This is a genomic window from Caballeronia sp. LZ029 (genome assembly GCF_031451275.1).
Classification (GTDB): Bacteria; Pseudomonadota; Gammaproteobacteria; order Burkholderiales; family Burkholderiaceae; genus Caballeronia; species Caballeronia jiangsuensis.
In genome coordinates this window covers 1,173,445-1,228,461 of the sequence record NZ_JARUXO010000001.1, presented here as the reverse complement: position 1 = coordinate 1,228,461, position 55,017 = coordinate 1,173,445, and the positions used below count along the sequence as shown (strand labels likewise).

The window sequence follows — 55,017 nt, the reverse complement described above, 5'->3', positions numbered from 1 at the left end:
CGCGGTCGGCCCGCTTTCGTTCCGCACGGAGTTCGCGCTCGATCTGCTCGATTCGAAGCCCGCGGTGATTCGCGGCAACGCGTCGGAGATCATCAGCCTGTCGGGCGGCGCCGCAAGCGGGCGCGGTGTCGACAGCACCGCCGCCACCGATGCCGCGCTCGATGCCGCGCAAGTCCTCGCGCTGAAGACGCAGGCCGTGGTCGCGGTGACGGGCCAGATCGACTACGTGACCGATGGCCGCCGCGTCATCGCGCTGTCGAACGGCTCGCCGCTGATGACGCGCGTGACGGGCGTCGGCTGCGCGCTCTCCGCGACGGTCGCGGCGTTCGTCGGCACGGCATCGGATCGCGACGAGTTCTGGGCCGCGACCGTCGCCGCGATCGCGTATTCGACCATCGCCGGCGAACTCGCCGCGCGAGACGCCGCCCTGCCCGGCAGCTTTGCCGTCGCATATCTGGACCGGCTCGCCTCGCTCGATGCCGAAGCGTTCGAGAAAACGCTCGTGCAGCGCGACATCGTTTCCGGCTGATCATGCGCGCTTCGTTCGATCTCTCGCTCTATCTCGTGCTCGATCCCGTGCAGTGCGGCGGGCACGATGCCGCGATCGCCGTCGCGCGTGCCGCGCTCGAAGGCGGCGCGACCATCGTGCAACTGCGCGCGCCCGAATGGCACAAGCGCGCGTGGTTCGACCTCGCGCGCGCGGTGTTGCCGATCACGCGCGCGCATGGCGTGCCGTTCGTCATCAACGATCATGTCGATGTCGCGCTGGCCGTCGGCGCCGATGGCGTGCACGTCGGCCAACGCGATCTGCCCGCCGATGCCGCGCGTCGCTTGCTCGGGCCGGATGCGCTGATCGGTCTGTCGGTATCGAATCTCGACGAAACCGCCGACGCGCAAAAGCTCGCGGGCGTCATCGACTATCTCGGCGCGGGACCGGTGTACGCGACGCCGACGAAAACCGACGCCTCCACGCCCTGCGGCATCGACGGCCTCGCTGAAATCTGCGCCGCCGCACGTCTGCCGACCGTGGCGATCGGCGGCATCCAGGCGCATAACGCCGCCGATGTGATGCGCGCGAAGCCCGCCGGTCTCGCCGTGGTCTCGGCCATCTGCAAGGCCGCCGATCCGCGCGAAGCCGCCGCTGCATTGCGCGCCACCGTCCTGCGCGCCCGAACCTGATTCCGCTATGTCCGCCACGAAAACCATTCCCAACGTGCTCACGATCGCAGGCTCCGACTCGGGCGGCGGCGCGGGCATCCAGGCCGATCTGAAGGCTTTCTCCGCGCTCGGCGCGTACGGCGCGAGCGTCGTGACGGCGCTCACCGCGCAGAACACGCGCGGCGTCACGGCGGTCCATGCGCCGGAACCGGCGTTCATCACCGCGCAACTCGACGCCGTGTTCGACGACATTCGCATCGATGCCGTGAAGATCGGCATGCTCGCGAACGCGGGCATCGTGCGCGCGGTCGCCGATGCGCTGAAGCGTCATCGGCCCAAACATGTTGTGCTCGACACCGTGATGATCTCGAAGAGCAATCACGCGCTGCTCGCGCCGGACGCGGTCGCCGCGCTGCGCGACGAACTGCTGCCGCTCGCGACGCTCGTCACGCCGAATCTGCCGGAAGCGGCGGCGCTGCTCGGCGTCGAAAGCGCCGTCGATGAAGACGCGATGGTCCGTCAGGGCGACGCATTGCGCGCGCTCGGCGCGCAGGCCGTGCTAATGAAAGGCGGCCATCTCGCGTCATCCGATAGTCCCGACTGGCTCATCGAGGCGAGCGGTTCGCTCAGGCTCGGCGGCGCGCGCGTGCCGCTCAAGAACACGCACGGCACGGGCTGCACGTTGTCGTCGGCGATCGCGGCGCTGATCCCGCAAACCGACGATCTCGCGAGCGCGACCGCCGAAGCCAAGCGCTATCTGACCGGCGCGATCGAGGCGAGCGTGCGGCTCGACGTGGGTCACGGCGTGGGGCCAGTGCATCACTTCTATCGCTGGTGGTAGTCGGCGCGGCAATCAGGGCGCCGCTGCGGCGAACTCGCGCGCACGCGCCGGCCAGTCGTCCGGCACGATGAAACCGCGCGATTCCTCGATCCATTTCCCCGCGTCGTCGCGCGCATAAGCTGCGATCATCGTCGGCGCGATGGTCGTTTCCAGACGCGCGCGGATCGCATCCGATTCCGCGATCAACGTCGCGGCGGCGGCCGCATCGAGACGCCGCGACGCAAGCCACGCCATGCGCGGCTGCACGACCCACGCGCGTGCATCGTCCGATGCGTTCGCCCGCGCCTCGCGCCATTCCGACGCCGTCAGCCACCATCCGCGCAGATGACTCGCGCCGATCTCGCGCGCCGGTTCGACATGCGCGTCTCCGACGCCGTGATAGAAGAGTCGCCCCTTGATGAACAACTGCGCGCGCCACGGCCCTTCGAAGCCGAGCGCGGCGAATTCCGCGCGCGAGGTCATGGCGAGCTGATGCGTGACGAGCCGCGCGTGCTTCAGATCGAAGCGATCCTGGAGATTCGGTCCGACATAGTTGGACAGACGCGCGGCGCTCGCTGCATCGGCATCGCCGATATGCAGGTAGAACTTCACCGCCAGTTCCCAGTGCAACCGAACGCCGTTCGCCGATTCGAGCAGAAAATCGCATTCGCCGATGGTGCGCCGCTGTCGCCGCAACGGCACGTTCGCCGCGACGAGGCGCGCCGCCGGTCCGTGCGAGAGGAAGAATCGGATGAGGCTCTCGGCGTAGATGCCGAGGCGCGTGAGCTTGGGATCGCGCGCGTGATCGTGGAGCGTCTGGGGCGCGGCATCGAGCGTCGCGAGCCAGGCTAGCGTCGCGTCGCGCTCCTGCGTCGAGGCGAGCGGATGCGCGAGAGGCACGTCGCCCTCACGCAATAGATCGGGCGCAAAAAGCAGCCAGGCGAGATCGCGGACGGTGACGTCGTCGAAACGATCGACGAGTCGCGTGAGCTCGCTCGCCTGCGTGGCCATCAGACGCCGCCCTTTTCCGCTCCTTGCTCGACGCCGAGCGCGGCGAGCGCCTCGCGATACGTGTTGCGCGCGAGACAGAGATCGGCCCACGCCTTCGACTTGTCCTGAAGGCTGCGCAACAGATAGGCCGGGTGATACGTGACGATGACCGGCACGCCGCGGTACTCGTGCACGCGCCCGCGCATCGACGCGATGCTGGCCTCGTTTTTCAGAAGGCTTTGCGCGGCGAAGCGCCCCATCGCGACGATGACTTTCGGCTTAACGAGCTCGACCTGACGTTGCAGATACGGCTCGCAGCGCGCGACTTCATCGAGTTCGGGATTGCGGTTGCCGGGCGGGCGGCACTTGATCACGTTCGCGATATAGACGTTCGACTGCCGCGACAGCGTGAGCGCGCGCAGCATATTGTCGAGCAGCTTGCCGGCCTGACCGACGAACGGCTCGCCCTGCTTGTCCTCGTTCTCGCCCGGCGCTTCGCCGATCAGCATCCAGTCCGCTTCGCGATCGCCGACACCGAAGACCGTGTTCGTGCGGCGCTCGCACAGCCGGCAGCGCTCGCAGTTCGCGACGCGCTCGGCGAGCGCATCCCAGTCGAGCGTGTGGACGTCGCTCGGCACTTCGACGGCGGCGGCTTCGGCGTGCGCGGGGGCGTCGTCGGTCCAGGGAAGATCGTCGTAGGCGTCGAGGGGCGGCACGTCGGATTCCGGCTGCACGACCGGCGACGGCGGCTCGGCGGGCTTCGGCGCTTGCCGCATTCCGACGGGCGCGGGCGCTTCCGGCTCCGGCGCGGCGGATTCAACGGATTCAACCGACTCGACGGGCGCCACGGCCACGACACCCCGCCGCACCCAAACGGGCCCGATTCCCAGTTCCTCAATCAGCGATTCATCGAGCGCCATGCGCACTCTCCTTCGAAAACGACAGACGCATGACGATTGCGTCCTCGCGCGAGCGATGCCGCGCGGGGTAATAGTTCTTGCGGCGTCCGATTGCGGTGAAGCCGAAGCGCTCGTATAGCTGGATCGCGCGCGGATTGGACGGCCGCACTTCGAGCAGCACGCCATCGAGCTTCTCCGTGCGCGTGATGCGCACCGCTTCGCGCAGCAGCGTGAGTCCCGCGCCCGCGCGCTGCGCCGCCGGCGCGACGCACAGGTTAAGCAGATGCATCTCGTCGACAACAGGCATCAGCACGCAATAACCGATCAGCGTGCCGGTGACATGGCGCAGGCACACGCCGTAATAGCCGTTGCGCAGCGAATCCTGGAAATTGCCGCGGCTCCAGGGAAACTCGTAGGCGAGCTTTTCGACCGCGGCGACTTCGTCGAGGTCGGCTTCGGTCATCGGCGTGAGATACCGATCGGCCAGCAGCACCCCGCTCACCGAATCGCCTCCTCGCGAGCCCGCATACGCTCCGCCGTCGTCTGAGCAACCTTGTCGCGCACGTATTCCGGCGCGGCGTGCTCGGGCGCGACGGTGCGACCGGCCCGCAAGGCACGCAAGCCGATGAGCGCGAGCGGCAACGCATGCGGCAGCGCCTCACGATCGACACGCGCGGCGGCGGCCACCGCCGGCAGGCGATCGCCAAACGCCGCCGCTGCATTGCCGGCGAGCGCAAACGGCACGTCCGGCAGCGGCAGCGCGCCGGGCGCATCGAGCGCGGCGCCGTGAAGCGTGCGCCAGTCGCCTGCGACGGCATCGAATTCGAAGTCGGCCCAGTAGACCTCGTCCATGCGGGCATCGAGCGCCGCGAGCACGCGCGGCGGAACCGACGGATCGTTCAGCCGCGCGCCTTCCGCGCAAGCGAGCAGCGTGCTCACCGGCACGACCGGCACGCTCAGGCCGAACGCCAGCCCTTGCGCGACGCCCGTCGCGGTGCGCAGGCCGGTAAACGAGCCGGGGCCCGCACCGAATGCGATCGCGGCGCAATCGGCGAGCGCGAGGCCGGCGTCATCGAATAGCTCGCGCACGGCGGGCAAAAGGCGCGTGCTCGAAACGGCGCCGGTCGCCTCGTGGCGAAACCAGACGCGCGTGTCGCCGTTTGAATACTGCGGTGCGGCGGCAGGTTGAATGGCGGCGAAAGCGGTGTCGGCGAGCAGGAGCGCGACGGAGCAAAACTCCGTCGACGTGTCGAGAGCGAGCAAAACGGTGCGTGTCATAGCCGGTATTGTAATGCGGGACATGCGCCGCATTCGCGCCATCCGCACAAGCGGCGCGATCCGAATCGCGTCTGGTAGGCATCCTCGGTTGGAGGAAAGCCTCGACCTGTCTCGCCCGCCTCGCTTGCTAAGATCGTCCGGTCCTATCTCGATAAGAACGGAGAACGCATGACCGACATCGATCAGCAATTCGCTGCCGCCCAGACCGACGTGACGCAGTTGCCCGAGCGTCCCGGCAATCTCACGCTGCTGCGTCTCTACGCGTTGTTCAAGCAGGCGAGCGTGGGCGATGTGCAGGGTGACAAGCCGGGTTTCACGGACATCGCCGGCAAGTACAAATACGAAGCGTGGGCCGCGCTCGAAGGCACACCCGCCGACGATGCGAAAGCGCGCTACGTGGAACTCGTCGAGTCGCTCAAGCGAGGCGAAGCGGCCTGACGCGATTGCGGATGACACGCCGCGCCGTCGATGCCCTGCGATGGCGCGGCCGCGCTTCAAAATGTGGCGCGGTGCAGCAAATTCAGATATACTTGCGGCTAGCGCTCGACTGCGGGTTGCCTGCTTCTTCGGCAAAGCCTCGCGCAGCAAGGCGCTTCGTAGCGTTTCGCCCCAATCCAGTTTAGAAACTGTCCCCTCCCTGCTAGGCCGTTGCGCGGTTTTATTGCGCGCAGTATGTTCCGCGGCCCGTCATGCATCAGGCTGACGTCAGCGCCCGTCGTTCATGTTCGAACGATCGAGCCTGCCGTATCCGATACAGCTTCTAACAAAACATGCTCGCCGCACGTTCGCGCGAGTAGCCCCCGTTTTTCGATTTGCTCGCTGTTTCTTCGCTCGCTGAATCCAACGACTTGGGTATGCCGATTGGCGCCGACGCCTTATTCCTCGTTTCAAGGATCGACATGACTTCGAGCTTCACCGCTAGCCCGTTGGACAATCTCGCAGCAAACATTGGCATCGCCCCCACCGCCGACATCCCGGCCACCGACGCACCCGCAGCGCAGGCAGAAAAACCCGCCGGCCCCAGTTTCGAATCGCTCGGCCTTTGCGCCGATATCGTGTCCGCGCTGACCGCCGCGGGCTACCAGAGCCCGACGCCCGTGCAGCAGCGCGCGATTCCCGCAGCGCTCGCCGGCCGCGATCTGCTCGTTTCCAGCCCGACCGGTTCGGGCAAAACGGCGGCGTTCATGCTGCCGGCCATCGAAAAATTCTCGCAACTGCAAAAGCAGGAAGCGCAGCAGCCGCGCGAGCCGCGTGATGCGAATGCGGCGCGTGGCCGCCGTCCGCAGCCGGTCGCGCGTCCGCGTCTGCTCGTGCTCACGCCGACACGCGAACTCGCGATGCAGGTTTCCACCGCCGCGACCACGTACGGCAAGCACCTGCGCCGTCTGCGCACCGTCAGCATTCTCGGCGGTGTCGCCTATGGTCAGCAATTGATGCTGCTCGCCAAGAATCCCGAGATTCTCGTCGCGACGCCCGGACGCCTGATCGATCACCTCGAGCGCGGCCGTATCGATCTGTCGAACCTGGACATGCTCGTGCTCGACGAAGCCGACCGCATGCTCGACATGGGCTTCATCGAAGACATCGAGCGTATCGTCGACGCGACGCCGGCCTCGCGCCAGACCTTGCTCTTCTCCGCCACCATCGACAGCAAGATCACGTCGCTGACCGGGCGTCTGCTGAAGGATCCGGAGCGGATCGAGATCGTTCAAAAGCTCGAAGCGAACGGCAACATCGCGCAGGCCGTGCATTACGTGGATGACCGCGATCACAAGGATCGTCTGCTCGACCATCTGTTGCGCGACTCCGGTCTCGACCAGGCGATCGTCTTCACGGCGACGAAGAGCGACGCCGATCTCATCGCCAATCGTCTCGCCGACGCGGGCTTCGAATCCGCCGCGCTGCACGGCGATCTGCCGCAAGGCGCGCGCAATCGCACGATCCGTGCGCTGCGCGAGCGTCGTGTGCGCGTGCTGGTCGCGACCGATGTCGCGGCACGCGGCATCGACATTCCCGGCATCACGCACGTCTTCAACTACGATCTGCCGAAGTTCGCGGAAGACTACGTGCACCGTATCGGCCGTACCGGTCGTGCCGGCCGTAGCGGCACGGCGGTGAGCCTCGTGCATTACGCCGAAATGGGCGCGCTGAAGCGCATCGAGCGCTTCGTGCGCACGCCGCTGCCGGTGAACGTCGTTGCGGGCTTCGAGCCGCGCAGGGCGCCGCCGAAGGGTGGTTTCGGTGGCGGCGGCGGTCGTGGCCGTCCGGGCGGCAACGGCGGCGGCGGTCGTCGTTTCGGCGGCAACGGTGGCGGCAGCAGCAGCAGCGGCCGTGGCTTCGGTCCGGGCAACGCGGGCGGCTATGGCAACAAATCGAACGCAGGTTCGCGTGACGGCGGCGGCTACCGTGGCGGCAACAGCGATGGCGGTTATCGCGGCGGCAACAGCGACGGCGGTTATCGCGGCGGCAACCGTGGCGAAGGCGGCTTCGGCTCGCGCGACGGCTACAGCGCACGCCGCAACGACGGCCCGCGCGCCCCGCGCCGCGGCAGCTAAGCGGCTTTCAGGGAACGGTGTCGATCACCGTTCTCTGATTCGACAAAAAAACCGATGCCTCGCGCATCGGTTTTTTTTCGTCCCGTCGCCATATTTCACGATGCGCAATGTTCTTTTGTGTCGCAAAAGATGTGCTGCGCGGCACAAACTCGTCCGTTGCAAGATAGAAAACATCGTTCTGCAATACGGAATGTCGATCGTATCCCATTGATTTACTGCGATAAAAATAAAGCACAAATCTCCTTCCGAGGGGTGTTTCGCAGGTCGACGTTTGCCTAGACTCTTATATAAGAGTTGAGCAAACGTAGGCCGCCCAGCCAGGCGCATCGGAGCTCAAGCCAATCAGGAACATCGGTCCAGTCTCGAGGAGAAACGCCATGACCTCACGCCAACAACAGGCTCAGCAACTCCAGCAGCAATGGGAATCCGATCCGCGCTGGAAAGGCATCAAACGCGGCTATTCGGCGGATGACGTCGTGCGTTTGCGTGGCTCGGTGCAGCCGGAGCACACGCTCGCACGCCGCGGCGCCGAAAGGCTGTGGGCATCGATTCACGAGGAGCCTTTCGTCAACGCGCTCGGCGCGCTGACCGGCAATCAGGCGATGCAGCAGGTCAAGGCCGGCCTCAAGGCGATCTATCTGTCGGGCTGGCAGGTGGCCGGCGACGCCAACGTCGCGGGCGAAATGTATCCGGACCAGTCGCTGTATCCGGCGAACTCCGTGCCGCTCGTCGTGAAGCGCATCAACAACACGCTCACGCGCGCCGATCAGATTCAATGGTCGGAAGGCAAGAATCCGGGCGATGAAGGCTACATCGATTACTTCGCGCCGATCGTGGCCGATGCCGAAGCGGGCTTCGGCGGCGTGCTCAACGCGTTCGAACTGATGAAGGCGATGATCGAAGCCGGCGCGGCGGGCGTGCACTTCGAGGATCAACTGGCGTCGGTCAAGAAATGCGGCCACATGGGCGGCAAGGTGCTCGTTCCGACGCGCGAGAACGTCGCGAAGCTGTCGGCCGCGCGCCTCGCTGCGGACGTGTGCGGCGTGCCGACACTGCTCATCGCGCGCACCGATGCCGAAGCCGCCGATCTCGTCACGTCCGACATCGACGACAACGACAAGCCGTTCCTCACCGGCGAGCGCACCGTGGAAGGCTTCTTCCGCACGAAGCCGGGTCTCGCACAGGCGGTCTCGCGCGGCCTCGCCTACGCGCCGTACGCGGATCTCGTGTGGTGCGAAACCGGCAAACCGGATCTCGAATACGCGAAGAAGTTCGCCGAGGCGATCCACAAGCAGTTCCCGGACAAGATGCTGTCGTACAACTGCTCGCCGTCGTTCAACTGGAAGAAGAATCTGGACGACGCGACCATCGCCAAGTTCCAGCGCGAGCTGGGCGCGATGGGCTACAAGTTCCAGTTCATCACGCTCGCGGGCTTCCACGCGCTGAACTACTCGATGTTCAACCTCGCGCACGGCTACGCCCGTTCGCAGATGAGCGCGTTCGTCGAGTTGCAGCAGGCCGAATTCGCCGCCGCCGACAAGGGATTCACGGCGGTGAAGCATCAGCGCGAAGTGGGCACGGGCTACTTCGACGCCGTCACGCAGACGGTCGAGCGCGACGCTTCGACGACCGCGCTGCACGGATCGACCGAAGACGAGCAGTTCTTCGACAAGAAGGTCGCGTAATACCGCATCAGGCAGGTCGAATCAGGGAGAGCGGTGAAAAGAAGCGGAGGCCGTGGCGCATGCAGCAATGCGCCACGGCCGGCGCTCAAACGAAAGCGCATCGCGTGCGCTTTTCGTTTGAGCATCAGCGGTACACGATGACCGGAATCTTCGTATGCGTCAGCACGCGCTGCGTTTCGCTGCCGATTAGCAAGCTTCCGAGTCCGCGACGTCCGTGCGATGCCATCAGAATCACGTCGCAGCCGTTTTGCTCGGCTGCCTCGATGATGCCGATATACGGCGCGGCATCGATGCTCGTCACGCTCGTGCAGGCCACGCCGGCGCTCTCGGCGGCGCGCTCGACCGCGCGCAGGTGCTCGCGCGCTTCGTTCTCGGCGCGGGCGTGGAAGTCGTCGGGCGGCTCGACGGCGACATCGGCGAAAGGCGAATACGGATATTGCGGAAGGCACGCGTAAGCCGTGATGCGCGCGCCAACGGATTGCGCGAGATCGATCGCGCCGTCGATGGCCTTTTGCGATAGCTCGGAGCCGTCGGTCGGCACGAGTATGTGTTTGAACATGGCGTCCCCCGTCACGTGTAGGTGCGTGGTTGTATTGTAGTAACGGGGATGGAAGCGGAGAAAGTTTCGATGAAAGTACGCGGCGAAGTGCCGCTTTGGGCTGTCGCTCCGCGCCCGCATAGGAATCCGAAGTTTCTCCAGGGACTCACCCCCAATACCCCGTCGCGTTATACGTATGTTTGAGCAGATCGAGAAACAATCGCACACGCAACGGCAAGTGCCTTCTCTGCGGAAATACCGCATGAATGCCGATCGGCGGCGCGGCGAACGCATCGAGCACGCTCATGAGACGCCCCGCGCCGATGTCCTCGCCCACTTCCCACCACGAGCGCCACGCGAGGCCGCGGCCTTCGAGACACCACTCGTGCAGCACCGCGCCGTCCGAGCACTCCATCGTGCCGGAAACCTTGATCGTCACGACCTTGCCGTCCTGCTCGAATACCCAGCCACGCTGCTGATTCGCCGAAGCACCGAGCGCGAGGCAGTTGTGATGCGCGAGCGCGGCGAGATCGGCGGGCTCGCCGCGCTTCGCGAGATAGTCGGGCGATGCGACGCACACGCGCCGGTTCTCCCCGAGCTTCAGCGACACGAGCGACGAATCCGGCAGTTCGCCCAGACGCACCGCGCAGTCGAAGCCTTCGTTGACGAGATCGACCATGCGGTCGGTCAGATCGAGGCTGACGGACACATCAGGGTGCAGCGTCGTGAACTTCGGTACGAGCGACGCGACGTGACGCCGCCCGAAGCCCGCCGGCGCCGATACGCGCAAATGTCCGCTCGCCTTCACGCCGCCCGCCGAGACGCTCGCCTCCGCGTTCTGCATGTCGTTGATGATGCGCTGGCAGTCCTCGAGAAACGCGGAGCCTTCGAAGGTGAGCGTGATCCTGCGCGTGGTGCGCACGAGCAGCTTTACGCCGAGCCGCTCTTCGAGCGCGTCGAGCCTGCGCCCGATGACAGCCGGCGCGATGCCCTCCGCCTGCGCCGCCGCCGAGAGGCTGCCCTTCGCGGCAACGGAGGCGAAGGTCTCAATCTGCTTGAATCGATCCATGCGTGTTCGTCGTCAATAAGGGGCCGCACGCTCAGATTAGATAAGTAAAAGTAAAAGATCAAGTGATGCTGCGGTGCTTTTTCCATCACTCTGATCACGAATACAATCGATTCCGACCTCTAAACGGAGCGCACGGCTATGTCGGCCATAACGACACCCGCATCGTCCTTCGAATCTTCCATGCTTCCCCGAGCAGTCATCTTCGACGCTTACGGCACGCTCTTCGACGTCCATTCGGTCGTCGCGGCCGCCGAGCAGCTTTTTCCCGGCCAGGGCGACGCGCTCTCGAAGCTCTGGCGACGCAAGCAGATCGAATACACGCAACTGCGCACGCTCGCCGATCCGGCGGGCGCGCATTACGAGCCGTTCTGGAAGATCACGATCGATGCGCTGCGCCACGCCGCCGCGCGTCTGAAACTCGCCGACGCGCTCACGAGCGCGGCCGAGAAGCGTTTGATGGACGAGTACGCGTGCCTGTCCGCGTTTCCCGACACCGTGCCCGCGCTCAGATCGTTGCGCGACGGCCTCGCGATGCCGCTTGCGATTCTCTCGAACGGCAATCCGCCGATGCTCGACGTCGCGGTGAAAAGCGCCGGCATGAGCGGGCTTTTCGATCACGTCTTGTCGGCCGATTCGGCGCGCGCCTACAAGCCCGCCGCCGCCGCATACGAACTCGGCACGCGCGCCTTCGGCGCCGCCGCGCGCGACATCGTGTTCGCGTCGAGCAACGGCTGGAATGTCGCCGGTGCGACATGGTTCGGCTACACGACCTTCTGGATCAATCGCGCCGCGCTGCCCTTCGAGGAACTCGGCGTCACGCCGCACGGCAGCGGCCGCGGCATGGCCGAACTCATCGCTTTCATCGAAAGCGGCGCTGCGCGCACGGCGACCGCATCGAAAAGCCGCAAAACAGGCAGCGCGCGCCGGCCGACAGGCACCTAGCCGCCGGCTGCCCTTTTATTGCTTCAAGCACAACCACTAGCAAAACCGTCTGACCGACCAAGGAGAAAACCATGACGCATCCATCGAATCCGCTTTCGCTTCCGAAAGGCATGGCAATCTCAGCCGACATCAAGCCCGGCTACGAGACCATCCTGACGCCCGAGGCGCTGGCGTTCGTCGCCTCGCTGCATCGCCAGTTCGAGCCGCGCCGCCAGCAACTGCTCGCGGCGCGCGTCGAACGCACCAAACGTCTCGACGCGGGCGAGCGCCCCGGCTTCCTCGCAGAGACGAAATCGATCCGTGAAGGCGACTGGAAAGTCGCGCCGCTGCCGAAGGATCTGCAACGCCGGCGCGTCGAGATCACGGGCCCGGTCGAGCGCAAGATGATCATCAACGCGCTCAACTCCGGCGCGGATTCGTACATGACCGACTTCGAGGATTCGAACGCGCCGAGCTGGGACAACCAGATCGTCGGCCAGATGAACCTGAAGGAAGCCGTGCGCCGCACGATCTCGCTGGAGCAGAACGGCAAGTCGTACAAGCTCAACGATACGATCGCGACGCTGATCGTGCGTCCGCGCGGCTGGCATCTCGATGAAAAGCACGTGAGCGTCGACGGTCAGCGCGTGTCGGGCGGCATCTTCGATTTCGCGCTCTTCCTCTTCCACAACGCGAAGGAGCTGATCGCGCGCGGCAGCGGCCCCTACTTCTATCTGCCGAAGATGGAAAGCCATCTCGAAGCGCGCCTGTGGAACGACATCTTCGTCGCGGCGCAGGAAGGCGTCGGCATTGCGCGCGGCACGATTCGCGCGACGGTGCTCGTCGAAACGATTCTCGCGGCTTTCGAAATGGACGAGATCCTGTACGAGCTGCGCGAGCATAGCTCCGGACTGAATGCGGGCCGCTGGGATTACATCTTCTCGGCGATCAAGAAGTTCAAGAACGACACGAACTTCTGCCTCGCCGATCGCGCGAAGATCACGATGACCTCGCCGTTCATGCGTGCCTACGCGCTCGAACTGCTGAAGACCTGCCACAAGCGCAACGCGCCGGCGATCGGCGGCATGTCCGCGCTGATTCCGATCAAGAACGATCCGGCGGCGAACGACAAGGCGATGGGCGGCGTGCGCTCCGACAAGGCGCGCGACGCGACCGACGGCTACGACGGCGGCTGGGTCGCGCATCCGGGACTCGTGCCGGTGGCGATGGAAGAGTTCGTCAAGGTGCTCGGCGACAAGCCGAATCAGATCGAAAAGCAGCGCACCGACGTGCAGGTCACCGCGCACGATCTGCTCGATTTCCGTCCGGAAGAGCCGATCACCGAAGCGGGCCTGCGCAACAACGTGAACGTCGGCGTCCACTATCTCGGTTCGTGGCTCGCGGGCAATGGCTGCGTGCCGATCCACAACCTGATGGAAGACGCCGCAACCGCCGAGATTTCGCGCTCGCAGGTGTGGCAATGGATCCGCTCGCCGAAGGGCAAGCTCGACGACGGCCGCAAGGTCACGGCCGCGATGGTGCGCGACATCACCATCGACGAACTGGAGAAGGTGAAGCAGGCCGTCGGCGCATCGGGCGCGGACACGAAGCCTTACGAGCGCGCCGCGAAAATCTTCGAGGAGATGTCGACATCGGCGCAATTCACCGAGTTTCTGACGCTGCCGCTGTACGAGGAAATCTGAGCGTTTCGCGTGCTCTGACGCATAAAGGAAAAACGGCCCCAGGGCCGTTTTTCCGTTTGGCGCGCCTCATGGATCGAGCACGGCGTGTGCTACATTGCGCATCGTCTTTTCAACGATTCAACCGTGGAGCGCACTCACCGTGCGAACGACAGCATGAGCAATATCCAGCTCGATATCGAATGGACCGAAGCGGCATCGCGCAAGATCGAAAAACTGATGCCGCGCAACGTGAACAAGGACTCGTATCTGGCGCTGCCGCCGGTCGAATGTCTGCCGATGGAAGGCGACGTGCTCTTCCTCGGGCCGAGCGGCAAGCAGCAGCCGTTCATCGTCGCGGAGCGCCAGTATCATCACGACGGCGACGCCGACTGGACCATCCTCCTCATCCTCGACGTGCCGCACGAAACGCACTGAAGACGGTCTTCGCCGTCAGAGGATCTTGCTCGCGACACGGACCTCGCCGTGCTCGTACAGATCCGGCGCTTTGGCGCGAAACGCCTGAATATGCGCCGATTCGCCGTGCTTCGCGAGCGCGGCTTCGCTCTCCCAGCGTTCGACGAAGATGAAGCGCCGCGGCTCCTTGATGTCGCGGTGCAAATCGTATTGCAGCGCGCCCGGTTCCTTGCGCGTCGGCTCGACGTTGGCTTCGAGCACCTGCCTCAGTTCCTCTTCCTTGCCCGGCTTGGCGACGAAAATAGCGACGACGGCAACTTCCGACATGAGTGTTCTCCTGTTTTCGTTGAAACGATGAAATCAGGAGCATAACCGCGCGAGACGGACATCGCCGAAAACACCCGATGCGCATGTCAAAAGAAAAAGCCCGCGTTCCAAGCGAAACGCGGGCAAAAACCGTCGCCCTACGAGGATAGGCGACGGGGCCATCGGGGCTCGCGCGTAGCGAACCAATCGTCTGTTTGTACGGTGCGACGCGCCTGATGAGCGCGCTTTCGAAGGGCTTCGGGCGGGTGAATTACGCCATTGATGCAATGTACTGTCCACACGTTCATTTCTATAAGCTTTTGCGCACATTTCCCGATAGAAAGAATTGTCTGCGCAATTATTACTCGACGCTCGCATTTCTATGCATGCTGAATAAATCGTTTGCGCGGATGGGGCGGCGGCGCAGGCCATAAAAAAACCGCCTCGTGAACGAGGCGGTTTTCCGTGGGATCGAGCCTGGAAAAGCTCAGCTGATCTGGTCGGCGAGCAACGCCATGATCTGGCGCGCCTGCGGGGATGAATCGAGATTCCCCTTGTCGTCGACGATCGCCACACGCGTCTGCTGCTCGGTGACGGCGCGCACGTTGACCTGATATTGCTTCGCCTTCATTTCCTTGCGGCCGTGGAACACCTGGCTCCAGAAGCCCTGCTCCGCCGATGTCTTGTCCGTCGGATCGACATAGCGCACGAAGTAGACGCCCTTGCTGCGGTCGCGGTCGTCCACTGTGAAGTTGGCGCGATCGAGCGCGATGCCCACGCGCAGCCACGCGCGGTCATACGCTTCCGGCAACGTCAGTTGCGACGACGTGGCTTCGGGCACGACTTCGTTGCGGATCGGCGAGTTGCCCGCATTCGTGACGTTCTGCGCCGCAACCGACGCGGCCTTCGAATCGCCGCCCTTCGCGGCGCCCGCTGCGCCGGCTGCACCGGCCGGCGCCAGCGTGTCGAGCGGCGTCGCGCCGCCCGAAGCCGCCCGTTGATCGGCCTGCGCGAGCGAGGACATCAGACGCTTCAGATATTCGTTTTCGAGCGCCGGATCGTTCGGGCGCGCCTGCCACTGGCTCGAATCGTTGTTCACGCCGGTCAGCGCCTCGCGCATGCCCTTCTGACTGATGAACACGTAGGTGCCGCCGCTCGGCGCCGTTTCGAGGCGCGTGCGGTATTTGTTGCGCTCGGCCGTGACATACGAGTTGCCGGTTGCCTTGGAGAGCGTGTCGCGGATCAGGCCGTCCGAAATCTGCGGATGGGTTTCGTTCCAGTCCGTTTCCATCACGCCCTTGTCGCGCTGATCGACGACGAGCAGGAAGCCCTGCTCCTGCCAGAAGCGGCGGACCTGCGGCCACACCTGATCGGGCGTCTTGCCATCGACGACGAGCCAGCGCTCGGTGCCGTCGCGTTGCACGTGCATGCCCGACACCGGCGGAACCACCGTGGGCGCGTTCGGTGCGACTTTCTGGACTTGCTGGAGCTCGGACAGCGACGTCTGACCGCCCTGCGGCGGCAGCGAGCGCTGGTCGGCCGCTTCGTCGAGCAGATTCGGCGGAACGGCGAGAGACACCTGTTTCGAACGCTGATCGCTCTTGTAGTTGAATGCGTTGGGATTGGACGTGCCACATCCCGCCACGATTCCGGCCACCGCGAAAAGCGCAGTCATGCGCTTGGTTACACGAAAATCTGTCATTTGGAGAAGTCCTTCCGCTACGCCACGGGCGTTCTTCCGTGGATCAACCCAGCATTTTACCGGTCCGACGCCGCGCCGTGAAAAAAAGAGGACCGGGCGGCCTCGGGCGAGTGTTTCGAGCGCGCACATTTCAAACGTTGCTAGTCATCGCAGAATGCTGATCGAAAGCAGCTAAATAGCGCGCTCTCATCTTGTATTTAAGTCGGTCCACATCGAATTGACAATTTATGACAATCGTAAAAAGCGGCAATTCCACCTGCCGCTATCTGCAACACCCTGATTCATATGAAATTTCATCCGTTCGACCCGCAAACTAGATCCGTTTGCTTGTGCCTGTCGCCCCGTATCGGCTCGTCGAGCTTATCTCTAAAATCTCATCCAAAAATAAGAAGAGTCCTAATTAACGGAGAGAAAACAAATGAGAAAACTCAGAATTCCTCACTACGTGATCGCGGGACTGACGATCGTCGTGAGCAGCGCGACCGGGCCCGCCTTCGCGCAACTTGGCGCGACCGGACGCGCCGCCGGGGCGTCGGACGGCGATGTCGTGCAGAAGGCGCAGGGTGGACTCGTGCAATATCGCGAAACCATCGACGCGCAAGGCATCGTCTTGCGTAATTATGTCGATTCGACCGGCGCGGTGTACGCGGTTTCCTGGCGCGGCCCGGCCATGCCGGATATCCGCTCGCTGCTCGGCGCGTACTTCGAGACGTTCAGGCAAGGCGCGAATGCGTCGGCGGGCGATGCCGGGCTGCATGCGACGCGCGTCGAGCAAGGCGATCTCGTCGTCGAAAACCGGGTGCGGCTGCGCGAATTCAGCGGACGCGCGTGGCTCGCGAGCGGCCTGCCGCCGGGCGTGACGTCGACTGACATCCAGTGAGGAGCCGACGATGAACACTCGCGCCCTTCTCTCGATGCCCATGCTCGCGCTCTTCGTCCTGCTTCACGGCTGCGGCGGTGGTGGCGGCGGCCCGGACGGCAGTTCCGCTGCGCCGCCCCAGCAGGCGAGCGCGCCAGCGACGGCGAGCGCTCCGAACGTAGCCAGCGCCGCCGCGCCCGCAAGCGCCCCGCCGCCTTCGTCCGCGAACACGACCGTGCCGCAATCGACGACGCCCAACGTCCAGACGATCCGCGTCACCAGCACGCCCACCAACACGCGCAACATGCTGCAAACCAGCGTGACGATCTGCGTGCCCGGCACGAACACCTGTCAGACCATCGATAACATTCAGGTCGATACCGGCTCGCATGGCCTGCGCGTGCTCGCATCGGCGCTCAACCCGTCGATCGCGTTGCCGCTCGTCGCGGGCGGCAATCAAAGCGCGCTCGTCGCGGAATGCGCGGTGTTCGGTTCCGGCTATACGTGGGGCGCGGTGCGCGCGGCCGATGTCCGGCTCGCCGGCCAGGTCGCGCGCTCCACATCCGTCCAGTTGATCGCCGACGGCGCCGCCTCCGGCGTCCCGCAGGACTGCAGCCAGTCCGGCCTGCCGATGCTCACCGCGTCGTCCTTGCGCGGCAACGGAATTCTCGGTGTCGGGCCCTTCACCGCCGATTGCGGCGCCGGATGCGCGGTGTCCGCGTTGCCGCGCTGGTACTACAACTGCATCTCGGGCAATTGCGTCGCGAGCACGCTCGCGGTCGCGCAGCAGGTGACCAATCCGGTCGCCAACTTCGCCACCGACAACAACGGCGTGCTGATCGAGCTTCCCGACGTACCGGACAGCGGCGCGGCCACCGTGACCGGGACGATGACTTTCGGCATCGGCTCGCAGTCGAACAATCTGCTCGGCTCGGCGACGGTCCTCGAATCGAGTTCGGTGTCCGGCTATGTCACGACGGATTTCGGCGGCAGCCAGTACGGATCGAGCTTCATCGACAGTGGATCGAACGGCGTCTTCTTCCCTTCGACGACGCTTGCCCGATGCGGCGTGTGGTACTGCCCGTCCTCACCGCAGACGATCGCGGCGACGATCCGCTCGTCGAGCGGAGCGCAAAGCGCGGTGAGCTTCACGGTCGCGCAATCGACGGCGTTGTTCAGTACGGGCAACTTCGCCTTCGATAATCTCGCCGGCACGGCGAGCGGCTTCTTCGACTGGGGCTTGCCGTTCTTCTACGGACGCCGCGTGTTCACAGCGCTCGAAGGACGCGCGACGCCCGCGGGACCGGGACCGTACTACGCGTTCTGAGTCCGGAAACGAAAAGCCGTCTCCGGTTGCCCAGAGACGGCTTTTTGTCGAACGTGTCGGACGTGTTGCGTGACTACGCCTGGCTTTCCTCGTCGAAGATTTTCTGCGCGAGATGGAACGCCGAATTCGCCGCCGGCACGCCGCAGTAGACCGCCGTCTGCAACAGCACTTCCTTGATCTCGTCCTGCGTCACGCCGTTGTTCTTCGCCGCGCGCAAGTGCAGCGCGAGTTCCTCGCTGCGGTTCAGCGCGACCATCATCGCAATCGTGAGAAGGCTGCGCGTGTGACGCGGCAGGCCCTCGCGCGTCCAGATCTCGCCCCATGCGTAGCGCGTGATGAAGTTCTGGAATTCCGTCGTCAGTTCCGTGCGATTCGTGAGCGACCGGTCCACGTGCGCATCGGACAGCACCGCGCGGCGCACCTTCATCCCGGCTTCGTAGCGTTCGTCGTCGGTCATTGTTGTTCTCCGATGAAGTCGAGGACGGCGCGCGTGTAGTCGTCGCGCTTTTCGATGTTCGACAAATGCGCCGCGTCCAGTTCGAGGTAACGCGATCCGCCGATGTAACCCGCGAGTTCGCGGCCCTGCTCCGCCGTCGTCGACAGATCGTGCGTGCCCGCGATCACGAGCACCGGCAGCGTGATCGTTTTGGCTTCGTCGCGCAGGTCGGCGTCGCGGATCGCCTCGCAGTTCGACGCGTAACCGTCGCCCGAGGTGTGGCGAAACACGTCGCGGATATTCGCGAGTTCGAGTTGCTCGCGCTCGATGAACGGCGCGGTGAACCAGCGCGCGATCACGGCGTCGGTCAGCGCGGGCATGCCGCCCGGCTCGCGCGCTTTCGCGGCGCGCGGCGTCCACACGGCGTCCGAGCCGATCAGCGCGGCGGTGTTCGACAGCACGACGCGCGAGAAGCGCTCCGGATGACGCGCGGCAAGTCCGATGCCGGTCAGCCCGCCCATCGACAGGCCGCAATAATTCGCGCGCTCGATCTTCAGATGATCCATCAGGCCGATCACGTCGCCGATCAGTTGATCGATCGTGTACGGCCCAGGCGGCACATCGGAATGGCCGTGGCCGCGCGTGTCGTAACGCACCACGCGGTAATGCTTCGCGAAGGCTTCGATGTTCGGCGTCCACATCGAGACATCGGCGCCGAGCGAATTCGACAGCACGAGCCACGGCGCGTTGTCGCCCGCCGTGACATCGATGCGATAGTGAATCCGCGTTCCGTTCACTTCGGCAAGAGGCATGTTTTTACTGCTCCTGTTTTTTCGAGTTGGCGCTCGCAATGGCGGCGGCGACGAACGCCTGCGCCTGACCGACGTAGTTCGCCGGATCGAGCAATTGCTTCAGTTGATCTTGCGACAGATGGCGCGTGACGGTTTCGTTCGCGGTGAGTTCGTCGAAGAGCGACGTGCCCTTCGCGACCGACGCCTTCGATGCGCCTTCGACGAGCTTGTGCGCATCGAGCCTGCCGATGGCGTCGCCGAGCGCGAGCATCACCGCTTCGCCGAGCACGAGGCCGTTCGTCACATCGAGATTGTGCGCGAGACGTTCGACGTTGACTTCCATCGACGGAACGATGCCCACGATGTTCGCGAGCGCGCCTGCCGTGAGACGTGCGAGATCGGGCAGCGCTTCCCATTCGGCCTGCCATCCGCCCAGTGCGCGTTCGTGTTCCTGAACCATGCCCGCGAAGATCGTCGCGACGAGATTCGGCGCGCGCGTCGCGGCGGTGAGCACCGCGGCGCAGCCGACGGGATTGCGCTTGTGCGGCATCGTCGATGAACCGCCCTTGCCTGCCGCAGCGGGTTCCGCGACTTCGCCGACTTCGGTCTGCATCATGAGCGAGATGTCGCGCGCGATTTTGCCGAGCGTGCCCGTCAACATGCCGAAGAACGACGCGCTCTCAGCGATGCGGTCGCGCTGCGTGTGCCACGGCAGCGCGGGCAGCGTCAGCTTCAGATCTTCGGCGAGCGACGCCGCAACCGGCAGCGCCTTGTCGCGCAGACTCGCGAGCGTGCCCGCCGCGCCGCCGAATTGCAGCACCAGCGCGCGTCCCCGCAACTCGCCAAGACGCTCACGATGGCGCGTCACCGCATCGAGCCATTGCGCGAACTTCAGGCCCAGCGTGATCGGCAGCGCCTGCTGAAGCCACGTGCGGCCGATCATCGGCGTGCTTTTGTGCGCTTGAGCCTGCGTGACGAGCGCATCGGAAAGTGCGAGCAAATCGGCGTCGAGCAGATCGAGCGCCGCGCGCAATTGGAGCACGACGCCCGTATCGATGATGTCCTGACTCGTCGCGCCCCAGTGCACGTACTTCGCGGCTTCGGCATCGGTCGCCTTCACGACGGCCGTCAGTTGCTTGACGAGCGGAATCGCGAGATTGCCGCCCGCTTGCGCGCCGATCATCAACGCGTTTGCGTCGATGTTGTCCGCGTTGCATGCGGCGACGATCGCCTCGACCGCGCCCGAAGGAATCACGCCATGCAGCGCCGAAGCGCGCGCGAGCGCTGCTTCGACGTCGAGCATCGCCTGCACGGTCGCACGCGGCGACCAGATTTCGTTCGCGGCGGCGTTGCCGCAAACGAGATCGGTGAGACGTCCCGTGGATGCGAACATCGGGTCAGACGCGCTCGATGATCATCGCGATGCCCTGGCCCACGCCGATGCACATCGTGCACAGCGCGAAGCGGCCGCCGGTGCGATGAAGCTGATAGCTCGCCGTGGTGACGAGACGCGCACCCGATGCGCCGAGCGGATGGCCCAGCGCGATCGCGCCGCCGTTCGGGTTCACGCGGGGATCGTCGTCGGCGACGCCGAGCATGCGCAGCGTCGCCAGCCCTTGCGACGCGAATGCTTCGTTCAGTTCGATCACATCCATCTGGTCGATGGTCATGCCAAGACGCGCGAGCAGCTTCTGCGATGCCGGACCCGGTCCGATGCCCATCACGCGCGGCGGCACGCCGGCGGTGGCGAGGCCGAGAATGCGCGCGCGCGGCGTGAGGCCGTGGCGCTTCGCGCTTTCTTCGTCGGCGATCAGCATCGCGACCGCGCCGTCGTTCACGCCCGACGCGTTGCCGGCGGTCACGCTGCCGTCCGGACGCACGACGCCCTTCAGCTTCGCGAGCGCTTCGAGGCTCGTTTCACGCGGATGCTCGTCCTTATCGACGATGAGCGCATCGCCCTTTTTTTGCGGAATCGTCACCGCGACGATTTCCTGCGCCAACGTGCCGTCTTTCTGCGCGCGCGCTGCTTTTTGCTGCGAGCGCAAGGCGAACGCGTCCTGATCGGCGCGGCTGATCTTGTAGTCGTCCGCGACATTCTCGGCGGTTTCGGGCATCGAATCGACGCCGTACTGCTTCTTCATCAGCGGATTGATGAAGCGCCAGCCGATGGTCGTATCGTGGATCTCGGCGGAACGCGAGAACGCGCTCGTCGCCTTGCCCATCACGAACGGCGCGCGGCTCATGCTTTCGACGCCGCCCGCGATCATCAGGCTCGTCTCGCCCGCCTTGATCGCGCGGGCCGCGACGCCGATCGCGTCCATGCCCGAACCGCACAGGCGGTTCACGGTCGTGCCCGGCGTGCTGATCGGCAAGCCCGCGAGCAGCGCCGACATGCGCGCGACGTTGCGATTGTCTTCGCCCGCCTGATTCGCGCAGCCGTAGATCACTTCCTCGACGGCTTCCCAGTCCACTTCCTTGTTGCGCTCGACGAGCGCGCGCAGCGGCACGGCGCCCAGATCGTCGGCGCGCACGGAGGACAGCGAACCGCCGTAACGGCCGATCGGCGTGCGGATGGCATCACATACGAAAGCTTCTTTCATCAAATGCTCCAGTTCTCTTGTGTCTCTCAGGCTCAGACGGCTTCGGTCAGGGGCGCGTATTGAAGCGGCACCTTGGCCAGCTTCTGCAATTCTTCGAACGACAGGCCTTCCACGATCTCGCGCACGACGAAGCCTTCCGGCGTCACGTCGAACACGGCAAGGTCGGTGTACACGCGGTCCACGCACTGCACGCCCGTCACCGGGTACGAACACTCCGCAACCAGCTTGCTTTCGCCCTGCTTCGTGAGCAGTTCCATCATCACATAGACCTGCTTTGCGCCGATCGCCAGATCCATCGCGCCGCCGACGGCCGGAATCGCGTCGGGCGCGCCGGTGTGCCAGTTCGCGAGATCGCCCGTCGCCGACACCTGGAACGCGCCGAGCACGCAGAAGTCGAGATGGCCGCCGCGCATCATCGCGAAGGAGTCCGCGTGATGGAAATACGCACCGCCCGTGAGCAACGTCACGTGCTGCTTGCCGGCATTGATGAGCTCGTCGTCTTCCGAGCCCGCAGCGGGCGCCGGGCCCATGCCGAGCAGGCCGTTTTCGCTGTGCAGGAAGATTTCGCGATCCGCCGCGAGGTGATTGGCGACGAGCGTCGGCACGCCGATGCCCAGATTCACGTAGGCGCCTTCGGGAATATCCGCGGCCACGCGCTTGGCCATTTCGTCACGGGTGAGTTTCTTCATGGCTTTTCGTCCTTAAGCTGCGAGTTCGGCTTGATGCACGGCTTGCGGCACTTCCACGACGCGCTGCACGAAGATGCCCGGCGTCACGATGTTTTCGGGGTCCAGCTCGCCGAGCGCGACGACCTTCGACACCTGCGCGATCGCCGTTTTCGCGGCGCTCGCCATGATCGGGCCGAAGTTGCGCGCAGTTTTACGATAGACCAGATTGCCCCAGCGGTCGCCCTTGAATGCCTTCACGAGCGCGAAATCCGCGTGCAGCGGCGCTTCGAGCACATAGTGCTTGCCGTCGATCACGCGCGTTTCCTTGCCTTCCGCGAGCTTCGTGCCGTAGCCGGTCGGCGTGAAAAAGCCGCCGATGCCCGCGCCCGCCGCACGGATGCGCTCGGCCAGATTGCCCTGCGGCACGAGTTCCAGTTCGATTTCGCCCGCGCGGTAGAGCGCGTCGAATACATATGAATCCGTCTGACGCGGGAACGAGCAGATGATCTTGCGCACGCGCTTGGCCTTGAGCAGCGCGGCCAGGCCCGTGTCGCCGTTGCCGGCGTTGTTGTTGACGATCGTGAGCTCGCGCGCGCCCTGCTCGATGAGCGCGTCGATCAGCTCGGACGGCATGCCCGCCGTGCCGAAACCGCCGATCATGATGGTCGCGCCGTCGTGGACGTCGGTCACGGCCGAGGCGAGCGAATCGAAAATCTTGTTGATCATGTGCCGTTCCTTCTCCTGTTTCGGGACTGCCGATCCGCGATCGCGCTTCCCGAATTCGGGTTTACCAGTTGGTAATCAGACTTGCTTCGAAATGTTCGTTATGCGAACATGGATTCGTTTAGCGAACATCGGCATGTTAGTCCTGCGTTCGTTGTCGTGTCAACGAAGCATCTGCAAACCTCGGGTTTTCACGGAGTCGCCGACCGTCCGCCTCTTTCCTGACGAGCCTTATGAAGAATTCAGCCACGCTCATTCCGGATGCCGAGCCGCAAGACGCCCAAGCGCGCCCCGGTGACGCATACGTCCAGTCTTTCGCGCGCGGGCTCGCGGTGATCCGGTCGTTCGATGCGAACCGCTCGGCCCAGACGCTGACCGATGTCGCCGCCGCGACCGGCCTCACGCGTGCGGGCGCGCGCCGCATTCTTCTGACGCTGCAGGCGCTCGGCTACGTCGAGGCCGACGGGCGTCTCTTTCAACTCACGCCGAAAATCCTCGATCTCGGGTTCGCGTACCTGACTTCGATGCCCTTCTGGAATCTCGCCGAGCCGGTGATGGAAGACCTCGTCGAGCAGGTTCACGAAAGCTGCTCGGCGGCGGTGCTGAACGGCGCGGAAATCGTCTATGTGCTGCGCGTGCCGACGCACAAGATCATCACGCAGAATCTGTCGATCGGCAGCCGCCTGCCCGCATTCTGCACGTCGATGGGCCGTGTGCTGCTCGCCGCGCTCGACGATGCTCGTCTCGACGAAGTGCTCGATGCGAGCTCGCTCGTCGCGCGCACGCCGCGCACGATCGTCGAGCGCGATGCGTTGAAGGAAGCGATCGCCGTCGTGCGCCGCCAGGGCTGGGCGATCGTCGATCAGGAACTGGAGGAAGGACTGATTTCGATGTCCGCGCCGATCCGCGACCGGCAGGGACGCGTGATCGCGGCGCTGAACATCAGCGGGAACGCCCAGCGCAAGAACGCGAAGCAGATGGTGAAGGCGTTTCTGGAGCCGTTGCAGGAAGCGGCGCAGCGCGTGTCGGACATGGTCGCGCGGCGCGGCTGATGGCGCGCGTTGACGTGGAGAATGCCGCGCGCCAACATCGCTGGCGGAGCATCACGCCATGAACGACCTCGATCTGAATCTGATTCCGTACCTCGTCGCCATCGAGGAGACGCGCAACGTGAGCCGCGCGGCCGAACGGCTCGGCGTGAGCCAGCCGCGTGTATCGACGGCGCTCGCGCGCCTGCGCGAGCACTTCAACGATCCGCTCTTCGTGCGCACTTCGCGCGGCATGGAACCGACGCCGCGCACCATCGCGCTCGTGCCCGCGGCGCGCGAGGCGCTGGCGTGCATCGAGCGCGGCCTGCTCGACCGGCAGCACTTCGATGCGTCGGCAAGCACGGACACGTTCTCGATCGCGCTGTCCGATGTCGGCGAAATCGTCTTTCTGCCGAGGCTCCTGCAGGCGTTCGCGAAGGAAGCGCCGAATGCGAATCTGCGCTCCGTGTCGGTGTCGCACGGCGATGTCGAGCGCGGGCTCGAAACGGGCGACATCGATCTCGCGGTCGGCTATTTTCCGGACCTGCGCGGCAACAACTTCTTTCAGCAGCGGCTTTTCTCGCATCGCTTCATCTGTCTGATGCGGCGAGATCATCCGTTCGCGAGCGAGCCGCTTACGCTCGAGCGCTTCATGCAATCCGGCCACGCGGTCGTGCGCGCCGAAGGCCGCAGCCAGGAGATCCTGGAGAATTTTCTCGACAGGGAACGCGTGCGGCGCCGCGCCGTGCTCGAGACGCCGCACTTCATGAGCCTGCCGTTCATCCTGTCGCGCACCGATCTGATCGCGACGGTGCCGCATGCGATCGGCTTCGCGTATGTCGCCGAGCATGCGTCGATCACGCTCGCCGAGCCGCCGCTCGCGCTGCCGCGCTTCGATCTGAAGCAGCACTGGCATCGCAAGTTTCACAACGACGCGCGCACGATGTGGCTGCGCCGGATCGTCGCGTCGCTGTTCAATGACGAACTCGACGAGTGGCCCAAGTAAGCTTCAACGCCAGGCTTCAACGTCGATTGTCGATGCTCCACGCGCCCGCTCCAGCCGCCGCGATGAACAGAAAGATGAACGACAGCAGCACGGCCGGCTCGCCCTGATTCAGGAGCGGCAGAAGGAAATGTCCACTCGGCGCATGTCCGATGAAATAAGCGAACGCCAGTTCGCCCGACAGCACAAAGGCCGCCGCGCGCGTGAAAAAACCGATCAGCACGAGCACGCCGCCGACCAGTTCGATGACGCCCGCCGCGCCGAGCAGGGAGAAGAGCGGCAGGCCGTCGAACATCGCGATATGCGGAACGTGGAAGAGCTTGGCGCTCGCGTGCGTCAGCAACAGATACGAAGCGACGATGCGCAATAGCGCGTGCGCGTGGCTCGCCAGCGCGGGCACGCTGGGCGAGGCTGAGCGAACTTGAGTCGTAGACATCGGAATACTCCTATGAAGGTGGATTGCCTCAAGTTTAGGCAGACACCGCCGGTCGATAAATCCGGCTAATATTGGCGTTTTGTTTCCGCACAGGAAATGATCGATGGATGCTTTGACCAGCCTGCGCGTATTTCGCGAAGTCGTCGATGCGGGAAGTTTCGTGAAAGCCGCGGAACGGCTCGACATCTCCACCGCCATGACGAGCAAGCACGTCGCCAATCTGGAACGTCAATTGGGCGTGCGCCTCCTGAACCGCACGACGCGCCATCTGAGCCTCACGGAAGCCGGCAACGTCTATTACGAGCAGTGCAGCGAGGCGCTCGACATCCTGCAGGCCGCGGAAGCCGCAGTCGGCGTGCAGACCGCGCAGCCGCAAGGCGTGCTCAAGGTCACCGCGCCGGGCTGGTTCGCCAATCGCACATTCGCCGATTTGCTCGTCGCGTATCAGGCGCGCTATCCGAGCGTGCTCGTCGATTTGCGGCTGGAGAACCGTTTCGTCGATCTGGTCGAGGAAGGTTACGACATGGCGATCCGCGCGACATCCGAGCCGTCGCCCTCGCTGATCGTGCGGCCGCTGTGCAAGATGCCCTTCGTGCTCGCGGGCTCGCGCGCCTATCTTGAACAGCACGGCAAGCTGCGCCATCCGGACGATGTCGCGCGTCATCGTTTCGTGTTGCCGACGTACACGAACGTCGACTCCGTGACGCTGACAGGGCCGGACGGCGCGTTCACCGTGAAGAATCAGGCCGTGCTCAAGACCAACGATACGTCGATGGCATTGCAACTCGTGCGCGCCGGACTCGGGCTCGCGTATTTTCCGGCGTGGATCGTCGAACCCGAGCTGGCGTCGGGCTCGCTCGTGCGCGTGCTGCCGAGCTATACGGCGTTCGCACCGTCGGTGTACGCGGTGTACACGAGCCGAAAATACATGACGACGAAGGTACGGACCTTCATCGACTTCCTGTCGGAGTCGTTGGCCGATCGGCCAATCTAATTAGGATTACTCTTATTTTATCGATCAACCTCGCGTGTGAATATCGCGCCCGCTTCCGGATCGGCGCCAGAGACGCGACAGGAAATAACATCTTGCGCCGCCGGGATCGTCCCTGTTACCCGAAAGCGAGGCACGCGCGATATGGATTTCCCTTGGCTTCCCCTGACCTTCAGTCTGACCTTGCTTGGCCTGGCGCTCTTCATCTGCCGCGCCGTGAACGCGAGCCTCGGCGCGCTGAAATGGAACGGCGCACTGCTCTTCCTGGCTCTGTGTGTAGTGGCGATGCTGCTGGATTTCACGCTGACGATGGTGTTTGCATCCGCGGGCTTCCATGAGCACACCAAATACGACAGCCTCGGATCGAGGATCGCGTGGAGCGAGCGGATCGTCACGTATCTCGTTCCGTGCGCGATATCGCTGCTGATGGCATTGAGGTTTCGTCGGCGTCAGCGCTTTGCGTTCGCGCATGGCCACGGTCGGAGCGAGACGGAGCGCGAAGCCGCGGTGCAGATTCAAACCTCGCCTTATACGCAATCCGAGTTGACGCTCTGACGCGCAAGCGAGTGAATTTGGTGAGTGCAACAGCGAAATTGTTCGGAGCAGTTCTACTATTCGTTTCGCTCTGATATACTTTTGCTCTTTCGGGGCGTAGCGCAGCCTGGTAGCGTACCTGCATGGGGTGCAGGTGGTCGGAGGTTCAAATCCTCTCGCCCCGACCAGAAATCAAAGGCTCTCCGGCTTTCGCCGGAGAGCCTTTTTTCTTTGGCCGATCAGAGGCCGTCGTATCGATGAAGACGAGCACGAACAATGGCATATAACAAGCTCAACAACCCGCGCGCTTTTCCCGGCAACAGCAACTACGGCATGTCGTTGCGAGACTACTTCGCGGGGCAGGCGCTTGCCGGTGCAATGGCCGGCAACACCCTTCCCACCGACGCGTCACCCGCGCTCCTCGAACAGCGCGCGCAACTCTGCTATCGCCTGGCAGACGCCATGCTCAGAGTTCGCGCCGAAGAGGAAACCCTGACCAACGCGACCGCCATGATGGGCATGAGCATCTGACGTTGCTCGTGATGGCCGAGGCCCGCTGAAATAGAGACGCCCAGCGTCATTTACTCAGACGTAAAAGCCGAAAAAACACTTGTATGTCAGTGATTTAAGCCTTAGTCTTAAGGTGATATATAAGGAACGGCGCGCCATGCCTTTGTCCGTCTTAGCGACCGCCCAACAGCGGCGTATCCGATCTGGTCGAACCTGCTCCGCGTTGCACGCGGAAGTCGCCCGCTGGTTCGATCCGTCGAGCCGCGCGCGCGTCACGCGCTTCGGACGCATCTATCCCGGCGGCAGTCGCTACGTGTGCGTCAGTGCGACCACGCCGGGCCGATGCTTCGCGCTCTACTTCTTCCATCACGGCACCGACGACTGGCGCATCTATCCGCCGTGGGGCGTCGGGCCAAGCATCGTGTATTGGTCGATCAACGTGAAGATGCCGGTCTCGCGCTCGGAAACGGCCACCGGCCCGAAGCGTCGCTTTCGCGCGGGCATCAAGTCTTAGCCGCGGGCAGCGTCTGCCCGGTCATGCTCTCGTCGACGGCGCACTTGTAGACCTTCGCCACATCAGCGGCCGCGATGCCTTGCGATCCATCCTTTCCCATCGACGCCAACGTTTCCGAGACCCAGCCCGGACTCACGACGTTCACGCGCAACTTGCCCTGCAACTCGAGCGCGGCCGCGCGCATGAATCCTTCGACGCCCGCGTTCACGAGGCTCACTGCCGCGCTGCCGACCATCGGGTCCTGAGCGAGCGTGCCGCTCGTCAGCGTGACGGAACCGCCTTCATCGACATGACCGATCGCGCAGCGCACGAGATTCACCTGCCCCATGAGCTTGTTCGCGAGGCTGAAGGCATAGTCGTCATCGGCGAGCGCATCGAGCGGCGCGAACTTCGCAGCGCCGCCGACACACACGACAGCGCCGACCTTCCCGACCTTCTCATACATCGCGACGATGCTCGCCTTGTCCGACAAATCGACGGCTACGTCCGAGCCCTTGCGGCTCGCGGTGATCACTTCGTGCGCGGGCTCGAGAATCCGTTTGATCTCCGTGCCCAACATCCCAGTTGCGCCAACGAGCAACACTCGCATAAGCCCTCCTGAATCGATGTGATGAAGCCGCGGCGGCCACGCCCGGCGCGGCGAAGAGGAAACAGCAAGCAACCATGCTACTGCCGTCGCCGGCGGCGTGCAGCGCGCGTCGTGCAGACGAAAAAAATGCCGCGACGAATCGCGGCATTTTGGATGCGGATCACGGCGGCGCTCATCCACCCAGAAGATCGATCACCTGAAGAATATCCTTGCGAAGCTGATCGACATCGACGCCCGATTGCGCTTGCGCCGACGTCTGGGTGTCGTCCGTTTCGGCGTCGTCGCTGTTCGCGCGGCCTTGTGAATCGAGCCGGTTGCGCGCACCGTTGATCGTGAATCCCTGTTCGTACAGCAGGTCGCGGATGCGCCGGATCAGCAAGACTTCGTGATGCTGATAGTAGCGTCGATTACCCCGCCGCTTGACCGGTCTCAGTTGCGTGAACTCCTGTTCCCAATAGCGCAGCACGTGAGGCTTGACGCCGCACAACTCGCTGACTTCGCCAATCGTGAAGTAACGCTTGGCGGGGATCGGAGGCAAGACGACTTTTTCCATCGTCGATCAACCATCGTTATAAGTGATGTCGATTGAAGCACGGTGGTCATGCAGCGCGGCGCGAGTCTCCACGCGCCGCCGGGACATCAGCGAGTGAGATCGGTCTCCGCTCCCGTTTCGACCAGCGCCTTCAGCTTCTGACTTGCATGAAACGTGACGACCCGCCGCGCGGCGATAGGAATGGCCTCGCCCGTCTTCGGGTTGCGGCCCGGACGCTGAGGCTTGTCGCGCAACTGGAAATTGCCGAAGCCGGAGAGCTTCACGCTCTCGCCGCTCTCCAGCGCATCGCGAATGACTTCGAAGAAGGCTTCGACCATGTCCTTGGCTTCGCGCTTGTTCAGACCGACGTGATCGAACAGCATCTCGGCCAGTTCGGCTTTGGTGAGCGTCGGCGTGTCGCCGGGCGCGCTCGTGGTCGGGGTATCTCGGGTCATGGCGCTACGCTGCGCCGAAAGAAGGGCTTCGAAATCACTCGAGTTCATTTGGTTCATATCGGTAGACCGGCGCTTGCCACATTGAAGACTTGGCGATTGAGACGGAAAGGGCCAACTGCAGGCTATCCGCGTAACCGCGCGCCGTGTACTCGAGCCAGGCGATCCACCAGCGTTTTGATAGCCGTATCGACCGTTTCGTCCTGAAGCGTGCCGCCAGTATCTTGCAACGTTACACGGAAGGCAAGACTTTTCTCATGTGCTCCCAAGCCGCCGGAAGTATTTGATTTTGGACGAAATTCATCGAAAAGCGCAACCCTTGTGACGTGTCTGCAAGCGGCCTCCGAGCGGGCGTTTTCGAGCTCGTCGAGGAGCGCCTGAACCGGCACGTGTTGATCCACGACAATCGCGATATCGCGCCGCACGGGCGGAAATTTCGACACCTCGGACGGCGTCGGCAGCGCGCGATCCATCAGCGCGTCGGCATCGATTTCGAAGAGAATCGGCGCGTTCGGCAAGTCGTACTTTTGCAGCCAGCGCGGATGCAGTTCGCCGATCCAGCCGACCGCGCGCCCCGCCACTTCGATGCGCGCGCTGCGTCCCGGATGCAGCGCCGGATGCTCCGCCTTCACGAAGCGCGGCACGACCGGCGCGAAGAGCGCTTCCACGTCGCCCTTCACATCGAAGAAGTCGACGTTGCGCGAAGCCGCGCCCCACTGCTCCTCGATCACCGGACCATACGCGAGGCCGCCGATCATCTTCGGTTGCGCAAAGCCTTCGACCGCGAGTTCGCCCGCCTTCACCGATGCATCGCGATGGAACACGCGCCCCGCCTCGAACACGCGAATGCGGTCCGCGCGACGGTTCAGGTTATGGCGCAGCACTTCGATCAGGCTGCCGAACGTCGTCGTGCGCATGACCGAGAGCTGGCTCGCGATCGGGTTGAGCAGCCTGATCGGGTTGTCGTTGCCGGCGAAGTCCTTCTCCCACTCGGCATCGACGAAACTGAAGTTCACCGTCTCCGAGTAGTCGCGCGCGGCCACTTCATGGCGCAGCGTGTGGATCGAGCGCTTCGTCTCGTTCGTGATGCGCATCTCGCTGCGCGCGACCGGCGGACGCGCCGGAATCTTCTCGAAGCCGTAAATGCGCGCGACCTCTTCGATCAGATCTTCCTCGATCTCGATATCGAAGCGGTACGGCGGCGGCGTGACCTTGAAGGTGTCGCCGTCGCGCTCGAACGCGAGGTTCAGGCGCGTGAAAATCTGCGCGATCTCCTCGGCGCCGATCTCCACGCCGATGATGCGATGCGCGCGCGACACGCGCATCGATACCGGATTGCGCTCGGGCACATTGACGATCTGATCGTCGACCGGACCGGCTTCGCCGCCGCAGATGTCGAGGATCAGGCGCGAGATGCGTTCGATGTGCTCGACAGTCGTCGAGTAATCGACGCCGCGCTCGAAGCGATGCGCCGCGTCGGTCGAGAAGTTGTACTTGCGCGCGCGGCCGCGAATCGAGTCCGGCCACCAGAACGCGGCTTCGAGATAGATGTTGGTCGTGTCGAGCGACACGGCGGTGCTGTCGCCGCCCATGATGCCCGCCAAACTTTCGAGATGATGATCGTCCGCGATCACGCCGACGGTTTCATCGACCTCGATGGTGTTGCCGTTCAGGAGCTTGAGCGACTCGCCCTTCTTGCCCCAGCGCACTTCCATCGCGCCGTGGATCTTGTCGAGATCGAACACGTGCGAGGGGCGGCCGAGTTCCAGCATCACGTAATTCGAGATATCGACGAGCGCGGAAATGCTGCGCTGGCCCGCGCGTTCGAGACGCTCGACCATCCATTGCGGCGTCTTCGCGTGCGCGTTCACGCCACGGATCACGCGGCCGGAAAAACGGCCGCACAGGTCGGGCGCCATGATCTTCACGGGCAGCTTTTCGTCGAGCTTCGTTTCGACGGCGGGCATGTCAAGTTGCTTGAGCGGCGCGCCGGTGATCGCGGCGGTCTCGCGCGCGACGCCGAACACGGACAAACAATCCGCCTTGTTTGGCGTGAGCTTGATCTCGAATACCGTGTCGTCGAGGTTGAGCGCCTCGCGGATGTCCTGACCGACCTTCGCATCGGCGGACAGGATCAGCAGACCGCTGTGATCTTCCGACAGCTTCAGTTCCCGCGCCGAGCACAACATGCCCTGGCTATCGACACCGCGCAGCTTCGTCGGCTTGATCGCGAACGGCTCGCCGCCCGCCTCGGCCGGCGGCAGCACTGCGCCGATGAGCGCCACCGGCACCTTGATGCCCGGCGACACATTCGGCGCGCCGCACACGATGTTCAACTGCTCGCCCGTGCCGGCGTCGACCTGACAGACATTGAGCTTGTCGGCGTTCGGATGCTTGGCGACTTCGAGCACCTGCCCGACGACGATCTTCGTGGTCGGCGGCGCGACCGGACGCAGGTCTTCGACTTCGAGACCGGCCATCGTCAGCGCGTGCGCGAGTTCGTCGGTGGAGAGCTTGGGATCGACGAAACTGCGGAGCCAGGATTCTGGGAATTGCATGTGTGTCTACGTTCGAAATGTTTGGAGTCTCGTTCGGCTGCTCGCTTCGCGCGCCGAACGTCGCAGGCAAGGCCGCCGCTTTACGCGAACTGGCGCAGGAAACGCAAATCGTTCTCGAAGAACAGACGCAGATCCTGCACGCCGTAGCGCAGCATCGTCAGGCGTTCGAGCCCGCTGCCGAACGCGAAACCGATATAGCGCTCAGGATCGAGGCCCATGTTGCGAATGACGGTCGGGTGCACCTGACCCGAGCCGGAGATTTCCAGCCATTTGCCCGCGTTCTTGCCATGCTCGAACATCATGTCGATTTCGGCGGACGGTTCCGTGAACGGAAAGTACGACGGACGGAAGCGCACGAGAATGTCGTCGCGCTCGAAAAACTTTTTCAGGAAGTCGCTGTAGACGCCCTTCAGGTCCGCGAAGCTGATGTTCTCTTCGATCCACAGGCCTTCGACCTGGTTGAACATCGGCGAGTGCGTGGCGTCGCTGTCGACCCGATACGTGCGGCCCGGCACGATCACCTTGATGGGCGGCTTGTTCATGCGCGCGTAGCGCACCTGCATCGGGCTCGTGTGCGTGCGGAGCAGGAGCGGCCGGCCATCGGCGTCCTTGGCATCGACGTAGAACGTGTCCTGCATCGAGCGCGCCGGATGGTTCTCCGGGCTGTTCAGCGCGGTGAAGTTGTACCAGTCGGTTTCGATCTCGGGACCGTCGGCGACGTCGAAGCCGATCGTGCGGAACACCTGCTCCACGCGCTCCCACGTGCGCATCACCGGGTGCAGCGTGCCCGCGCCCGCGCCGCGTCCCGGCAGCGTAACGTCGATGGCTTCCGCCGCGAGACGCTGGTTCAGCAACGCGTCCGCGAGCGCCTGACGGCGCGCGTTGAGCGCGGCTTCGACCTGCTGCTTCGCCTGATTGATACGCGCGCCTTCGCTCTTCTTCGCTTCCGGATCGAGCTTGCCCAAACCCTTCAGCAATTCGGTGAGCGCACCGGACTTGCCGAGAAACCGGGCCTTCTCGTTTTCGAGCGTGGTGGTATCGGTGGCGTGTTCAAAGGCGCTTTTAGCGTCGGCGACAATCTGGTCCAGATCCATTGATCCCATCTTTTAACGTCGAAATTCAATCTTAGGTTCGGTTTTGCTCATCCACGCCTGCAGACTCGCATGCGATGTGCAAAACCGTCCGACCAACAAAAACGGGGCTCGGTGAGAGCCCCGTTTCTGCCTTCCCGCCACCGTCAGCAACCCGGCGGCGAAGAGGCGAACCACGCAGTACTAATTTCGCAATTAGGCTGCAACGGCGGCTTTCACCTGCTTCACGATCGCAGCAAAAGCAGCCTTGTCGAACACAGCCATGTCAGCCAGAACCTTGCGGTCGAGTTCGATCGACGCCTTCTTCAGGCCGTTGATGAACACGCTGTAGGTCATGTCGTGCTGACGCACCGCCGCGTTGATACGCGTGATCCACAGTGCGCGGAACACACGCTTCTTGTTGCGGCGATCGCGGTAGGCGTACTGCCCTGCGCGCATGACCGCCTGCTTGGCGATGCGATAGACGTTATTGCGACGGCCGCGGTAACCCTTGGCCAGACGGATGATCTTCTTGTGACGGGCCCGTGCGGTAACCCCACGTTTTACTCGAGGCATGTTGCGCTCCTATGAGTTTAAGTTGAGGTTAGGCGAACGGCAGCATTGCGCGGACGGAGTTCAGATCGGAATCATGAACAGCCGTGGAGCCACGCAGATGGCGTTTGTTCTTGGTGGTTTTCTTGGTAAGAATGTGGCGCTTGAAGGCCTGACCGCGCTTGACGGTACCGCCCGGACGCACCACGAAGCGCTTTGCAGCACTCTTCTTGGTCTTCATCTTCGGCATGAAACAACTCCAGTTTATTAGATGGTCATGGGTGTGCGGCTGATTCGCCGAAACCGCCTGCGAACCCCTTCCCGCCCTTCGAAACCCACGCTCCACTTATGTGCAAACGGCTCAGTGAAGAACCGCCGCCTTTCATGAGCGCCGCCGCCAAAGCGGCAACACCCTGAAACTTCCGACAATGCCGCGCCAGCCGCCTTGCGACGGCGCGCGATCCATCGTCTTACCGCTCGTGCTTACTTACCCTTTTTCTTCGGGGCAAGCACCATGATCATCTGGCGCCCTTCCATCTTCGGCATCTGTTCGACCTGACCGAATTCGTCCAGATCGGACTTCAGTCGTTCGAGCATGCGCATGCCGATTTCCTGGTGCGCCATTTCACGGCCGCGGAAACGCAACGTGATCTTCGTCTTGTCGCCGTCTTCGAGGAAGCGCGTAAGGTTGCGCAGCTTGACGTTGTAGTCACCGTCGTCCGTGCCGGGGCGGAATTTGACTTCCTTCACCTGCACGATCTTCTGCTTCAACTTCGCTTCGTGTTGCTTCTTCGCTTCCGAATACTTGAACTTGCCGTAGTCCATCAAACGGCAGACAGGCGGTGACGCCTGCGGCGCGATTTCGACGAGATCCACGTCGAGCTGTTCCGATTGACGGAACGCTTCGGCCAGCTTCACGATTCCGAGCGGCTCGTTGTCCACTCCGACCAAGCGCACTTCCGGCGCGGTAATTTCACCGTTGATGCGATGTGACGACTTATCAGTAGCGATGTTACGTTTCCTCTAAAAATGAAAAAACAAGCCGCGCTGCGAGTGACTTACTTGAACGCCCGCACTTCCTGCTGCAGACGTTCGAGGAATGCGTCGACAGGCATCACGCCCAGATCGACACCGCCACGAGCACGCACGGCCACGGTTTGCGCATCACGCTCTTTGTCGCCGACGACCAGCAAATACGGCACCTTTTGCAGCGTGTGCTCGCGTATTTTATAGCTAATCTTCTCGTTGCGCAAATCGCACTCCACTCTAAGCCCTTGTTTTTGCAACGATTGGGCCAGATTACCCGCATATTCAGCCTGACTTTCGGCAATATTCAACACAACCGCCTGAGTCGGCGCGAGCCACGGCGGCATTGCACCCGCGTGATGCTCGATCAGAATGCCGAGAAAACGCTCCATTGATCCGACGATTGCCCGGTGCAACATCACCGGACGGCGGCGGCTGTTGTCTTCCGCGACATATTCGGCGCCGAGACGCTCCGGCAGCACCATGTCGAGCTGCAGCGTGCCGCATTGCCACGAGCGGCCGAGCGCGTCCTTGATGTGGTACTCGATCTTCGGACCGTAAAACGCGCCTTCGCCGGCCAGTTCTTCCCACTGCAGACCGCAAGCGGTCAGCGCCTCGCGCAAGCCCTGCTCCGCGCGATCCCAGATTTCATCGGTGCCCGCGCGCTGCTCGGGGCGCAGCGACAGCTTGATGTCGATGTGATCGAACCCGAAATCCTTGTACACGCTCATCGCGAGCGTGTTGAAGGCGATCGATTCCGCGATGAACTGATTTTCGGTGCAGAAGATGTGCGCATCGTCCTGGACGAAGCCGCGCACGCGCATCAGCCCATGCAGCGCGCCCGATGGCTCGTTGCGATGGCACGAGCCGAATTCCGCGTAACGCAGCGGCAGATCGCGATACGAACGCAGGCCGTGGTTGAACACCTGAACGTGACCCGGGCAGTTCATCGGCTTGATCGCGTAGTCGCGCTTTTCCGACTCGGTCGTGAACATGTTTTCACGATAATTCTGCCAGTGGCCCGACGCTTCCCAGAGCGAACGGTCCATCACCATCGGGGTCTTGATCTCGAGGTAACCGGCATCGTTCACGCGGCGGCGCATATACTGCTCGACCTGTTGCCATAGCGACCAGCCCTTCGGATGCCAGAACACCATGCCCGGCGCTTCGTCCTGCAAATGAAACAGGTCGAGTTGCTTGCCGAGCTTGCGGTGATCGCGCTTCTCGGCTTCTTCGAGCATGTGGAGATAAGCGTCCTGGTCTTCCTTTTTGGTCCACGCGGTGCCGTAGATACGCTGCAACTGCTCGTTCTTCGAATCGCCGCGCCAGTACGCGCCGGCGACCTTCATCAGCTTGAAGACCTTCAGCTTGCCGGTGGACGGCACGTGCGGGCCGCGACACAGGTCGATGAAGTTGCCGTGCCCGTAAAGGCGAATCTCATCGCTTTCCGGAATGGACTCGATGATCTCGGCCTTGTAGTTTTCGCCGATGCTCTTGAAGTACTCCACCGCCTCGTTGCGCGAGACGACGCGACGCGACACCGGCTCGTCCTTCTTCGCCAGTTCCTGCATGCGCTTTTCGATCTTCTCGAGATCTTCGGGCGTGAAGGGACGGTTGTACGAGAAGTCGTAGTAGAAGCCGTTGTCGATGACCGGCCCGATGGTCACTTGCGCTTCAGGAAACAGATCCTTCACCGCATAAGCGAGCAAATGCGCGGTGGAATGGCGCACGACATCGACGCCTTCCGGATCCTTGTCAGTGACGATGGCAAGCGACGAATCCTTGTCGATCAGAAACGAGGTATCGACGAGTTCGCCGTTGAGCTTGCCGGCGAGCGCCGCCTTGGCAAGGCCCGCGCCGATCGATGCCGCGACTTCCGCGACGGTCACCGGGTGGTCGTATTGTCGGACCGACCCATCAGGCAAACGTACCGAAACCATATCGTTCTCCAAGACGCCGGCGCATGCCGAGCGATTTCGATTTGAGCATTGCCCCGCGATTCACTTCAAAAATCGCGAGGCAAAAAAAATGCGGCCCCGCTATCGAGGGGCCGCATTCACTTTTCACACATACCGCGAAACAATTTGGCAGAAGGCGAAATAGGTCCTCGACTAGCGTCGCTCCGAATTTGTTTCGGTCAACGTTCGACGTGCCATTTCTTTTCGCCTTTTGCGCTGAGCGCTTCTTGCGGTTTGAAATTCCGCGAACCAAAGTCCGCCGAGTTTCGTTTTCGTTGGTAGGCTCGATTGGACTCGAACCAACGACCCCCACCATGTCAAGGTGGTGCTCTAACCAGCTGAGCTACGAGCCTGAAAGAAGTGAGATTATATGGAGCGTTTCGGATCTTGGCAAGTGCTTATCTTCAGAAAAAAGCGAAAATATTCGCCGATCCGTTCAACTCCAGCCGATTACGCGCGACGCGACGCGCGAATCACACCCTGCACTTCATCGAGCAGCGTGCAGGCGCGCTGAATCTGCGCCGCGCTCGACACTTCCACCGTGAACTGCATATAAGCGATATTCCTGCGGCTCTGGCTCTTCACGCCGATCACGTTGATCTTCTCGCGCGCGAACACTTCGGAGATATCGCGCAGCAAACCTTGTCGGTCCGCCGACTCCACCGAAAGATCCACCGGATACACCGACGATCCGCGACCGTTCATCACATCGGCGGACCAGGTCGTGTGCAGCACGCGCTCCGGCGAGCGCTGGGCCATGCGCTTGAACGTCGCGCAATCGGTGCGGTGAACCGACATGCCCTTGCCGCGCGTGATGAAGCCCGCGATCGGATCGGGCGGCGCCGGACGGCAGCAGCGCGCGAGTTGCGTGAGCAGCGCATCCACGCCGACGACGAGCACGCCCGTCGACGCGCCATGCGCGACGCTTTGCCCGCTGCTGCGCTTCTCGAACTGCTCCGGCGCTTCCGGCTCGGGCTCGGGCGGCGGCGCGTCGGAGAGCGCCTGCTCGATGTTGCGCAGGCTGAACTCTTCCTTCGCGACGACCGCGTAAAGATCCTCGGGCGTCTTGAAGCCGAGCTTCGTCGCGAGCTGCTCCAGGCTCACCGACGTCTTCCCTTCGCGCTGCAAGGTCTTTTCGACGATCGCCCGCCCTGCCGCGATGTGCTCGGCCGCGTCGGCAGCGAGGAACCACGAGCGCACTTTCTGCCGCGCCCGCGCGCTGTGCAGATAACCGAGCTGAGGATTGAGCCAGTCGCGCGACGGCCCGCCTTCCTTCACCGCGACGATCTCGACCGTCTGCCCGTTCTGCAGCGGCGTGTTGAGCGGCACCATCGCGCCGTCGACGCGCGCGCCGCGACAGCGATGCCCGAGCTCGCTGTGCAGGTGATACGCGAAATCGACGGCGGTCGCGCCTTGCGGCAACGCGATCACGCGCGCCTGCGGCGTCAGCACGTAGATATGATCGTCGTCGAGCGTGGCGTCGCGCAGATGCTGCCAGCCCCGCTGTTCGCCCTGACCCTCGCCTTCGACGTCATCCTTCCACGCGAGAAGCTGACGCAGCCATGCGATCTTCTCGTCGTATTTCTCGCTCGCCGTCACTTGCCCCGCATAGCCGCGCGCGCCCGCTTCCTTGTAGCGCCAGTGCGCGGCCACGCCGTATTCGGCGAACTGATGCATTTCCTGCGTGCGGATCTGCACTTCGAACGCACGCCCGTCATCGCCGATCACGACGGTATGCAGCGACTTGTAGCCGTTGGGCTTGGGACGCGAGATGTAATCGTCGAATTCGCGCGGCACCGGTTGCCACAGGTTGTGCACGATGCCGAGCACGGTGTAGCAATCCTTGATGTCGCCGACGATCACGCGAAACGCGCGCACGTCGTTCAGTTCGGCGAAGTCGAGATGCTTGCCGCGCATCTTCTTCCAGATGCTGTAGATGTGCTTCGGCCGACCGCTGACTTCGGCCTTGATGTGCGCAGTGTCGAGCTCTTTTTGCAGGCGCGCGATCGCCTCGGTCACATAGCTCTCGCGCTCGACGCGCCGCTCGTCGAGCAGCTTCGCGATGCGCTTGTACGTGACGGGGTCTTCGAAGCGGAACGACAAATCCTCCAGTTCCCACTTCAGTTGCCAGATGCCCAGACGATTCGCGAGCGGCGCGTAGATTTCGAGCGTCTCGCGCGGGACGTCCGGCGAAGGATCGGTCTTGTGCGCGGCGTGATAGCGCAACGTCTGCACGCGCGACGCGAGCCTGATCAACACGACGCGGATGTCCTGCGCGAAAGCGAGCAGCATCTTGCGCAGCGACTCGACCTGCGCGCGGCGCGCGGCCTGCGCGTCGCGCGTGTTCTCGGGCAATTCCGCAAGCGTCGCGCGCGAGCTGAGCGAGCCGAGCCGCAGAAGCTTGCGCACATCGCCGACGAGCCGCTGCACTTCCGGGCCGAAGCGCTCGGTGATGACCTTCTCCGGATCGTCGAGATGCGGCGCGAGCACGAACAGCGCCGCCGCGGCGATCGCGTGCGAATCGACGTTGAGCGTCTGCATGATGCGCGCGGTGCCCGCCGCGTGATCCGCGAGCAACTCGCCGGTCGAGACGCGCGCATCCTTCGCGTGCTCGCGCACGAACGCGAGCGCGTCGTCGATGGACGGCTCGGGCAGCGTTTCGGCGGGGGCGGCGGTCGAAGTCATGCGGGTAATGCCACTGCTTCAGGCGATGCGACGAATCAGTCGCGTTGCGCGGCGATCACGACGATTTCGACGAGGCACGCCGGATTGGCGAGCTTCGACTCGACCGTCGCGCGCGGCGGCGTGTTGCCTTCCGCGACCCACGAATCCCACACGGCGTTCATGCCCGGGAAATGAATCATGTCCGAGATGTAGATCTGCACCGTCAGCAGATGCGACTTGTCGCTGTTCGCTTTTTCGAGCAAGCGGTCGATGTGGCCGAGCACTTCGCGCGTCTGACCCGTGATGTCCTGGTCCGTGTCTTCGGCGATCTGGCCGGCGAGATACACCGTGCCGTTGTGGATGGCGGTTTCGGAAAGGCGCGGGCCGACGTGATGACGAATGACTGCCATTGTGTGTTCCTGATCGATGAATGGTGAAAAACAGGCACAAGCGTACGCTCAGCCCAATATTATGCCCCGCTGCCGCCATTCCCGAGGAAGAACCCCCTGGCGACAGCGATTTGATCTTCCGCAAGAAATGCCGGCGCATGTCCCGCGCCCGGAATCTCGGCGCTCGTCACGGCCTGACCTTTCTCGACCATTTGCGCGACCGTTTCGCGCGAGAGCAAATCCGAAGTCTCGCCGCGCACGACAAGCACCGGCGTCCTGATCGACGCAAGCGCGTTCCACAGATATGCCTCTCCGGCCGCGTTCTGCTCTTCGGTCGCGGAGGTGAACGGCGTCGCGATGCCCGGGTCGTAGCGAAAAGCCCACGCGCCGTCGCGCTCATGCAGCAGCGGCGTATTGATGTCCGTCCATTGCGCATCGGTCAGCGGCCCGAATGACGACGCCAGCGCCGCCGCATGCCGCACGCCTTCATCGAGCGACGCGAAGCGCGCCGGCTTGCCGAGATAGTCGCCGATGCGCTGTAGCGCGATCGGCTCGATATGCGGCCCGACATCGTTGAGCAGCATCTTGCGGATCGGCGTATTACGCAGCCCGCCGAGCGCCATGCCGATGAGCCCGCCCATCGACGTGCCGAACCAGTCCACCATCTCCACGTTCAGGCGAGCGATCAGCGTGATCATGTCGGCGACATATTGCGGCACGCCGTAGTAGCGCGAGTCGGCGAGCCAGTCGGACAGGCCGCGCCCGACCACATCCGGACACACGACGCGATAGTCATGCGCGAACGCCTGCGCGAGCTTGTCGAAGTCGCGGCCCGAACGCGTCAGTCCGTGCACGCACAACAGCACGCGCGGATTCGCCGGATCGCCCCACTCCGTATAGGCCATGCGATGCAGACCCGCCTGGCTCGCGCATTGCACGAAGCGCTGACGCGGATCGCTCAAATCGGAATGCACTGCTTCGACGACGATGGATGCGGTCATGGAGAGTTTTCCTCGTGGCAAGTGTCGAAACGATTGTAAAGCGCATCACGCCCGATCGAGCGCGCGCTGGCCGAACGGATGACCCGCCCGCGCGCACCGCAGATGAGGCCGATCGCGCAAAAAACAAAGCGGGCGAAGCTTCAAAAGCTTCGCCCGCCCGCGATGGTTTCCGAGTCGCGCTCACGCCGCGCAAGCGGCGTTGCGTCACGTCGGCGTTACTTCACGCTCGTGACATCGAGCGGCGCGCCCGTCTTCTTCTGGATTTCCTCGGCGGTCACACCGTCCGCCAGTTCGACGACCTTCAGTCCATTGTCCGTGACGTCGATCACGCCGAGATCCGTGATGATGCGATTCACGACGCCCACGCCCGTCAGCGGCAGCGAGCACTCTTCGAGAATCTTGTGCTGATCGCCCTTGGCTACGTGCTCCATCAGCACGACGACGCGCTTCACGCCGGCGACGAGGTCCATCGCGCCGCCCATGCCCTTGATCATCTTGCCGGGGATCATCCAGTTGGCCAGATCGCCCTTCTTGCTGATCTGCATCGCGCCGAGGATCGCCAGGTTGATGTGGCCGCCGCGGATCATCGCGAACGAATCCGCCGACGAAAAGATCGACGAGCCCGGCAGCGTCGTGACCGTCTGCTTGCCTGCGTTGATGAGGTCGGCGTCGACTTCGTCTTCATACGGCGACGGGCCGATGCCCAGCAAGCCGTTTTCCGACTGCAGCCACACTTCCATGCCGTCCGGCACGTGATTGGCGACGAGCGTCGGCAAGCCGATGCCGAGGTTCACGTAGAAGCCGTCCTGCAGTTCCTGCGCCGCGCGTGCGGCCATCTGGTCTCGAGTCCATGCCATGATTACTCTCCTTTCGCGCGGACGATGCGTTGTTCGATGCGCTTTTCCGGATGCGCATTCAGGACGATGCGTTGCACGAAGATGCCGGGCGTGTGAATCATGTCCGGATCGAGTTCGCCCGTCTCGACGATCTCTTCCACTTCGACCACCGTGATCTTGCCGGCCATCGCGCAATTCGGGTTGAAATTGCGCGCCGTGCGGCGATAGATCAGGTTGCCGGATTTGTCGGCCTTCCAGGCTTTCACGAGCGAGACATCGGCCGTGAGCGAATGTTCGAGCACGTAGTGGTTCTCGCCGAACTGGCGCGTTTCCTTGCCGTCGGCGATCACGGTGCCGAAACCGGTGTTCGTGAAGAACGCCGGGATGCCCGCGCCGCCCGCGCGCAGCTTCTCGGCGAGCGTGCCTTGCGGCGTGAATTCGAGTTCGAGTTCGCCGGCGAGATATTGCCGCTCGAACTCCTTGTTCTCGCCGACGTACGACGAAATCATTTTCTTGATCTGGCGCGTTTCCAGAAGCAGGCCGAGGCCGAAGCCATCGACGCCAGCGTTATTGCTGATGCAGGTGATGCCCTTCACGCCCGTGTCGCGCAGCGCGGCGATGAGCGCCTCGGGAATGCCGCACAGCCCGAAACCGCCGACGGCAAACGTCTGCCCGTCCTTGACGATGTCCGCGAGCGCATCCTTCGCGCTGGGATAGACCTTGTTCATCTGAATGTCCCTTCCATGTTTGAAACCAACTGAAAATCGGCTTTTTGATGCCGTCCCGCGCTGTGATGAGCGCGTCGCGCGGCCTTTTTGGCATGGCGAAAGAGTACTTTGAGCCGGCGATCCGGCACAATACGCAAAAATACATAAGTCATTGCCCGCGCACGTTTGGTTCCCGGCGCCTTTTCGCCGCGAAACGCAAGCGCACGCGCGACCGATTTCACATGCGTGCACTGGATTATCAAACCGCGTTTCATCTCGCGCCCGTGGGGCTCGTGCTTTCGCGCGAGCGCATCATCGAGGACTGCAACGAGCAGGTCTGCGCGATCTTCGGCTATGTGAGCGAGGCGCTCATCGGCAAGTCGTTCGAGGTGTTGTATCCGTCGCCGGACGAATTCGCGCGCATCGGCGAGCGCATCGCCGCGCATATCAGCAAGGAAGGCACCTACAGCGACGACCGGATCATGAAGCGCAGCAACGGCGAACTGTTCTGGTGCCACGTGACCGGGCGCGCGCTCGATCGGGCCGCGCCGCATGCGGCGGGCGTCTGGACGTTCGAAGATCTGAGCGCGACGCGGCGGGTCGCGATCGAACTGACGCCGCGCGAGCGGGAAATCGCCGCGCAGCTCGTGACGGGCAAGACGAGCAAGCAGATCGGACGCGTGCTCGATATCAGCCCGCGCACGGTCGATATCTACCGTGCGCGGCTCATGAGGAAGTACGACACGGGCAATGCCACCGAGCTGCTACAGCGGCTGCTCGGCACCTGAGATGCGCGATCAGAGTGCGACGGGCGAACTCGTTTCGATGGTCCGTCGCAGGAAATCCGGAATCGGCACCGACTTGCCCGCGGCATAGTCGATCCACACGACCTTCGCCGCGCCGCGCGCGTGGAGCACGCCGGGCGCATCGGCGCGAAAGAGCTCGAAGCGCGTGTCGAAGCTGCTGCGTCCGGGCTTGCCGACGAACATCCGCCCGATCACGTCGCCGGGATAGTGAAGCTGCTTCAGAAACTCCATCGACGCATTGACGATCACGGGCCCATGCCCCTCGCCGTTGCCGCCCGCGATGCCGATCTCTTCGAACCACGATATGCGCGCCTGCTCCATATAGCGGAAATAGACGGTGTTGTTGACGTGGCCGAAGGCGTCCATGTCGCCCCAGCGGATCGGCATGGACAGTTCGAATACAGTATGAAAATCGTTATGCGTGGTCATTGCCTGCTATCAGAGTGAGGGCGATGTTCAGAGCGAAAAGCCATCGTCCGCCGAGATCACCGAGCCGTTCATGAACTGCGATTCGTCGGCCGCGAGCAGCAGCAAGAGACCGTCGAGATCGTTCGGCGTGCCCAGGCGGCGGCGCGGCAGCATCGAAATGAGCTTCTGCCCCTGCTCGGTCTTCCAGTGATGGTGATTGATTTCAGTGTCGATATAACCCGGACAGATCGCGTTCACGTTGATGCCGTGGCGCCCCCATTCGAGCGCCATCGCCTTCGTCATCTGCACGACGGCGGCCTTGCTCATCGCGTAGAGGCCGATCTGCGGAAACACGCGCAAGCCGGCCACGGACGCCACGTTGATGATGCGATACGCCGGCTTGGCCGCGCCGTTGCCGCGCATGATCATGCGCTTCGCGACTTCCTGCGCGACGAAAAACGCGCCGCGCACGTTCGTGCCGAACACGAACTCGAAATCCGCGGGCGAGACGTCCGTCAGCTTTTGCGTGGTCGACACACCCGAGTTATTGACCAGGATGTCGATGGTACCGGCTTCCGTCTCGGCATGCGCAACCGCCGATTTCACGCTTTGATAGTCGGTCACGTCGAGCGAGACGACATGCGCCGCGCCGCCCGACGCCTCGATTTCAGCGCGCAGTTCCTTGAGGCGCTCCGTGCGGCGGCTCGCGAGCACCACCTTGGCGCCCGCCTGCGACAGCACTTGCGCGAAACGCTTGCCCAAACCACTTGACGCGCCGGTGATCAGCGCGACCTTGCCTTCCAGGTTGATCGAACGGCCCATTGTGCTTCCTTATTTTGGTTGGCTCAGCCTCGGCGGACGCGCAAGATGCGCCGATGCAGGCTGTTAGCGTCAACACCAATAGCGCGGGTGTCTCAATAATAGTACGATCGTGCTAAATTGGCGAGCTTTGGTTGCAGCCCGCCTCACCTTCCCTGAAAATACGCGATCCCGAAAGGGCATTCTAACGGTACATAGGAGCATTGATGACCCCGGCGAGCCTCATCGAGCAATACGGTCCCCGCGAATCGATGGAATACGACGTCGTCATCGTCGGCGGTGGGCCAGCCGGTTTGTCGGCGGCCATCCGGTTGAAGCAACTGGCGGAGGAAAAAGGCGTCGAGATCGGCGTGTGCGTGCTGGAGAAAGGCTCCGAGATCGGCGCGCACATTCTCTCCGGCGCGGTGATGGACCCGCGCGGTCTATCCGAACTCATTCCCGACTGGAAGGAAAAAGGCGCGCCGCTCGACGTCGAAGTCACGGAGGACCGGTTTCTCTTCCTGACGCAGAACGACGCGAAGCAGGTGCCGAACTGGCTGCTTCCCGATAACTTCAAGAATCACGGCAACTACGTCATTTCGCTCGCCAACGTGACGCGCTGGCTCGGCCAGCAGGCGGAAGCGCTCGGCGTCGAAATTTTCCCGGGCTTCCCGGCCGCCGAAGTGCTCTACACCGAGGACGGTTCCGTACGCGGCGTCGTCACGGGCAACATGGGCGTCGGCAAGGACGGCCAGCCGACCGAGAATTTCCAGCTCGGCATGGAATTGCATGCGAAATACACGCTTTTCTGCGAAGGCGCGCGCGGGCATCTCGGCCGTCAGCTCATGGAAAAGTTCAAGCTCAACCAGAATTCCGATCCTCAGGTGTACGGTATCGGCATCAAGGAGCTGTGGGAAATCGATCCGGTCAAGCACAAGCCCGGCCTCGTGATCCACACCGCGGGCTGGCCGCTCGATCCCGACACCTACGGCGGATCGTTCCTGTACCACATGGACAACAATCAGGTCATGGTGGGCTTCGTCGTCGGGCTGGGATATTCGAATCCGTATCTGTCGCCGTTCGAGGAATTCCAGCGCTACAAGACGCATCCGTCGATCCGCCCGTTCCTCGAAGGCGGCAAGCGCATCTCCTACGGCGCGCGCGCGATCACCGCTGGCGGCCTGATGTCGTTGCCGAAGCTCGCGTTCCCCGGCGGCGCGCTCGCGGGCGACGACGCGGGATTCCTCAACGCATCGCGCATCAAGGGCAGTCACGCGGCGATCAAGTCGGGCAAGATGGCCGCCGAAGCCGCGTTCGAAGCCGTGCAGGCGGGCCGTCAGAACGACGAGCTCACGGCCTACCCCGAAGCGTTCGACACATCCTGGCTCAAGACCGAACTGCATCGCGCGCGCAACTTCAAGCAGTGGATGAGCAAGGGCCTGTATCTGGGCACCTTCATGGTCGGTCTGGAGCAAAAGGTGATGGGCGGCAACGTGCCGTGGACGCTGCATCATCAGCACTGGGATCACGAGATGCTGAAGCCGGCGTCGCAGTGCAAGCCGATCGTCTATCCGAAACCCGATGGCAAGCTCACGTTCGATCGGCTCTCGTCGGTGTTCATCTCGAACACGAATCACGAAGAGAACCAGCCCGCGCATCTGACGCTGAAAGATCCGAGCGTGCCGGTCAACGTGAATCTGCGCACGTATGCGGGTCCGGAAGGCCGCTACTGCCCAGCTGCGGTGTATGAGTTCGTGAAGTCCGACGACGGCAACGAGCGCCTGCAGATCAACGCGCAGAACTGCGTGCACTGCAAGACCTGCGATATCAAGGACCCGACGCAGAACATCGTGTGGGTCACGCCGGAAGGCGGCGGCGGGCCGAACTATCCGAACATGTAAGGTCTGATACACGAAGGGCGCCGAAATTGGCGCCCTTTTCTTTTATTTCGACGGCATCTGCGCCGCGATCTTCGGCGTGTCCACCACCACGTCGCCGCATTGTGCGCGATGACGCAGCGCGTGATCCATCAGCACGAGCGCGAGCAGCGCTTCGGCGATCGGCGTGGCGCGAATGCCGACGCACGGATCGTGACGGCCGAAGGTCTCGACGGTCGCGCTCGCGCCCTGCTTGTCGATCGACTGACGCGGCGTGCGAATGCTCGACGTCGGCTTGATCGCGATCGACACACGGATATCCTGTCCGCTCGAAATACCGCCGAGAATGCCGCCCGCGTTGTTGGCCGCGAAACCTTCGGGCGTCATCTCGTCGCCGTGCTGCGAACCGCGTTGCGCGACGCTTGCAAAGCCCGCGCCGATCTCGACCGCCTTCACTGCATTGAGGCCCATCATCGCGTGGGCGATGTCCGCATCCAGCCGGTCGTACAGCGGCTCGCCGAGTCCGACGGGCACCCCCGACGCAACGATTTCGATGCGCGCGCCGACGGAATCGCCATCGCGGCGCAGTCCGTCCATGTACGCTTCGAGCTGCGGCACGATCTCGGCGTTCGGCGAGAAGAACGGATTCTCCGGCACATGCTGCCAGTCGACGAACGGAATCTCGATTTCACCCAGCGCGCTCATGCAGCCGCGCGTCTCCAGACCGAACTTCTCGCGCAGCCACTTCTTCGCGACCGCACCCGCGGCGACGGTCGGCGCAGTCAGACGCGCCGACGAACGGCCGCCGCCGCGATAGTCGCGCACGCCGTACTTCTGCCAATAGGTGTAGTCCGCATGACCCGGCCGGAACGTCTGCGCGATGTTGCCGTAATCCTTGCTGCGCTGATCGGTATTGCGGATCAGGAGCGCGATGGGCGTGCCGGTCGTCACGCCTTCGAACACGCCAGAGAGAATCTCGACCTGATCCGCCTCTTGCCGCTGCGTGACGTGGCGCGACGTGCCGGGGCGGCGGCGATCGAGTTCGATCTGGATATCGGCTTCCGTGAGCGCCATGCCGGGCGGGCAGCCGTCGATCACGCAGCCGATCGCCGGACCGTGCGACTCGCCGAAATTCGTGACGGTGAAGAGCGTGCCAAGGGTATTGCCGGACATGAGCGTCGACCTGGAAAAAAAGTGTCGGGGGAAACCGATATTATGCCAGCCGTCGCGCTCAGCGCCTGGCGCCACGCAGCGCGCTCACGACTTCCTGCAGATGCTGCGGCGTCGCGTCTTCCGGCGCGATCGGCTCGCCGACCGCGAGCGTCAGCCGCGTCATCGCACCGCGCTGGATCGGACGTGGCCACTGTGCGTCCTCGTGGCGCGAGAACACGCTGCCCCAGAGCCCGCGCAACGCCATCGGCACGACGGGCGCCGGATGGCGTCGCAAAATCTCCGCGATGCCATGCCGGAACGGATTGATCTCGCCCGTGCGCGTGAGCTTGCCTTCGGGAAAGATGCAGACGAGATCGCCCTCTTTCAGCGCCTGCCCGCACGCGGCGTAGGCGCGTTCCAGCATGTCGGCGTTCTCGTGCGCGGGCGCGACCGGAATCGCCTTCACATGACGGAACATCCAGCCGACGAATGGCGTCTGAAAGATGCGGTGATCCATCACGAAGCGGATCGGCCGGGGGCTTTCGGCCATGATGACGACCGCATCGACGAAACTCACGTGATTGCACACGAGCACGGCCGCGCCATGCGACGGAATACGCTCCGCGCCGACGAGACGAATGCGATAGAACGTGTGCACCAGAATCCACGCGATAAAGCGCAGCAGGAACTCCGGCACGAGCGAATAGATATAGACCGCGACGACGACATTGAGCAGCGCCGTGGCGAGAAAGAGCCCCGGAATGCCAACGCCGAACGACGTCAGCGCGAGCGCCATCAGCGCGGAGACGATCATGAAGAACGAATTGAGGATGTTGTTCGCCGCGATGATGCGCGCCCGGTGAGTGGGCTGACTGCGCGCCTGAATCAGCGCATAGAGCGGCACGCTGTAGAAGCCGCCGAACATCGCGAGCAGGAACAGGTCCGCGAGAATGCGCCAGTGCGGCAGCGCCAGCAGAAATTCGCCGACGTTGAGCAGATGCCCCGCGGGCGCGATGCGATGGCTCGCGAAGAAGAGATCGATCGCGAACACGCTGATGCCGATCGAGCCCAGCGGCACGAGCCCGATCTCGACGCGGCGCTTCGAAAGCCGCTCGCACAGCAACGATCCCGTACCGATGCCGATGGAAAACGTCGCGAGAAGAATGGTCACGACATCGGGATCGGCCGACAGCACGTCCTTCGCGAAATTGAAGAACGACGTGAGAAAGGTCGCCCCGACGAACCAGAGCCACGAAATCCCGAGCAGGCTCAGAAACACGGTGCGATCGGACTTCGCGAGCTTGAGGTTGCGCCACGTCTCGGAGAACGGATTCCAGTTGATGCGCAGATCCGGCTGCGACGCGTCCGACTTCGGCACGAACGCCGACGCAACGCGCCCGACGATCGCGAACGCGATGCACGCGACGGCGAGCAGCATCGCGCCATGCTCCGTTGCGCCCGCCGCCGCGCCGCCGATGATCGTGCCGATCAGGATCGCGACGAACGTACCCATCTCGACGAGCCCGTTGCCGCCGACGAGTTCATGCGAATCGAGATGCTGCGGCAGATACGCATACTTCACCGGCCCGAACACGGTGGAATGCACGCCCATCAGAAACGTGCACGCATAGAGAAGCGGCGCGCTGTGCAGCAGGAAGCCCGCGCCGCCGATCAGCATCACGACGATCTCGAAGCTCTTCACGAGACGCGCGAGCACCGCCTTGTCGTACTTGTCGGCGATCTGCCCGGAAGTAGCCGAGAACAGCACGAACGGCACGATGAAGATCGCGGAAATCAGGAACGCGGCCGTCTTCGGATCGACGCCGGAAAAGCGCGCGGCCTGGAACGTCACGAGCGACGTGAAGCCGACCTTGAAGATGTTGTCGTTCATCGCGCCGAGGAACTGCGTCCAGAAGAACGGCGCGAAGCGGCGCTCGCGCAGAAGGCTGAACTGGCCTTCGCCTTCGGCATGGGAACGTCGGGAAGTGCGCGACGGGCTGCGCATCGGTTTGTCACTCATGTGTTGCGTACAGGTTGGGTTCGGCGTTGATCCCGAGCATACGGCGATCGAATCCGAATGAAACGAAAAACGGGCCGAAGGCTGGCTTCGCCCTCAGTCCAGACCAAAAAAAAGCGCGCCATGAGGGCGCGCTGCATATGCTGAATTCTGCGCGAAGCATCGGCTGATACACCATGCCGCGAAGCGCGACGCCTCGCAGCATGACATCGACGCTCGGCGACGCTCAGCGAGCTTCTTCCTGCTGCTCGGGCCAGTCGCGGATATACGCCTTCAACATGCGATTCTCGAAGCCCTGCTCTTCCACGACGGCCTTGGCCACGTCGTAGAACGAGATGACGCCCATCAGCTGACGCTTTTCCATGACCGGCAGATAGCGCACGTGATGCTCGAGCATCATGCGGCGCACCTCGTTCACGTCCGTTTCCGGCGTGCACGTGAGCGGATGGTCGTCCATGATCTTGCGGATGGTCGTGGCGCCGACCGAGCCGCTGTTGTTGTGCAAGGTCAGGATGATCTCGCGGAAGGTCAGCATGCCGACCAGATCGCCGTACTCCATGACGACGAGCGAGCCGATATCGTGCGCGGCCATTGTGTCGATCGCGTCGGAGAGCGGCGTATCGGGTGTCACGGTAAAGAGCGTGTTGCCCTTCACTTTCAGAATGTCGCTGACTCGCATGACTGTCTCCTCGCGAAATGCCTGTTCAGATGCCCAAACGGTGATGAAACCATAGATCGATGCTATCGGAAAGGCCCGCAAAAGGAAAGCGAACATGGCCCGCATCAGCCGAACGGACAAGGCTTTGCGCGTTTTTTTGACAAGCGTTCGCCCTAGGTTTGGGCGCGTGCATCCGATGTTAGGATGATTGACCCTCATTTTTCGCCGCATGCCGGCGCCGCCTCGCGCGCCGGCCGCCTATGATGCCAGCCAACCGCTTCGACACGCTCGCGCTGCACGCGGGCGCCGCGCCCGATCCCGCCACGGGCGCGCGCGCGACGCCCATTTATCAGACCACGTCGTTCACCTTCCGCGACAGCGATCACGCCGCTGCGCTCTTCAACATGGAGCGCTCGGGGCACGTGTACTCGCGCATCTCGAATCCGACCGTCGCGGTGTTCGAGGAACGCGTGGCCGCGCTCGAAGGCGGCGTTGGCGCGATCGGCACGGCGAGCGGCCAGGCCGCGCTGCATCTCGCCATCGCGACGCTGATGGGCGCGGGCTCGCATATCGTCGCATCGAGCGCGCTCTACGGCGGCTCGCACAACCTGCTGCATTACACGCTGCGGCGCTTCGGCATCGAGACGACCTTCGTGCCGCCGCACGATCTCGATGCGTGGCGCGCGGCTGCACGGCCGAACACGCGGCTCTTCTTCGGCGAAACGCTCGGCAATCCGGGTCTCGACGTGCTCGATATCGGCGGCGTCGCCGAAATCGCGCACGAGCACGCGATGCCGCTGCTGGTCGATTCCACGTTCACGACGCCCTATCTGTTGCGCCCGTTCGAGCATGGCGCGGACCTCGTCTATCACTCCGCCACCAAGTTTCTCGGCGGCCACGGAACGACGATCGGCGGCGTGCTCGTCGACGGCGGCACTTTCGATTTCACCGCGAGCGGGCGCTTCCCGGAGTTCACCGAACCCTACGACGGCTTTCACGGCATGGTGTTCGCCGAGGAGAGCACGGTCGCGCCGTTCCTGTTGCGCGCCCGGCGCGAAGGCTTGCGCGATTTCGGCGCGTGCCTGCATCCGCAAGCGGCCTGGCAACTGCTTCAAGGCATCGAAACCTTGCCGCTGCGCATGGATCGCCATGTCGCGAATACGCGCAAGGTGATCGAGTTCCTGCTGAGTTCGTCGACGGTGGAAAGCGTGGCTTATCCCGAACTGCCGACGCATCGCGATCACGCGCTCGCCGGGCGGCTGCTGCCACGCGGCGCGGGCGCGGTGTTCAGCTTCGATCTGAAGGGCGGCGTGCCTGCGGCGCGCAAGTTCATCGAAACGCTCACGCTGTTCTCGCATCTCGCGAACGTCGGCGATGCGCGCTCGCTCGTGATCCATCCCGCCTCCACGACGCACTTTCGCATGGATGCGGCCGCGCTCGAAGCCGCGGGCATCGGGCCGGGGCGCATCCGTCTTTCGATCGGACTCGAAGACCCGGACGATCTCATCGACGATCTCAAACGCGGGCTGAAAGCCGCCCAGAAAGCCGCCGAAAGCGGCCAGGACGCCGGCTCGGCCGCGCCGCTCGGGAGCCGCGCATGATCCTCGATGTCCACGGCCGCGCCGCCTACGTCTACACCGGCGGCAAGCCGCTCGACGCAGCCCGGCCCGCCATCGTGTTCATTCATGGCGCCGAGCACGATCACAGCGTATGGGCGTTGCAGACCCGCTATTTCGCGCATCACGGCTTCGGCGTGCTGGCGCTCGATCTTCCGAGTCACGGACGAAGCGACGGCCCCGCGCTGCCGACGATCGACGATCTCGCCGACTGGGTGTTCGCCGTGCTCGACGCGGCGAAGGTGCAAAAGGCGATCTTCGTCGGCCACAGCATGGGTTCGCTGATCGCGCTCGACATCGCGGGCCGGTATCCCGATCGCACGACGGGCCTCGCCCTGCTCGCGACCGCCGCGCCGATGGCCGTCTCCGACACGCTGCTCGACGCCGCCCGCGAGCACGAGCCCGAAGCCATCGCGATGGTCAATCAGTGGTCGCATTCGACGATCGCCGCGAAGCCGTCGAGCCCCGCGCCGGGTTTCTGGTTGCAGGGCGTGAATCAGCGGCTCATGGAACGCGTGAGCCTGCGCGGCGAAGCGCTCCTTTTTCATACCGATTTCAGCGCCTGCAATACCTACGCGGATGCGCTCGAACGCGCGGCCGCCGTGCGTTGCCCGGTGTGCATCGTGAGCGGCAAGCGTGACATGATGACGCCGCCGCGAGCCGCCCGGCCGCTCGCCGATGCGTTGCGCAAAGCCGGCGCGACGGTGCAATCGGTGGAACTGGACGCCGGACACGCGCTGATGTCCGAGCAGCCCGACGCGACGCTGGACACCCTGTTCGCATTCGCGCTCGCCTGCGCCAAAGCGGAGAGCAAGCCCGTCTGAACCCGCGCGTGCGGCGGACCGCGCAAGCTCGCCGCAGCCGCTTGCATGGCGCGCATCGCAGTCGCAGAATGGTTCTTGCCGGTGAATCGTCAGACAGGCGCACATCGCCCGAACGACACCGGCATGCATCATCTGGGAGGCCGTCATGGCGCACACCGCACACGGTGAACATTTCGCGAATTTCGCCGAGTTTTATCCCTATTATCTCGACGAGCACCAAAATCTGGTTTCGCGCAGGCTGCATTTCATCGGCTCGCTCGGCGTAATCGGCTGCCTCGCGATGACGATCGCAACTGGCGACTGGCTCTGGCTGCCCGCGGCCGTCGTCTGCGGCTACGGTTTCGCGTGGATCGGCCATTTCTTTTTCGAAAAGAACCGCCCTGCTACGTTTCGCCATCCGGTCTACAGCCTGATGGGCGACTGGGTGATGTTCAAAGACATCTGCGTCGGCAAGATCTCGCTCTGATCGACGCCCGGCACGCGCTTACGCGGGCTGCCCCGGCATCGACGAGCGCGGCGTCTCGCGCGGGCGCGCGCTCGTCAGCGCGGATACGCGCGCCGCGATCAGCGAGCCGAGCGTGATCTCCAGCTTGTCGTTGTCCAGCGCGTTCATGAGCGCGGCGCAATCGACCTGCGCCGCGTCCAGCTTCAGTTGATACTCCAGCTCGGCGCGGTCGATCACGAACTGCTCGAAGAGCATCGTCACCGTGATCTGGCTCGGATTGGCGATCAGCACGTAACGCGGCGTGCGCGAATCCTCCAGCCGGCCGATCCAGCCGAGCGCATCGAGCCGTGCGATCAGGCGCGTCGACGTATCCAGATCGCAGCGCGCCATGCTGGAAAGCTGCAATGCGGTGTGGCCGGGTTTGCCCTCGTCGCGCGCCTCGACGAGCCGCGCGAGGATTTCGAGCGCATCGAGCAGATCGCTGCCCGGAAAATCGCGCCGATGATACTGGCCCGTGCGAATGGCGGGCAGCGCGGACGTGACCATCGCGCCGACGAGCGCGAACATCCAGCACAGATAGACCCACAGCAGGAACACCGGCAGCGCGGCGAACGCGCCATAGACGGCGGTGTACGTCGGAATGCGCCGCACGTAGTAGCCGAAGCCGCGCTTGCCGAGTTCGAACGCGACCGCCGCGATCAATCCGCCGACGATCGCATCGCGCCACTCCACCTTGCAGTTCGGCATGTACACGTAAATGATCGTGAAGGCGAGCGCCGTGAGCGGCAGCGACACGCCCGTCAGCGCCCATTCGACGATCGGCGGCATGAGATTGTGCGAGCCCGCGAACGCGACCGAATGCGCGAACACATAGGAGGAGATGGACAGGCTGCAGCCGAAGAGAATCGGTCCGAGCGTGATGATCGACCAATAGACGAGCACGCGCTGCGCGAGCGGACGCGCCTTCTTCACGCGCCAGATCACGTTGAACGCGGACTCGACCGTCATCATCGTCATGACGGAAGTCACGAACAGAATGATCATGCCGACGGTCGTGAGCCCCTTTGCCTTCGACGCGAACTGGTTCAGATACTTGAAGATCTGGTCGTTGATCTGCGGCGGCATCAGGTGCACCGCGAGGAAATCCTGCAACGATGCCTGGAACGAGCCGAAGATCGGGAACGCAGTAAAGAGCGCGAAGGCGACGGTGGCGAGCGGCACGATCGACAGCACGCTCGTGAACGTGAGGCTGCCCGCCACTTGCGCGACGCGATCTTCGCCGATGCGTCGCGCGACGAAACTGGCGAGGCGCTTGACCGCCGCGAGATCGATGGAAACGTGCTGCAAACGCATTCTCCCGTCGTGGCGGCCCGCACGCTCCACGCCGCGTCTCGCCACGAAAATCACCCAATACCTATAATAGCCGTTCACTAAAAAAGCCTTATGAACGACATCCTCGTGCTCTACTACAGCCGCCACGGCGCGACCCGCGAGCTTGCGCTCGCGATCGCCCAGGGCGTCGACAGCGTGCCCGGCATGCAAGCGCGCGTGCGCACGGTGCCGCCGGTCTCCACCGTCTGCGAAGCCACTCACCCCGACATTCCCGCTGACGGCCCGCCCTACGCCGAGTTGCTCGATCTCGAAG

The 55,017-nt window shown here is 63.6% G+C and carries 59 protein-coding genes and 2 tRNA genes (2 of these 61 cut by a window edge); 24 read left to right on the top strand and 37 right to left on the bottom strand.

The genetic code is table 11. From position 1 onward, the window contains the following. The 3 genes in view from thiM to thiD are tightly spaced (at most 7 nt apart) and all read left to right on the top strand, a layout consistent with a single transcriptional unit that may run on beyond the window. On the top strand, nt 1–529 hold the 3' portion of the coding sequence (thiM, locus tag QCE73_RS05845; protein WP_309880197.1) for a hydroxyethylthiazole kinase. It extends 287 nt beyond the left edge of the window; 529 of the gene's 816 nt are visible here — the last part of the coding sequence; the start codon falls outside the window, past its left edge; it ends in the stop codon at nt 527–529. A 2-nt stretch (nt 530–531) separates the two neighbouring features. Next, complete coding sequence (gene thiE / locus QCE73_RS05840; protein ID WP_309880195.1) at nt 532–1,179, top strand: thiamine phosphate synthase; 648 nt, start codon at nt 532–534, stop codon at nt 1,177–1,179. A 7-nt stretch (nt 1,180–1,186) separates the two neighbouring features. Then, complete coding sequence (gene thiD / locus QCE73_RS05835) at nt 1,187–1,999, top strand: bifunctional hydroxymethylpyrimidine kinase/phosphomethylpyrimidine kinase (protein WP_035503499.1); 813 nt, start codon at nt 1,187–1,189, stop codon at nt 1,997–1,999. A 12-nt stretch (nt 2,000–2,011) separates the two neighbouring features. Here the strand turns inward: thiD and QCE73_RS05830 are convergent, their stop codons facing one another. The 4 genes from QCE73_RS05830 to tsaB are packed head-to-tail and all read right to left on the bottom strand — an operon-like array spanning nt 2,012 to nt 5,145. Next, the gene (locus tag QCE73_RS05830) at nt 2,012–2,989 is read right to left on the bottom strand and encodes a DUF1853 family protein (RefSeq protein WP_309880194.1); all 978 of its coding nucleotides are present in this window, start codon (nt 2,987–2,989) and stop codon (nt 2,012–2,014) included. Next, complete coding sequence (locus QCE73_RS05825; protein ID WP_309880192.1) at nt 2,989–3,888, bottom strand: uracil-DNA glycosylase; 900 nt, start codon at nt 3,886–3,888, stop codon at nt 2,989–2,991. Before QCE73_RS05825 ends, QCE73_RS05830 begins: the two co-directional genes overlap by 1 nt. After that, nucleotides 3,875–4,369 carry a ribosomal protein S18-alanine N-acetyltransferase gene (rimI, locus tag QCE73_RS05820; RefSeq protein ID WP_309880191.1) on the bottom strand — a complete coding sequence of 165 codons (495 nt, stop codon included), beginning with the start codon at nt 4,367–4,369 and terminating at the stop codon, nt 3,875–3,877. The genes QCE73_RS05825 and rimI overlap by 14 nt, the downstream gene beginning before the upstream one ends. Beyond that, on the bottom strand, nt 4,366–5,145 hold the full coding sequence (gene tsaB, locus QCE73_RS05815; RefSeq protein WP_309880189.1) for a tRNA (adenosine(37)-N6)-threonylcarbamoyltransferase complex dimerization subunit type 1 TsaB: 780 nt from the start codon (nt 5,143–5,145) through the stop codon (nt 4,366–4,368). Before tsaB ends, rimI begins: the two co-directional genes overlap by 4 nt. A 168-nt stretch (nt 5,146–5,313) precedes the next feature. Between tsaB and QCE73_RS05810 the strand changes: the two genes are divergently transcribed. From QCE73_RS05810 to aceA, 3 genes are all read left to right on the top strand, one after another. After that, nucleotides 5,314–5,583, top strand: coding sequence for an acyl-CoA-binding protein (locus tag QCE73_RS05810; RefSeq protein WP_035503494.1), 270 nt, complete (start codon nt 5,314–5,316; stop codon nt 5,581–5,583). Nucleotides 5,584–6,044: 461 nt separating this feature from the next. Then, the gene (locus QCE73_RS05805; RefSeq protein ID WP_309880188.1) at nt 6,045–7,700 is read left to right on the top strand and encodes a DEAD/DEAH box helicase; all 1,656 of its coding nucleotides are present in this window, start codon (nt 6,045–6,047) and stop codon (nt 7,698–7,700) included. Between the two features lie 377 nt (nt 7,701–8,077). Further along, the gene (aceA, locus tag QCE73_RS05800; protein WP_238210410.1) at nt 8,078–9,385 is read left to right on the top strand and encodes an isocitrate lyase; all 1,308 of its coding nucleotides are present in this window, start codon (nt 8,078–8,080) and stop codon (nt 9,383–9,385) included. Between the two features lie 124 nt (nt 9,386–9,509). On the opposite strand, the gene QCE73_RS05795 is transcribed toward aceA, so the two are convergent. Continuing rightward, on the bottom strand, nt 9,510–9,944 hold the full coding sequence (locus QCE73_RS05795; protein WP_035503489.1) for a universal stress protein: 435 nt from the start codon (nt 9,942–9,944) through the stop codon (nt 9,510–9,512). A 145-nt stretch (nt 9,945–10,089) separates the two neighbouring features. Beyond that, on the bottom strand, nt 10,090–10,992 hold the full coding sequence (locus QCE73_RS05790; protein ID WP_035503487.1) for a LysR family transcriptional regulator: 903 nt from the start codon (nt 10,990–10,992) through the stop codon (nt 10,090–10,092). A 180-nt stretch (nt 10,993–11,172) separates the two neighbouring features. Here QCE73_RS05790 and QCE73_RS05785 point away from each other — a divergent pair, with 180 nt between their 5' ends. The 3 genes from QCE73_RS05785 to QCE73_RS05775 all read left to right on the top strand — a co-directional run bounded on the left by QCE73_RS05785 (nt 11,173) and on the right by QCE73_RS05775 (nt 14,030). Next, nucleotides 11,173–11,934 (top strand): haloacid dehalogenase type II, encoded by a 762-nt coding sequence (locus tag QCE73_RS05785; RefSeq protein WP_309880185.1) that lies wholly within the window; start codon nt 11,173–11,175, stop codon nt 11,932–11,934. Between the two features lie 71 nt (nt 11,935–12,005). Then, the gene (gene aceB / locus QCE73_RS05780) at nt 12,006–13,616 is read left to right on the top strand and encodes a malate synthase A (RefSeq protein ID WP_035503482.1); all 1,611 of its coding nucleotides are present in this window, start codon (nt 12,006–12,008) and stop codon (nt 13,614–13,616) included. A gap of 153 nt (nt 13,617–13,769) precedes the next feature. Then, nucleotides 13,770–14,030 carry a DNA-binding protein gene (locus QCE73_RS05775; protein WP_309880183.1) on the top strand — a complete coding sequence of 87 codons (261 nt, stop codon included), beginning with the start codon at nt 13,770–13,772 and terminating at the stop codon, nt 14,028–14,030. Nucleotides 14,031–14,045: 15 nt separating this feature from the next. On the opposite strand, the gene QCE73_RS05770 is transcribed toward QCE73_RS05775, so the two are convergent. Both QCE73_RS05770 and bamC read right to left on the bottom strand, forming a co-directional pair. Continuing rightward, nucleotides 14,046–14,336, bottom strand: coding sequence for a putative quinol monooxygenase (locus tag QCE73_RS05770; protein WP_309880181.1), 291 nt, complete (start codon nt 14,334–14,336; stop codon nt 14,046–14,048). 466 nt (nt 14,337–14,802) lie between these two features. Beyond that, entirely contained in the window at nt 14,803–16,017 is a 1,215-nt protein-coding gene (gene bamC / locus QCE73_RS05765; protein WP_309880179.1) for an outer membrane protein assembly factor BamC, read from the bottom strand. A 418-nt stretch (nt 16,018–16,435) separates the two neighbouring features. Between bamC and QCE73_RS05760 the strand changes: the two genes are divergently transcribed. Continuing rightward, entirely contained in the window at nt 16,436–16,897 is a 462-nt protein-coding gene (locus QCE73_RS05760; RefSeq protein WP_309880177.1) for a DUF2844 domain-containing protein, read from the top strand. Between the two features lie 10 nt (nt 16,898–16,907). Further along, on the top strand, nt 16,908–18,203 hold the full coding sequence (locus QCE73_RS05755; protein WP_309880175.1) for a DUF3443 domain-containing protein: 1,296 nt from the start codon (nt 16,908–16,910) through the stop codon (nt 18,201–18,203). Between the two features lie 73 nt (nt 18,204–18,276). On the opposite strand, the gene pcaC is transcribed toward QCE73_RS05755, so the two are convergent. Genes pcaC through QCE73_RS05725 form a run of 6 tightly spaced genes read right to left on the bottom strand, consistent with a single transcriptional unit; the run spans nt 18,277 to nt 23,424 of the window. Continuing rightward, a complete protein-coding gene (gene pcaC, locus QCE73_RS05750) occupies nt 18,277–18,660 on the bottom strand; it encodes a 4-carboxymuconolactone decarboxylase (protein WP_309880174.1) in 384 nt (127 codons plus the stop codon). Next, the gene (gene pcaD, locus QCE73_RS05745; RefSeq protein WP_309880172.1) at nt 18,657–19,451 is read right to left on the bottom strand and encodes a 3-oxoadipate enol-lactonase; all 795 of its coding nucleotides are present in this window, start codon (nt 19,449–19,451) and stop codon (nt 18,657–18,659) included. Before pcaD ends, pcaC begins: the two co-directional genes overlap by 4 nt. Before the next feature lie 4 nt (nt 19,452–19,455). Next, the gene (locus QCE73_RS05740; RefSeq protein WP_309880170.1) at nt 19,456–20,823 is read right to left on the bottom strand and encodes a 3-carboxy-cis,cis-muconate cycloisomerase; all 1,368 of its coding nucleotides are present in this window, start codon (nt 20,821–20,823) and stop codon (nt 19,456–19,458) included. Between the two features lie 4 nt (nt 20,824–20,827). Further along, entirely contained in the window at nt 20,828–22,030 is a 1,203-nt protein-coding gene (pcaF, locus tag QCE73_RS05735; RefSeq protein ID WP_309880169.1) for a 3-oxoadipyl-CoA thiolase, read from the bottom strand. Nucleotides 22,031–22,062: 32 nt separating this feature from the next. Next, nucleotides 22,063–22,719, bottom strand: coding sequence for a 3-oxoacid CoA-transferase subunit B (locus QCE73_RS05730; protein ID WP_309880168.1), 657 nt, complete (start codon nt 22,717–22,719; stop codon nt 22,063–22,065). A 12-nt stretch (nt 22,720–22,731) separates the two neighbouring features. After that, the gene (locus QCE73_RS05725; RefSeq protein ID WP_035503462.1) at nt 22,732–23,424 is read right to left on the bottom strand and encodes a 3-oxoacid CoA-transferase subunit A; all 693 of its coding nucleotides are present in this window, start codon (nt 23,422–23,424) and stop codon (nt 22,732–22,734) included. 230 nt (nt 23,425–23,654) lie between these two features. On the opposite strand from QCE73_RS05725, the gene QCE73_RS05720 reads away from it, so the two are divergent. Both QCE73_RS05720 and QCE73_RS05715 read left to right on the top strand, forming a co-directional pair. Then, nucleotides 23,655–24,473: an IclR family transcriptional regulator gene (locus tag QCE73_RS05720; RefSeq protein ID WP_309880167.1), complete on the top strand. Its 819-nt coding sequence runs from the start codon at nt 23,655–23,657 to the stop codon at nt 24,471–24,473. Between the two features lie 58 nt (nt 24,474–24,531). Further along, entirely contained in the window at nt 24,532–25,455 is a 924-nt protein-coding gene (locus QCE73_RS05715; RefSeq protein ID WP_035503457.1) for a LysR family transcriptional regulator, read from the top strand. A gap of 16 nt (nt 25,456–25,471) precedes the next feature. Here the strand turns inward: QCE73_RS05715 and QCE73_RS05710 are convergent, their stop codons facing one another. Then, nucleotides 25,472–25,888: a DoxX family protein gene (locus QCE73_RS05710; protein ID WP_309880165.1), complete on the bottom strand. Its 417-nt coding sequence runs from the start codon at nt 25,886–25,888 to the stop codon at nt 25,472–25,474. Between the two features lie 103 nt (nt 25,889–25,991). On the opposite strand from QCE73_RS05710, the gene QCE73_RS05705 reads away from it, so the two are divergent. From QCE73_RS05705 to QCE73_RS05685, 5 genes are all read left to right on the top strand, one after another. Next, nucleotides 25,992–26,882: a LysR family transcriptional regulator gene (locus QCE73_RS05705; RefSeq protein WP_035503454.1), complete on the top strand. Its 891-nt coding sequence runs from the start codon at nt 25,992–25,994 to the stop codon at nt 26,880–26,882. 141 nt (nt 26,883–27,023) lie between these two features. Beyond that, a complete protein-coding gene (locus QCE73_RS05700) occupies nt 27,024–27,434 on the top strand; it encodes a hypothetical protein (protein WP_309880164.1) in 411 nt (136 codons plus the stop codon). A gap of 90 nt (nt 27,435–27,524) precedes the next feature. Next, a tRNA-Pro gene (locus QCE73_RS05695) sits at nt 27,525–27,601 on the top strand. Between the two features lie 88 nt (nt 27,602–27,689). Next, nucleotides 27,690–27,944, top strand: coding sequence for a hypothetical protein (locus QCE73_RS05690; protein WP_309880163.1), 255 nt, complete (start codon nt 27,690–27,692; stop codon nt 27,942–27,944). A 202-nt stretch (nt 27,945–28,146) separates the two neighbouring features. After that, complete coding sequence (locus QCE73_RS05685) at nt 28,147–28,437, top strand: hypothetical protein (protein WP_309880162.1); 291 nt, start codon at nt 28,147–28,149, stop codon at nt 28,435–28,437. Here QCE73_RS05685 and QCE73_RS05680 read toward each other — a convergent pair. The 16 genes from QCE73_RS05680 to QCE73_RS05605 all read right to left on the bottom strand — a co-directional run bounded on the left by QCE73_RS05680 (nt 28,427) and on the right by QCE73_RS05605 (nt 43,013). After that, nucleotides 28,427–29,026, bottom strand: a complete 600-nt coding sequence (locus QCE73_RS05680) for a short chain dehydrogenase (RefSeq protein ID WP_309880161.1) — start codon at nt 29,024–29,026, stop codon at nt 28,427–28,429. The two genes, QCE73_RS05685 and QCE73_RS05680, sit on opposite strands and share 11 nt — an antisense overlap. 172 nt (nt 29,027–29,198) lie before the next feature. After that, a complete protein-coding gene (locus QCE73_RS05675; RefSeq protein WP_035503444.1) occupies nt 29,199–29,579 on the bottom strand; it encodes a MerR family transcriptional regulator in 381 nt (126 codons plus the stop codon). Between the two features lie 86 nt (nt 29,580–29,665). After that, nucleotides 29,666–30,070: an integration host factor subunit alpha gene (locus QCE73_RS05670; protein ID WP_035503442.1), complete on the bottom strand. Its 405-nt coding sequence runs from the start codon at nt 30,068–30,070 to the stop codon at nt 29,666–29,668. A 65-nt stretch (nt 30,071–30,135) separates the two neighbouring features. Beyond that, complete coding sequence (gene pheT / locus QCE73_RS05665) at nt 30,136–32,568, bottom strand: phenylalanine--tRNA ligase subunit beta (RefSeq protein ID WP_309880158.1); 2,433 nt, start codon at nt 32,566–32,568, stop codon at nt 30,136–30,138. Nucleotides 32,569–32,648: 80 nt separating this feature from the next. Beyond that, complete coding sequence (gene pheS / locus QCE73_RS05660) at nt 32,649–33,662, bottom strand: phenylalanine--tRNA ligase subunit alpha (protein ID WP_035503438.1); 1,014 nt, start codon at nt 33,660–33,662, stop codon at nt 32,649–32,651. 192 nt (nt 33,663–33,854) lie between these two features. Then, nucleotides 33,855–34,214 (bottom strand): 50S ribosomal protein L20, encoded by a 360-nt coding sequence (rplT, locus tag QCE73_RS05655; RefSeq protein WP_008350196.1) that lies wholly within the window; start codon nt 34,212–34,214, stop codon nt 33,855–33,857. 28 nt (nt 34,215–34,242) lie between these two features. Continuing rightward, complete coding sequence (rpmI, locus tag QCE73_RS05650; protein WP_006052501.1) at nt 34,243–34,440, bottom strand: 50S ribosomal protein L35; 198 nt, start codon at nt 34,438–34,440, stop codon at nt 34,243–34,245. 233 nt (nt 34,441–34,673) lie between these two features. After that, nucleotides 34,674–35,201: a translation initiation factor IF-3 gene (gene infC / locus QCE73_RS05645; protein WP_075583873.1), complete on the bottom strand. Its 528-nt coding sequence runs from the start codon at nt 35,199–35,201 to the stop codon at nt 34,674–34,676. Between the two features lie 47 nt (nt 35,202–35,248). Continuing rightward, nucleotides 35,249–37,156 (bottom strand): threonine--tRNA ligase, encoded by a 1,908-nt coding sequence (thrS, locus tag QCE73_RS05640; RefSeq protein WP_035503433.1) that lies wholly within the window; start codon nt 37,154–37,156, stop codon nt 35,249–35,251. Between the two features lie 294 nt (nt 37,157–37,450). Continuing rightward, a tRNA-Val gene (locus tag QCE73_RS05635) sits at nt 37,451–37,527 on the bottom strand. A gap of 97 nt (nt 37,528–37,624) precedes the next feature. Next, complete coding sequence (locus QCE73_RS05630) at nt 37,625–39,859, bottom strand: bifunctional (p)ppGpp synthetase/guanosine-3',5'-bis(diphosphate) 3'-pyrophosphohydrolase (RefSeq protein ID WP_309880155.1); 2,235 nt, start codon at nt 39,857–39,859, stop codon at nt 37,625–37,627. Nucleotides 39,860–39,894: 35 nt separating this feature from the next. After that, nucleotides 39,895–40,248 carry a RidA family protein gene (locus QCE73_RS05625; protein WP_309880154.1) on the bottom strand — a complete coding sequence of 118 codons (354 nt, stop codon included), beginning with the start codon at nt 40,246–40,248 and terminating at the stop codon, nt 39,895–39,897. Between the two features lie 59 nt (nt 40,249–40,307). Further along, the gene (locus QCE73_RS05620; RefSeq protein WP_309880153.1) at nt 40,308–41,228 is read right to left on the bottom strand and encodes an alpha/beta hydrolase; all 921 of its coding nucleotides are present in this window, start codon (nt 41,226–41,228) and stop codon (nt 40,308–40,310) included. Between the two features lie 215 nt (nt 41,229–41,443). Next, nucleotides 41,444–42,085 (bottom strand): CoA transferase subunit B, encoded by a 642-nt coding sequence (locus QCE73_RS05615; protein ID WP_035503424.1) that lies wholly within the window; start codon nt 42,083–42,085, stop codon nt 41,444–41,446. A 2-nt stretch (nt 42,086–42,087) separates the two neighbouring features. Beyond that, nucleotides 42,088–42,792 (bottom strand): CoA transferase subunit A, encoded by a 705-nt coding sequence (locus tag QCE73_RS05610; RefSeq protein WP_035503422.1) that lies wholly within the window; start codon nt 42,790–42,792, stop codon nt 42,088–42,090. Beyond that, a complete protein-coding gene (locus QCE73_RS05605; RefSeq protein ID WP_309880150.1) occupies nt 42,789–43,013 on the bottom strand; it encodes a hypothetical protein in 225 nt (74 codons plus the stop codon). Before QCE73_RS05605 ends, QCE73_RS05610 begins: the two co-directional genes overlap by 4 nt. Here QCE73_RS05605 and QCE73_RS05600 point away from each other — a divergent pair, their 5' ends adjacent. After that, a complete protein-coding gene (locus QCE73_RS05600) occupies nt 43,014–43,559 on the top strand; it encodes a LuxR C-terminal-related transcriptional regulator (RefSeq protein ID WP_035503561.1) in 546 nt (181 codons plus the stop codon). A gap of 9 nt (nt 43,560–43,568) precedes the next feature. Here the strand turns inward: QCE73_RS05600 and QCE73_RS05595 are convergent, their stop codons facing one another. Both QCE73_RS05595 and QCE73_RS05590 read right to left on the bottom strand, forming a co-directional pair. Continuing rightward, nucleotides 43,569–44,006, bottom strand: a complete 438-nt coding sequence (locus tag QCE73_RS05595) for a thioesterase family protein (protein WP_309880148.1) — start codon at nt 44,004–44,006, stop codon at nt 43,569–43,571. Nucleotides 44,007–44,033: 27 nt separating this feature from the next. Further along, complete coding sequence (locus tag QCE73_RS05590; RefSeq protein ID WP_035503417.1) at nt 44,034–44,807, bottom strand: SDR family oxidoreductase; 774 nt, start codon at nt 44,805–44,807, stop codon at nt 44,034–44,036. Between the two features lie 203 nt (nt 44,808–45,010). Between QCE73_RS05590 and QCE73_RS05585 the strand changes: the two genes are divergently transcribed. Next, the gene (locus tag QCE73_RS05585) at nt 45,011–46,684 is read left to right on the top strand and encodes an electron transfer flavoprotein-ubiquinone oxidoreductase (RefSeq protein ID WP_309880147.1); all 1,674 of its coding nucleotides are present in this window, start codon (nt 45,011–45,013) and stop codon (nt 46,682–46,684) included. 42 nt (nt 46,685–46,726) lie between these two features. On the opposite strand, the gene aroC is transcribed toward QCE73_RS05585, so the two are convergent. The 3 genes from aroC to QCE73_RS05570 all read right to left on the bottom strand — a co-directional run bounded on the left by aroC (nt 46,727) and on the right by QCE73_RS05570 (nt 50,508). Further along, entirely contained in the window at nt 46,727–47,833 is a 1,107-nt protein-coding gene (gene aroC / locus QCE73_RS05580) for a chorismate synthase (protein ID WP_309880146.1), read from the bottom strand. A 58-nt stretch (nt 47,834–47,891) separates the two neighbouring features. Beyond that, nucleotides 47,892–49,832 (bottom strand): MFS transporter, encoded by a 1,941-nt coding sequence (locus QCE73_RS05575; RefSeq protein ID WP_309880145.1) that lies wholly within the window; start codon nt 49,830–49,832, stop codon nt 47,892–47,894. 223 nt (nt 49,833–50,055) lie between these two features. Then, a complete protein-coding gene (locus tag QCE73_RS05570) occupies nt 50,056–50,508 on the bottom strand; it encodes a CBS domain-containing protein (protein WP_035503407.1) in 453 nt (150 codons plus the stop codon). Nucleotides 50,509–50,750: 242 nt separating this feature from the next. Between QCE73_RS05570 and QCE73_RS05565 the strand changes: the two genes are divergently transcribed. From QCE73_RS05565 to QCE73_RS05555, 3 genes are all read left to right on the top strand, one after another. Further along, nucleotides 50,751–52,088: an O-acetylhomoserine aminocarboxypropyltransferase gene (locus QCE73_RS05565; RefSeq protein ID WP_309881915.1), complete on the top strand. Its 1,338-nt coding sequence runs from the start codon at nt 50,751–50,753 to the stop codon at nt 52,086–52,088. Next, nucleotides 52,085–52,927 carry an alpha/beta hydrolase gene (locus QCE73_RS05560; protein WP_309880144.1) on the top strand — a complete coding sequence of 281 codons (843 nt, stop codon included), beginning with the start codon at nt 52,085–52,087 and terminating at the stop codon, nt 52,925–52,927. The genes QCE73_RS05565 and QCE73_RS05560 overlap by 4 nt, the downstream gene beginning before the upstream one ends. Nucleotides 52,928–53,072: 145 nt before the next feature. Then, a complete protein-coding gene (locus tag QCE73_RS05555) occupies nt 53,073–53,393 on the top strand; it encodes an Mpo1-like protein (protein WP_309880142.1) in 321 nt (106 codons plus the stop codon). Nucleotides 53,394–53,411: 18 nt separating this feature from the next. On the opposite strand, the gene QCE73_RS05550 is transcribed toward QCE73_RS05555, so the two are convergent. Beyond that, nucleotides 53,412–54,719 (bottom strand): YihY family inner membrane protein, encoded by a 1,308-nt coding sequence (locus QCE73_RS05550; RefSeq protein WP_035503557.1) that lies wholly within the window; start codon nt 54,717–54,719, stop codon nt 53,412–53,414. 96 nt (nt 54,720–54,815) lie between these two features. Between QCE73_RS05550 and wrbA the strand changes: the two genes are divergently transcribed. After that, a protein-coding gene (gene wrbA, locus QCE73_RS05545) for an NAD(P)H:quinone oxidoreductase (protein WP_309880139.1) crosses the window boundary here: on the top strand, nt 54,816–55,017 show its beginning. It continues 419 nt past the right edge of the window; 202 of the gene's 621 nt are visible here — the first part of the coding sequence; its start codon is at nt 54,816–54,818; its stop codon lies beyond the right edge, outside the window.

Bases quoted from the DNA above. Each gene is read 5' to 3' on its own strand.
- QCE73_RS05570 (WP_035503407.1), bottom strand. From the start codon at position 50,508: ATGCGAGTCAGCGACATTCTGAAAGTGAAGGGCAACACGCTCTTTACC.
- pcaC (WP_309880174.1), bottom strand. From the start codon at position 18,660: ATGACCGACGACGAACGCTACGAAGCCGGGATGAAGGTGCGCCGCGCG.
- aroC (WP_309880146.1), bottom strand. From the start codon at position 47,833: ATGTCCGGCAATACCCTTGGCACGCTCTTCACCGTCACGAATTTCGGC.
- thrS (WP_035503433.1), bottom strand. From the start codon at position 37,156: ATGGTTTCGGTACGTTTGCCTGATGGGTCGGTCCGACAATACGACCAC.
- QCE73_RS05615 (WP_035503424.1), bottom strand. From the start codon at position 42,085: ATGGCATGGACTCGAGACCAGATGGCCGCACGCGCGGCGCAGGAACTG.
- aceB (WP_035503482.1), top strand. From the start codon at position 12,006: ATGACGCATCCATCGAATCCGCTTTCGCTTCCGAAAGGCATGGCAATC.
- pcaD (WP_309880172.1), bottom strand. From the start codon at position 19,451: ATGCCTCTTGCCGAAGTGAACGGAACGCGGATTCACTATCGCATCGAT.
- QCE73_RS05560 (WP_309880144.1), top strand. From the start codon at position 52,085: ATGATCCTCGATGTCCACGGCCGCGCCGCCTACGTCTACACCGGCGGC.
- QCE73_RS05590 (WP_035503417.1), bottom strand. From the start codon at position 44,807: ATGGGCCGTTCGATCAACCTGGAAGGCAAGGTCGCGCTGATCACCGGC.
- pheT (WP_309880158.1), bottom strand. From the start codon at position 32,568: ATGCAATTCCCAGAATCCTGGCTCCGCAGTTTCGTCGATCCCAAGCTC.
- QCE73_RS05585 (WP_309880147.1), top strand. From the start codon at position 45,011: ATGACCCCGGCGAGCCTCATCGAGCAATACGGTCCCCGCGAATCGATG.
- bamC (WP_309880179.1), bottom strand. From the start codon at position 16,017: ATGACAGATTTTCGTGTAACCAAGCGCATGACTGCGCTTTTCGCGGTG.
- QCE73_RS05700 (WP_309880164.1), top strand. From the start codon at position 27,024: ATGGATTTCCCTTGGCTTCCCCTGACCTTCAGTCTGACCTTGCTTGGC.
- QCE73_RS05670 (WP_035503442.1), bottom strand. From the start codon at position 30,070: ATGAACCAAATGAACTCGAGTGATTTCGAAGCCCTTCTTTCGGCGCAG.
- pcaF (WP_309880169.1), bottom strand. From the start codon at position 22,030: ATGAAAGAAGCTTTCGTATGTGATGCCATCCGCACGCCGATCGGCCGT.
- QCE73_RS05620 (WP_309880153.1), bottom strand. From the start codon at position 41,228: ATGACCGCATCCATCGTCGTCGAAGCAGTGCATTCCGATTTGAGCGAT.
- QCE73_RS05720 (WP_309880167.1), top strand. From the start codon at position 23,655: ATGAAGAATTCAGCCACGCTCATTCCGGATGCCGAGCCGCAAGACGCC.
- QCE73_RS05690 (WP_309880163.1), top strand. From the start codon at position 27,690: ATGGCATATAACAAGCTCAACAACCCGCGCGCTTTTCCCGGCAACAGC.
- rplT (WP_008350196.1), bottom strand. From the start codon at position 34,214: ATGCCTCGAGTAAAACGTGGGGTTACCGCACGGGCCCGTCACAAGAAG.
- QCE73_RS05725 (WP_035503462.1), bottom strand. From the start codon at position 23,424: ATGATCAACAAGATTTTCGATTCGCTCGCCTCGGCCGTGACCGACGTC.
- QCE73_RS05810 (WP_035503494.1), top strand. From the start codon at position 5,314: ATGACCGACATCGATCAGCAATTCGCTGCCGCCCAGACCGACGTGACG.
- QCE73_RS05795 (WP_035503489.1), bottom strand. From the start codon at position 9,944: ATGTTCAAACACATACTCGTGCCGACCGACGGCTCCGAGCTATCGCAA.
- rpmI (WP_006052501.1), bottom strand. From the start codon at position 34,440: ATGCCGAAGATGAAGACCAAGAAGAGTGCTGCAAAGCGCTTCGTGGTG.
- QCE73_RS05715 (WP_035503457.1), top strand. From the start codon at position 24,532: ATGAACGACCTCGATCTGAATCTGATTCCGTACCTCGTCGCCATCGAG.
- QCE73_RS05675 (WP_035503444.1), bottom strand. From the start codon at position 29,579: ATGGAAAAAGTCGTCTTGCCTCCGATCCCCGCCAAGCGTTACTTCACG.
- QCE73_RS05775 (WP_309880183.1), top strand. From the start codon at position 13,770: ATGAGCAATATCCAGCTCGATATCGAATGGACCGAAGCGGCATCGCGC.
- QCE73_RS05705 (WP_035503454.1), top strand. From the start codon at position 25,992: ATGGATGCTTTGACCAGCCTGCGCGTATTTCGCGAAGTCGTCGATGCG.
- thiD (WP_035503499.1), top strand. From the start codon at position 1,187: ATGTCCGCCACGAAAACCATTCCCAACGTGCTCACGATCGCAGGCTCC.
- aceA (WP_238210410.1), top strand. From the start codon at position 8,078: ATGACCTCACGCCAACAACAGGCTCAGCAACTCCAGCAGCAATGGGAA.
- QCE73_RS05565 (WP_309881915.1), top strand. From the start codon at position 50,751: ATGCCAGCCAACCGCTTCGACACGCTCGCGCTGCACGCGGGCGCCGCG.
- QCE73_RS05785 (WP_309880185.1), top strand. From the start codon at position 11,173: ATGCTTCCCCGAGCAGTCATCTTCGACGCTTACGGCACGCTCTTCGAC.
- QCE73_RS05790 (WP_035503487.1), bottom strand. From the start codon at position 10,992: ATGGATCGATTCAAGCAGATTGAGACCTTCGCCTCCGTTGCCGCGAAG.
- tsaB (WP_309880189.1), bottom strand. From the start codon at position 5,145: ATGACACGCACCGTTTTGCTCGCTCTCGACACGTCGACGGAGTTTTGC.
- QCE73_RS05730 (WP_309880168.1), bottom strand. From the start codon at position 22,719: ATGAAGAAACTCACCCGTGACGAAATGGCCAAGCGCGTGGCCGCGGAT.
- QCE73_RS05710 (WP_309880165.1), bottom strand. From the start codon at position 25,888: ATGTCTACGACTCAAGTTCGCTCAGCCTCGCCCAGCGTGCCCGCGCTG.
- QCE73_RS05625 (WP_309880154.1), bottom strand. From the start codon at position 40,248: ATGGCAGTCATTCGTCATCACGTCGGCCCGCGCCTTTCCGAAACCGCC.
- QCE73_RS05755 (WP_309880175.1), top strand. From the start codon at position 16,908: ATGAACACTCGCGCCCTTCTCTCGATGCCCATGCTCGCGCTCTTCGTC.
- pheS (WP_035503438.1), bottom strand. From the start codon at position 33,662: ATGGATCTGGACCAGATTGTCGCCGACGCTAAAAGCGCCTTTGAACAC.
- QCE73_RS05770 (WP_309880181.1), bottom strand. From the start codon at position 14,336: ATGTCGGAAGTTGCCGTCGTCGCTATTTTCGTCGCCAAGCCGGGCAAG.
- QCE73_RS05680 (WP_309880161.1), bottom strand. From the start codon at position 29,026: ATGCGAGTGTTGCTCGTTGGCGCAACTGGGATGTTGGGCACGGAGATC.
- QCE73_RS05805 (WP_309880188.1), top strand. From the start codon at position 6,045: ATGACTTCGAGCTTCACCGCTAGCCCGTTGGACAATCTCGCAGCAAAC.
- QCE73_RS05600 (WP_035503561.1), top strand. From the start codon at position 43,014: ATGCGTGCACTGGATTATCAAACCGCGTTTCATCTCGCGCCCGTGGGG.
- QCE73_RS05830 (WP_309880194.1), bottom strand. From the start codon at position 2,989: ATGGCCACGCAGGCGAGCGAGCTCACGCGACTCGTCGATCGTTTCGAC.
- QCE73_RS05760 (WP_309880177.1), top strand. From the start codon at position 16,436: ATGAGAAAACTCAGAATTCCTCACTACGTGATCGCGGGACTGACGATC.
- QCE73_RS05575 (WP_309880145.1), bottom strand. From the start codon at position 49,832: ATGAGTGACAAACCGATGCGCAGCCCGTCGCGCACTTCCCGACGTTCC.
- QCE73_RS05555 (WP_309880142.1), top strand. From the start codon at position 53,073: ATGGCGCACACCGCACACGGTGAACATTTCGCGAATTTCGCCGAGTTT.
- QCE73_RS05595 (WP_309880148.1), bottom strand. From the start codon at position 44,006: ATGACCACGCATAACGATTTTCATACTGTATTCGAACTGTCCATGCCG.
- QCE73_RS05740 (WP_309880170.1), bottom strand. From the start codon at position 20,823: ATGTTCGCATCCACGGGACGTCTCACCGATCTCGTTTGCGGCAACGCC.
- QCE73_RS05630 (WP_309880155.1), bottom strand. From the start codon at position 39,859: ATGACTTCGACCGCCGCCCCCGCCGAAACGCTGCCCGAGCCGTCCATC.
- thiE (WP_309880195.1), top strand. From the start codon at position 532: ATGCGCGCTTCGTTCGATCTCTCGCTCTATCTCGTGCTCGATCCCGTG.
- QCE73_RS05610 (WP_035503422.1), bottom strand. From the start codon at position 42,792: ATGAACAAGGTCTATCCCAGCGCGAAGGATGCGCTCGCGGACATCGTC.
- QCE73_RS05825 (WP_309880192.1), bottom strand. From the start codon at position 3,888: ATGGCGCTCGATGAATCGCTGATTGAGGAACTGGGAATCGGGCCCGTT.